At 33.2% G+C, this 57,671-nt stretch carries 54 protein-coding genes (2 of these 54 running past the window's edge); 25 read left to right on the top strand and 29 right to left on the bottom strand.

Annotated elements, in window-relative coordinates; translation table 11 throughout:
* Both FC091_RS11915 and FC091_RS11910 read left to right on the top strand, forming a co-directional pair.
* On the top strand, positions 1–75 hold the 3' end of the coding sequence (locus FC091_RS11915) for a TonB-dependent receptor (RefSeq protein ID WP_394344069.1). It extends 2,391 nt beyond the left edge of the window; 75 of the gene's 2,466 nt are visible here — the last part of the coding sequence; its start codon lies off the left edge, out of view; the stop codon is at positions 73–75.
* Positions 76–212: 137 nt separating this feature from the next.
* Positions 213–2,057: a T9SS type A sorting domain-containing protein gene (locus FC091_RS11910; protein ID WP_138434494.1), complete on the top strand. Its 1,845-nt coding sequence runs from the start codon at positions 213–215 to the stop codon at positions 2,055–2,057.
* Here the strand turns inward: FC091_RS11910 and FC091_RS11905 are convergent.
* Positions 2,047–3,192 (bottom strand): cysteine desulfurase family protein, encoded by a 1,146-nt coding sequence (locus FC091_RS11905; protein ID WP_138434493.1) that lies wholly within the window; start codon positions 3,190–3,192, stop codon positions 2,047–2,049. The two genes, FC091_RS11910 and FC091_RS11905, sit on opposite strands and share 11 nt — an antisense overlap.
* Positions 3,193–3,279: 87 nt before the next feature.
* On the opposite strand from FC091_RS11905, the gene FC091_RS11900 reads away from it, so the two are divergent.
* Positions 3,280–4,197, top strand: a complete 918-nt coding sequence (locus tag FC091_RS11900) for a hypothetical protein (RefSeq protein WP_138434492.1) — start codon at positions 3,280–3,282, stop codon at positions 4,195–4,197.
* Positions 4,198–4,206: 9 nt separating this feature from the next.
* On the opposite strand, the gene FC091_RS11895 is transcribed toward FC091_RS11900, so the two are convergent.
* Both FC091_RS11895 and FC091_RS11890 read right to left on the bottom strand, forming a co-directional pair.
* Positions 4,207–4,761: a Smr/MutS family protein gene (locus tag FC091_RS11895; RefSeq protein ID WP_138434491.1), complete on the bottom strand. Its 555-nt coding sequence runs from the start codon at positions 4,759–4,761 to the stop codon at positions 4,207–4,209.
* Positions 4,745–4,972, bottom strand: coding sequence for a hypothetical protein (locus FC091_RS11890; RefSeq protein WP_138434490.1), 228 nt, complete (start codon positions 4,970–4,972; stop codon positions 4,745–4,747). Before FC091_RS11890 ends, FC091_RS11895 begins: the two co-directional genes overlap by 17 nt.
* Before the next feature lie 89 nt (positions 4,973–5,061).
* Between FC091_RS11890 and FC091_RS11885 the strand changes: the two genes are divergently transcribed.
* Entirely contained in the window at positions 5,062–5,361 is a 300-nt protein-coding gene (locus FC091_RS11885) for a DUF2752 domain-containing protein (RefSeq protein ID WP_138434489.1), read from the top strand.
* A 12-nt stretch (positions 5,362–5,373) separates the two neighbouring features.
* Complete coding sequence (locus FC091_RS11880) at positions 5,374–5,736, top strand: CCC motif membrane protein (RefSeq protein WP_138434488.1); 363 nt, start codon at positions 5,374–5,376, stop codon at positions 5,734–5,736.
* A 65-nt stretch (positions 5,737–5,801) separates the two neighbouring features.
* Here FC091_RS11880 and rocD read toward each other — a convergent pair whose 3' ends face one another.
* A complete protein-coding gene (gene rocD / locus FC091_RS11875; protein WP_138434487.1) occupies positions 5,802–7,079 on the bottom strand; it encodes an ornithine--oxo-acid transaminase in 1,278 nt (425 codons plus the stop codon).
* A gap of 278 nt (positions 7,080–7,357) precedes the next feature.
* On the opposite strand from rocD, the gene rlmD reads away from it, so the two are divergent.
* Genes rlmD through FC091_RS11850 form a run of 5 tightly spaced genes read left to right on the top strand, consistent with a single transcriptional unit; the run spans position 7,358 to position 11,104 of the window.
* Positions 7,358–8,812 carry a 23S rRNA (uracil(1939)-C(5))-methyltransferase RlmD gene (gene rlmD / locus FC091_RS11870; RefSeq protein ID WP_138434544.1) on the top strand — a complete coding sequence of 485 codons (1,455 nt, stop codon included), beginning with the start codon at positions 7,358–7,360 and terminating at the stop codon, positions 8,810–8,812.
* Positions 8,813–8,844: 32 nt separating this feature from the next.
* Positions 8,845–9,207 carry a four helix bundle protein gene (locus FC091_RS11865; protein ID WP_138434486.1) on the top strand — a complete coding sequence of 121 codons (363 nt, stop codon included), beginning with the start codon at positions 8,845–8,847 and terminating at the stop codon, positions 9,205–9,207.
* Positions 9,208–9,224: 17 nt separating this feature from the next.
* On the top strand, positions 9,225–9,800 hold the full coding sequence (locus tag FC091_RS11860) for a DUF6452 family protein (protein WP_138434485.1): 576 nt from the start codon (positions 9,225–9,227) through the stop codon (positions 9,798–9,800).
* Positions 9,766–10,521 (top strand): DUF6048 family protein, encoded by a 756-nt coding sequence (locus FC091_RS11855; protein WP_246035901.1) that lies wholly within the window; start codon positions 9,766–9,768, stop codon positions 10,519–10,521. The genes FC091_RS11860 and FC091_RS11855 overlap by 35 nt, the downstream gene beginning before the upstream one ends.
* Before the next feature lie 58 nt (positions 10,522–10,579).
* On the top strand, positions 10,580–11,104 hold the full coding sequence (locus tag FC091_RS11850) for a DinB family protein (protein ID WP_138434484.1): 525 nt from the start codon (positions 10,580–10,582) through the stop codon (positions 11,102–11,104).
* A gap of 88 nt (positions 11,105–11,192) precedes the next feature.
* On the opposite strand, the gene FC091_RS11845 is transcribed toward FC091_RS11850, so the two are convergent.
* Together FC091_RS11845 and FC091_RS11840 are read right to left on the bottom strand one after the other, a co-directional pair.
* Positions 11,193–12,146 (bottom strand): phosphoribosylaminoimidazolesuccinocarboxamide synthase, encoded by a 954-nt coding sequence (locus FC091_RS11845; protein ID WP_138434483.1) that lies wholly within the window; start codon positions 12,144–12,146, stop codon positions 11,193–11,195.
* A 172-nt stretch (positions 12,147–12,318) separates the two neighbouring features.
* Positions 12,319–13,272 carry a PhoH family protein gene (locus tag FC091_RS11840; RefSeq protein WP_138434482.1) on the bottom strand — a complete coding sequence of 318 codons (954 nt, stop codon included), beginning with the start codon at positions 13,270–13,272 and terminating at the stop codon, positions 12,319–12,321.
* 254 nt (positions 13,273–13,526) lie between these two features.
* Between FC091_RS11840 and FC091_RS11835 the strand changes: the two genes are divergently transcribed.
* The 6 genes from FC091_RS11835 (at position 13,527) to dnaN (ending at position 18,916) form a co-directional block, all read left to right on the top strand.
* Positions 13,527–14,384, top strand: a complete 858-nt coding sequence (locus FC091_RS11835; RefSeq protein WP_138434481.1) for an SAM hydrolase/SAM-dependent halogenase family protein — start codon at positions 13,527–13,529, stop codon at positions 14,382–14,384.
* Between the two features lie 92 nt (positions 14,385–14,476).
* Positions 14,477–14,773: a putative quinol monooxygenase gene (locus tag FC091_RS11830; protein WP_138434480.1), complete on the top strand. Its 297-nt coding sequence runs from the start codon at positions 14,477–14,479 to the stop codon at positions 14,771–14,773.
* 64 nt (positions 14,774–14,837) lie between these two features.
* Positions 14,838–15,560 carry a gliding motility-associated ABC transporter permease subunit GldF gene (gene gldF / locus FC091_RS11825; RefSeq protein ID WP_138434479.1) on the top strand — a complete coding sequence of 241 codons (723 nt, stop codon included), beginning with the start codon at positions 14,838–14,840 and terminating at the stop codon, positions 15,558–15,560.
* Entirely contained in the window at positions 15,557–16,057 is a 501-nt protein-coding gene (locus tag FC091_RS11820) for a hypothetical protein (protein ID WP_138434478.1), read from the top strand. Before gldF ends, FC091_RS11820 begins: the two co-directional genes overlap by 4 nt.
* Positions 16,044–17,708, top strand: a complete 1,665-nt coding sequence (gldG, locus tag FC091_RS11815; RefSeq protein ID WP_138434477.1) for a gliding motility-associated ABC transporter substrate-binding protein GldG — start codon at positions 16,044–16,046, stop codon at positions 17,706–17,708. The genes FC091_RS11820 and gldG overlap by 14 nt, the downstream gene beginning before the upstream one ends.
* Positions 17,709–17,797: 89 nt before the next feature.
* Positions 17,798–18,916 carry a DNA polymerase III subunit beta gene (gene dnaN / locus FC091_RS11810; RefSeq protein WP_138434476.1) on the top strand — a complete coding sequence of 373 codons (1,119 nt, stop codon included), beginning with the start codon at positions 17,798–17,800 and terminating at the stop codon, positions 18,914–18,916.
* Between the two features lie 403 nt (positions 18,917–19,319).
* On the opposite strand, the gene FC091_RS11805 is transcribed toward dnaN, so the two are convergent.
* From FC091_RS11805 to FC091_RS11740, 15 genes are all read right to left on the bottom strand, one after another.
* On the bottom strand, positions 19,320–21,857 hold the full coding sequence (locus tag FC091_RS11805) for a T9SS type A sorting domain-containing protein (protein WP_138434475.1): 2,538 nt from the start codon (positions 21,855–21,857) through the stop codon (positions 19,320–19,322).
* A 186-nt stretch (positions 21,858–22,043) separates the two neighbouring features.
* Positions 22,044–23,261, bottom strand: coding sequence for a hypothetical protein (locus FC091_RS11800; protein ID WP_138434474.1), 1,218 nt, complete (start codon positions 23,259–23,261; stop codon positions 22,044–22,046).
* A 113-nt stretch (positions 23,262–23,374) separates the two neighbouring features.
* On the bottom strand, positions 23,375–24,127 hold the full coding sequence (locus tag FC091_RS11795; RefSeq protein ID WP_138434473.1) for a LytR/AlgR family response regulator transcription factor: 753 nt from the start codon (positions 24,125–24,127) through the stop codon (positions 23,375–23,377).
* Positions 24,128–24,130: 3 nt separating this feature from the next.
* Positions 24,131–27,034, bottom strand: coding sequence for a sensor histidine kinase (locus FC091_RS11790; protein ID WP_138434472.1), 2,904 nt, complete (start codon positions 27,032–27,034; stop codon positions 24,131–24,133).
* A 154-nt stretch (positions 27,035–27,188) separates the two neighbouring features.
* Entirely contained in the window at positions 27,189–27,551 is a 363-nt protein-coding gene (locus tag FC091_RS11785) for a DUF4870 domain-containing protein (protein WP_138434471.1), read from the bottom strand.
* Positions 27,552–27,609: 58 nt separating this feature from the next.
* Positions 27,610–27,795: a YgaP family membrane protein gene (locus FC091_RS11780; protein ID WP_076615027.1), complete on the bottom strand. Its 186-nt coding sequence runs from the start codon at positions 27,793–27,795 to the stop codon at positions 27,610–27,612.
* 1 nt (position 27,796) lies between these two features.
* Positions 27,797–30,997: an efflux RND transporter permease subunit gene (locus FC091_RS11775; RefSeq protein WP_138434470.1), complete on the bottom strand. Its 3,201-nt coding sequence runs from the start codon at positions 30,995–30,997 to the stop codon at positions 27,797–27,799.
* A gap of 187 nt (positions 30,998–31,184) precedes the next feature.
* Positions 31,185–32,276, bottom strand: a complete 1,092-nt coding sequence (locus tag FC091_RS11770; RefSeq protein ID WP_138434469.1) for an efflux RND transporter periplasmic adaptor subunit — start codon at positions 32,274–32,276, stop codon at positions 31,185–31,187.
* Between the two features lies 1 nt (position 32,277).
* Positions 32,278–33,591 carry a TolC family protein gene (locus tag FC091_RS11765; RefSeq protein WP_138434468.1) on the bottom strand — a complete coding sequence of 438 codons (1,314 nt, stop codon included), beginning with the start codon at positions 33,589–33,591 and terminating at the stop codon, positions 32,278–32,280.
* Between the two features lie 130 nt (positions 33,592–33,721).
* Positions 33,722–33,859: a hypothetical protein gene (locus FC091_RS15235; RefSeq protein WP_171032517.1), complete on the bottom strand. Its 138-nt coding sequence runs from the start codon at positions 33,857–33,859 to the stop codon at positions 33,722–33,724.
* 12 nt (positions 33,860–33,871) lie between these two features.
* Positions 33,872–35,329 carry an NAD(P)/FAD-dependent oxidoreductase gene (locus FC091_RS11760; protein WP_138434467.1) on the bottom strand — a complete coding sequence of 486 codons (1,458 nt, stop codon included), beginning with the start codon at positions 35,327–35,329 and terminating at the stop codon, positions 33,872–33,874.
* A gap of 119 nt (positions 35,330–35,448) precedes the next feature.
* Complete coding sequence (cydB, locus tag FC091_RS11755) at positions 35,449–36,486, bottom strand: cytochrome d ubiquinol oxidase subunit II (protein WP_138434466.1); 1,038 nt, start codon at positions 36,484–36,486, stop codon at positions 35,449–35,451.
* A 10-nt stretch (positions 36,487–36,496) separates the two neighbouring features.
* The gene (locus tag FC091_RS11750) at positions 36,497–37,852 is read right to left on the bottom strand and encodes a cytochrome ubiquinol oxidase subunit I (RefSeq protein WP_138434465.1); all 1,356 of its coding nucleotides are present in this window, start codon (positions 37,850–37,852) and stop codon (positions 36,497–36,499) included.
* Between the two features lie 95 nt (positions 37,853–37,947).
* Positions 37,948–39,285, bottom strand: a complete 1,338-nt coding sequence (locus tag FC091_RS11745) for an MBL fold metallo-hydrolase (protein WP_138434464.1) — start codon at positions 39,283–39,285, stop codon at positions 37,948–37,950.
* Positions 39,286–39,366: 81 nt separating this feature from the next.
* Entirely contained in the window at positions 39,367–40,026 is a 660-nt protein-coding gene (locus FC091_RS11740) for a peroxiredoxin (RefSeq protein ID WP_138434463.1), read from the bottom strand.
* Positions 40,027–40,198: 172 nt separating this feature from the next.
* On the opposite strand from FC091_RS11740, the gene FC091_RS11735 reads away from it, so the two are divergent.
* On the top strand, positions 40,199–40,576 hold the full coding sequence (locus FC091_RS11735) for a hypothetical protein (protein ID WP_138434462.1): 378 nt from the start codon (positions 40,199–40,201) through the stop codon (positions 40,574–40,576).
* Positions 40,577–40,641: 65 nt separating this feature from the next.
* Positions 40,642–42,738, top strand: coding sequence for a TonB-dependent receptor (locus FC091_RS11730; protein ID WP_138434461.1), 2,097 nt, complete (start codon positions 40,642–40,644; stop codon positions 42,736–42,738).
* Between the two features lie 133 nt (positions 42,739–42,871).
* Here the strand turns inward: FC091_RS11730 and FC091_RS15230 are convergent, their stop codons facing one another.
* The 7 genes from FC091_RS15230 to FC091_RS11700 all read right to left on the bottom strand — a co-directional run bounded on the left by FC091_RS15230 (position 42,872) and on the right by FC091_RS11700 (position 48,771).
* Positions 42,872–43,018, bottom strand: coding sequence for a hypothetical protein (locus tag FC091_RS15230; protein WP_171032516.1), 147 nt, complete (start codon positions 43,016–43,018; stop codon positions 42,872–42,874).
* A 140-nt stretch (positions 43,019–43,158) separates the two neighbouring features.
* Complete coding sequence (locus FC091_RS11725; RefSeq protein ID WP_138434460.1) at positions 43,159–44,421, bottom strand: NAD(P)/FAD-dependent oxidoreductase; 1,263 nt, start codon at positions 44,419–44,421, stop codon at positions 43,159–43,161.
* Between the two features lie 259 nt (positions 44,422–44,680).
* The gene (gene trxA, locus FC091_RS11720; RefSeq protein ID WP_138434459.1) at positions 44,681–44,977 is read right to left on the bottom strand and encodes a thioredoxin; all 297 of its coding nucleotides are present in this window, start codon (positions 44,975–44,977) and stop codon (positions 44,681–44,683) included.
* 7 nt (positions 44,978–44,984) lie between these two features.
* Positions 44,985–46,001: a c-type heme family protein gene (locus FC091_RS11715; protein WP_138434458.1), complete on the bottom strand. Its 1,017-nt coding sequence runs from the start codon at positions 45,999–46,001 to the stop codon at positions 44,985–44,987.
* 10 nt (positions 46,002–46,011) lie between these two features.
* The gene (locus FC091_RS11710; protein WP_138434457.1) at positions 46,012–46,350 is read right to left on the bottom strand and encodes a rhodanese-like domain-containing protein; all 339 of its coding nucleotides are present in this window, start codon (positions 46,348–46,350) and stop codon (positions 46,012–46,014) included.
* A gap of 133 nt (positions 46,351–46,483) precedes the next feature.
* Positions 46,484–47,899, bottom strand: coding sequence for an MBL fold metallo-hydrolase (locus FC091_RS11705; protein ID WP_138434456.1), 1,416 nt, complete (start codon positions 47,897–47,899; stop codon positions 46,484–46,486).
* 71 nt (positions 47,900–47,970) lie between these two features.
* On the bottom strand, positions 47,971–48,771 hold the full coding sequence (locus FC091_RS11700; RefSeq protein WP_138434455.1) for a sulfite exporter TauE/SafE family protein: 801 nt from the start codon (positions 48,769–48,771) through the stop codon (positions 47,971–47,973).
* Positions 48,772–49,367: 596 nt separating this feature from the next.
* On the opposite strand from FC091_RS11700, the gene FC091_RS11695 reads away from it, so the two are divergent.
* The 7 genes from FC091_RS11695 (at position 49,368) to FC091_RS11665 (ending at position 57,069) form a co-directional block, all read left to right on the top strand.
* Positions 49,368–51,512 (top strand): S46 family peptidase, encoded by a 2,145-nt coding sequence (locus tag FC091_RS11695; protein WP_138434454.1) that lies wholly within the window; start codon positions 49,368–49,370, stop codon positions 51,510–51,512.
* A 149-nt stretch (positions 51,513–51,661) separates the two neighbouring features.
* Positions 51,662–52,051 (top strand): MerC domain-containing protein, encoded by a 390-nt coding sequence (locus FC091_RS11690; protein ID WP_138434453.1) that lies wholly within the window; start codon positions 51,662–51,664, stop codon positions 52,049–52,051.
* 21 nt (positions 52,052–52,072) lie between these two features.
* Positions 52,073–53,272 (top strand): GTP-binding protein, encoded by a 1,200-nt coding sequence (locus tag FC091_RS11685; protein WP_138434452.1) that lies wholly within the window; start codon positions 52,073–52,075, stop codon positions 53,270–53,272.
* Positions 53,273–53,334: 62 nt separating this feature from the next.
* Positions 53,335–53,964 (top strand): ATP-binding cassette domain-containing protein, encoded by a 630-nt coding sequence (locus FC091_RS11680; protein ID WP_138434451.1) that lies wholly within the window; start codon positions 53,335–53,337, stop codon positions 53,962–53,964.
* Positions 53,961–55,217: an ABC transporter permease gene (locus FC091_RS11675; protein WP_138434450.1), complete on the top strand. Its 1,257-nt coding sequence runs from the start codon at positions 53,961–53,963 to the stop codon at positions 55,215–55,217. Before FC091_RS11680 ends, FC091_RS11675 begins: the two co-directional genes overlap by 4 nt.
* The gene (locus FC091_RS11670) at positions 55,207–55,644 is read left to right on the top strand and encodes a hypothetical protein (protein WP_138434449.1); all 438 of its coding nucleotides are present in this window, start codon (positions 55,207–55,209) and stop codon (positions 55,642–55,644) included. The genes FC091_RS11675 and FC091_RS11670 overlap by 11 nt, the downstream gene beginning before the upstream one ends.
* 12 nt (positions 55,645–55,656) lie before the next feature.
* A complete protein-coding gene (locus tag FC091_RS11665) occupies positions 55,657–57,069 on the top strand; it encodes an alkaline phosphatase (protein ID WP_138434448.1) in 1,413 nt (470 codons plus the stop codon).
* Positions 57,070–57,272: 203 nt separating this feature from the next.
* On the opposite strand, the gene FC091_RS11660 is transcribed toward FC091_RS11665, so the two are convergent.
* A protein-coding gene (locus FC091_RS11660) for a DUF6266 family protein (protein WP_013622785.1) crosses the window boundary here: on the bottom strand, positions 57,273–57,671 show its 3' portion. It continues 243 nt past the right edge of the window; the window shows 399 of its 642 coding nt (coding positions 244–642); its start codon lies beyond the right edge, outside the window; it ends in the stop codon at positions 57,273–57,275.

Genomic DNA, 57,671 nt, shown 5'->3' with positions numbered 1-57,671 from the left:
ACCAAACGACAGTTTGCTATTCCTAATTTCTTGACACCAAGAGTATTTAACTTGAGATTATCGGCAAGATTTTAAAATATTCTAAATTATTAGCGAAACTGCTCAAATCCTCGTTGTATTGCTCCCTTAGATCCCTTAAAATTTTTAAATTTGTAATAGTCTAATTCACTTTAGGTTACCCTACTAAGCTATAGTTGTAAATTTTATTAAGCATGAAAAATACCCTCATCGCATGCCTATTGCTATGTTTTAGTGTGGCCTCAGCACAATCAGATTTATTTGTAAGCAACGGAAGCTACATCTATGTAGATGGAAACGGATTTACACCAGCACCTGATGTTGCGCCGTTATTTGTAACAGATCATGTTAATCTAGATGCCAACAGCCACATTTATCTTCGTAACGAAGCCCAATTACTGCAAGGAAATAATGTAGGTAACTCTGGTACAGGTGAGTTAAGTGTATACCAAAATGGTACAGTAAACCAATGGGCTTATAACTATTGGTGTTCTCCCGTAGGTGGAATTTTATCCAATACCTCAGTAAACAATGATTTTAGAGTGAATCAATTAGACGACCCTCTCCTTGGGACTCCAAATTTAATTGATAGTAATGACAGTGCATTTTCCACAGCATATAATGGGGCAGCAAATCCATTATTGATTTCGACACGTTGGTTATGGATGTTTGTGAGTTCTGATGAATATAGTGAATGGATCCCAGCAGCTACTCCAGGTAATGCCAACATAGATATCGCTCCAGGATTAGGATTTACAATGAAAGGTTCCGGAACAGGAGTTATAGGTAATACTGATTATGATTTTAGAGGTAAACCGAATAATGGTACCATAGGAAGTCCAGTTGCGGCAGGTCAATTTACTTTAGTGGGAAATCCTTATCCTAGCGCTATTGATTCAGCCGCTTTTATTCATGATGCTGATAATTTAAATGCTATTGAAGGGACACTTTTTTATTGGGAACAAGATGCTAGTTTACCGGCTACACAATCGCATGTTTTACAAGATTATGTAGGTGGTTATTCTGAATTTTCTATAGATGCTTCAGGTGTTATTATATCCAATACACCTGCTGTATTTTTTAAATATGATGAACAGGATAATGTGTTGCCTTTACCACCTGGACCGCCAGCAAATGGAACTAAAATGGCTCAACGATACATACCTATAGGACAAGGGTTTATGGTTGAAGGTAGTGCAACTACAACAGGTACTGTAAGAGCTAAAAACGCTCATCGTGTTTACGAAAAAGAGGGTGCCCAGAGCTACTTCTTTAGAGGTGTAACTAATGATGATTCTGATTCGGAAGAGATTCAATTTCAAGATAATGGACTACCCATTATTCCACCAGACTATAAACGATTTAGGGTTAATGTTGAATTCACGGTAAATGAGTCTAAGTATGTTAGACAGATGCTTTTAAATTTTCATGATACGGCAACCTTTGGACATGATAGAGGTTTAGAACTACATAGATCAGATAATTATGCTTCTGACGCTTATTTTACACAAAATGACAGAGCATTTTCTGGCCTGGCTTACCCTTTTGATGAAACGCTTACTATCCCATTAGTAGTAGATATTGAAGCACAACAACCACTACGTTTTAGAATTTTTGATATTCAGAATTTTGATGACAGTCAAGGGATTTATATTCATGACATTGAAGAAAACTTATATGTGGATTTGAGAATCCAGCACTATGACTTAAACATAGAGCCAGGTAACTATACAGACCGTTTTGAAATTGTATTTATACCAGGACAAGCATTAAGTATTGATGACCTTGAGTTTAGTGATTTAACAATTCGTCAGGATAATAATATTCAACAATTATCTGTAATTAACCCAAATGGTTTAGATGTAAAAACTATTGAAGTTTTTGATGTAGCTGGAAAACGAATGTTGAATCAAATCTACGACTCTGTATCTAACCGTTACCAATTGTCAACCGAAGGTTTGAGTGAAGGTGTGTATATTGTTAATGTAACTTCAAAAGCTAACACAGTAAAATCTGATAAGATTATCATTAAGCACTGATGATTTCTTTAAGAACATTAACGGTATAATCAATGTCTTTTTTAGTCGTGAAAGCACTAAAGGAAAATCGCACAGAAGGGTACTTTAATTTTTCTTCATCAAGAATTTCTGAAAGCACATGAGATTGTTGACTGCTACCACTTTGGCATGCACTTCCTTTTGAGCAAGCAATACCTTTAAGGTCTAATTGAAATTGAAGCATCGGTGCCTTTGATGGCTCCAAAGGTAAGCAGACATTAACTAAAGTATATGTACTTTTTACATTATCCTCACAACCTCCATTAAAACTTACTGACGGAATTACTTTTTTTAGCTGATTAATGAAGTAGCTCTTAATTGAAGTAATTTTTTCTCTTTCAATTTCAATATTGTTATATGCTATTCTAAGAGCTTCGTCCATACCTACGATATTATGAATAGACTCTGTACCTGCTCTATGACCTCTCTCTTGCTCACCACCAAAAATCAGAGGTTTTAATCCAGACTCTTTTCTAACAAAACAGAATCCTACACCTTTAGGTCCATGAAATTTATGAGCACTAGCTGCAAAAAAATCGATTGGTATGTCTTGTAAATCTAATTTAAAATGCCCTACAGACTGCACACAATCAGAATGAAACAAAGCATCGTTATCCTTACATAACTTAGCTACACGCTCTATATCTAGGATATTCCCTATTTCATTATTTACATGCATTAAGCTCACAATAGCTTTATTAGAAGATTTTAACAAGTTTTCAAGATGCATGTAATCTACCATTCCGCAGGCATCAAGATTAACAAAATTGAGCTTAACATTATATTCCTTTTGCAGTTGTTCCGCTGTATGTAATACAGCATGATGCTCTATTTTTGAAGTAATAATTTCTGTGACACCTAAATCTCTAACAGCACTACGCAAAGCTAAATTATCTGCTTCTGTACCACCTGAGGTAAAAACAATCTCAGAAGCAGATACATTAAAATAGCCAGCAATATTCTTGCGACATTGCTCTAATAAAGCTTTAGACGAGCGTCCAAAACTATGTGTAGAAGAGGCATTACCGTAAGTATTGGCAAGGACTTCTGCCATACGTTTTATAACTTCTGGTCGCAAAGCTGTAGTAGCCGCATTATCTAAATATACTTGCTTCATAGTGCAAAAATATCGCAAATAAAATTATTTAGATAATGCAACGTTATAATTTTACAAATCCATTATTTTTGTTCAAAATGTAAGCTTATGATGCGCCACTTTTTTATAATTTTTGTCCTTCTACTTTTAACTGCCTGTGATGATGGTGATATTATTACGGTAGATTTGGAATTTGATAAAGAATTAGATTTATGTACCAACAACACTAATTCTTTTCTTATTTACGATACAAGAGAGGATCCTAATGAGTCCTTATCATTAATTATACCAAGAGGTGCTAATGAAGAATTTCCATTTACGGAAGCTACACCTGTTGATGATCCTACTGAATTTAACATCAATGAGTCATCCGTTAGATTTTTATATAGGACTTACAACAGAAGTTTGGGCAATAACGAACTCTGTGAATTAGTACCTTCTGGAGACTTGACCATTATTGAAGACTACGAAGCTGAAAATGGAGGTACAGTATTAGCTACTGTGACTGTTATGGATGATGATAACGACGGTATACCTAACATTTTCGAAGATAGAAATGGCAACGGAGATTTAACGGATGATGATTTTGATTTAGACGGTATACCAGATTACCAAGACCAAGATGATGATAATGACAATGTTTTGACTGTAGATGAATTAAACGATAATGACGATGACGATGACCCGACAACAAACCCTCTTGACACTGATAATGATGGTACACCTGATTATTTAGATACTGATGACGATGGTGATGGAGTGCCAACGATAGATGAAGATAGTACGGATACCCAAAGCCCTAGAAATTTGTCAAACCGTAACAATGACGAAAACGGTGAATTAGAGTATCATTATCTTAATCCTTTAGAAAACACCAATTATGGTCCAATAGAACATATTGGAGGTAACACATATACTAGAACCGTGACGGTTAATTTTTTAGTTACTGGTGCTAATCTAGAAATATTATCTGGTACAGATATAGATTTTGGAACATTAACTTACGATATTGTTATAGAAGAATAACAACACAATTTATGGCTCTAAATTCTGAAAAATCCTAACTTCAGTAGCACCTATACCATAAGTTTTATAGTCAGCATCGTAAAACTGAACATTGTTGTAACGTCCTAAAAGGGTTTCGAGCTCCTGTCGTAGAACGCCTTCTCCTACGCCATGGATAAATACCATTTTTGGAATACGCTTTCGGATGGCAAACTCTAATTGTCTTCTTGCAGTATCCAACTGTAGATTCATCATATCAAAATTAGTCATGCCTTTTGTGGAGTCGGTAAGTTGGTGTATGTGTAAATCGACTTCAAATTTTGGAGCATGACGCTCTTTTGGCTTAAACGTTGGTACAGTTTTTCGTTTTGAAGTCTCTTTTTCTTTTTTCACAGACTCAAAATCAGTATCGTAAATAGCATTATCTAATGATCTGTTGGTGTGCACAAGCATCAGTTCGTTTTCGTCAAACTGAAACTCAAAACCATCAACGTCTTCAATAATAACGACTGTGCCTGAAACTCGTTTAACAGTTCCTTTTATAGCATCATCTATTGTTTCAACTACATCACCTCTCTTTATCATCTTCTATAGGTTCAGATTTCACAAAAGATTCTTCTTCCTGCTTTTCGTATTTACTTGGAATATTTCGCGATGTTCTGTAAATACCAAACATTAAGAGAATAATACCGCCCATTAAAAGGTAAGTGTTCTGTTTTTCTCCAGCTTGAGCGTATATAGCAACTATACCACCAACAACTACACAAATAAGATTAATAACTCTAGAAATATTCATATGTATTATAATAATTCTAAGCAAAAATAAGGTATAAGACAATTATTCTAATACTATTTAAAGTAAATGTAAATTATTAAATTAGCTTTATGTTTATACTTTTGAAAGGCTTAGACGACTACATGCTATCATGTGCGAGTAAAAAACACTTTGGTTTTGAGTGCATAGGCTGTGGTTTTCAGCGCTCAGTAGCACTTTTGCTTAAGGGTGATTTGGTAGCGTCATTTACAATGTATCCTGCTCTTTATCCTATGATACTATTTTTTGTATTTCTTATTTTCGATATGGTTATAAAAATAAGACATAGTGAAAAAATTAAATTGGGACTGGCAAGCTTAACACTTTTAGCAGCTGTTATTAATTATACTTTAAAACTATTTATTAACTAATTAACTTTATTTATGCAAAAACTCAACACTACACTAGTTTACATCTTATCTGTAATTGGAATAATATGCTGTTGTGCCTATGGACTTGGTACAGTTACAGCTATAATAGCAATTGTGATTGCTAATCAAGAGCTTAAAAAATTTAACGCTACACCAGAAGCCTATAGCAATGGACCAGCAATGAAAAGCGCAAGAACATTTGCCATTGTATCATTGTTCATATCTTTCATTGGCCTCGCTTTTATTATCTGGGTAATGGTTAGCCCTTGTGCATTCTTTGATTGGTATATAGGTATGTTTGAAAACAACCCTAATGTACCTGCAGAATCCATGCAACAAATCTACGAAGCCGCTGAGAATGCTGGATGTAGATAATACGTAATTATGAATAAAAAAATACCACGATAATATTATCGTGGTATTTTTTTTGACTTTATTGATTATTCAAATTCTTTTAGTGTCTTAATAATTATAGACACACAGTCTAACAGTTCTTCTTCAGTCATTACCAAAGGTGGTGCAAATCTTATAATATTACCATGAGTTGGTTTTGCCAATAGCCCATTGTCCCTGAGCTTAAGACAAATATTCCATGCTGTATCACTATCTTCATCATCATTTATAACGATAGCATTTAGTAACCCTTTCCCTCTTACGGAACTTACTATAGTGCTTTCTTGAATATACTTATTCATTTCTGCTCTAAAAATCTTTCCAAGGTAATCTGCATTTTCAGCTAAATTTTCTTCTTTCACTACCTCTAAAGCAGCAATTGCTACTGCAGCAGCAATTGGGTTACCACCAAAAGTACTTCCATGGTTTCCTGGCTGAATAACATTCATAATCTCATTACTAGCCATAACAGCAGAAACAGGGTACAATCCACCACTTAATGCCTTACCCAAAACTAAAATATCTGGTTTTACATCTGGTGTACCAGAACAATCTTTGTTTGGACATGTGCAATTCCCACACGTCGCTAATAATCTACCTGTACGTGCGATTCCTGTTTGTACTTCATCTGCAATAAAAAGAACATTATACTTTTCGCAAAGTGCTTTAGCCTCTTTTAAGTAGTTTTCACTTGGTACATATACACCAGCTTCACCCTGAATTGGCTCGACCATAAAACCTGCTACATTAGGATTAGTGCTGAGTACCTCTTCTAATTCTTTCAAATTATCATATTCAACTTTTATAAATCCGCCTGTATATGGTCCAAAGTTTTTACGGGCTACAGGATCGTTAGAAAATGATATAATGGTTGTTGTTCTTCCATGAAAATTGTTCTTACAGACTACGATTTCTGCTTTATTTAAATCAATGCCTTTTACCTCATAAGCCCATTTTCTGCAAAGCTTTAAAGCTGTTTCTACAGCCTCTGCACCAGAGTTCATAGGCAACATTTTGTCAAACTTAAAATACTCAGTTGCGTACTTTTCATAGCGTCCGAGCATATCATTATAAAATGCTCTAGAAGTTAATGTAAGCCGTTGTGCTTGCTCTGTCATGGCATTCACAATTTTTGGGTGACAATGCCCTTGATTTAATGAGGAATACGCAGATAAAAAGTCATAATACTTTTTACCCTCTACATCCCAAACATAAACACCCTCACCTTTGCTAAGTACTACGGGTAAGGGATGATAATTCTGTGCACCATATTTATTCTCTAGTGCCATCGCTTCTTGCGACGAAATGTGGTCTAAAACAGCCATCTTCAAAATATTTAAAAAAATTAAACAAAACCAAACGAGTATTATGAATTGTCAAACCTCGTTTAGCGATTTCCTACTCTACCTTTATTCTTTCAAAGACTTTGCGTACCATGTTTAGAAGTAATGGTGAAGTCTCGAAAAAGCAGCGTGGGAGAGAAATCATCCCTAGAGGTGTGCAAATTAATAAATATTTACGAATTATTTGGACTAAAGTTGACTCCAAATTCTTTGAGGCAATTACTAAAATGCGACTATATTTGCAGACTAATTTACGATTAATGCCAAGACGAGAACGAAACAAGTTTGTAAAACGCGGAGAAACTTTAAATATCTTAATAGAAGACTATGCTTTTGGAGGTAAAGGTATTGGCCGAATTAGAAATGAACATGGTGAATTTGTAGTCTTTGTACCCAACACTTTACCAGGACAGTTAGTCAAGGCTCAGGTAAAAAAGTCGAGTAAAAAATATGCAGAGTGCAAGCTTTTAGAGATTTTAAAACCTTCGGAAGATGAAGTAGAAATGCCTTACCAAGATATTCCTGGCGCACCTTACATTAATTTACCCATAGAAAAACAACATAGGTATAAGAAGCAAAGTACTTTAGAACTTTTTAAACGTATTGGTAAAGTAAAAGATATTGACTCTAAGTTTGATGAATTTGTGAGTTCACCAAATACCTTTCACTATCGTAATAAAATGGAATATGGGTTTTCTGCTATTGGTTTTGATCGTGAAGCAAATACAGATGTGGATGAGTTTACGCTAGGTTTTAAACGCAGAGGACTTTGGTGGTGTGGAGATAATCTAAATAGTGATTCTGGCCTTTTTGATGCTGAAGTTGAAAACCACCTGAAAGATATTAGAGCATACTGTAAGCACACGGGCTTAGCACCATGGCATGGCCCAAAAAAGGAAGGGTTCTTTAGATATTTTGTGGTTAGAAAATCTTACAAGACAAATAAATTACTTTTTAATCTTGTAACAACTTCTTACGACTTAGACCAATTTGATTTAGATGCCTTTGCAAACTATTTAGCACAACTATTTGGTGATAGAATTGCTGGTTTACTTCACACAATTAATGATGAGGTTGGAGACAGAACTATAGCTACTACAGGAAGTATTCAATTAGTTTATGGAGAAGATAAAATAGTTGAAGAATTATTAGGCCTCAATTTTGAAATTAGCATGAAAAGCTTTTTTCAAACCAATCCTAAATGTGCCGAAAAACTATATTCTAAAGTAGTTGACTATGCTTTAGAAAATAAAGAAGCTATAGACAATACGGTAGTTTTAGATCTTTTCTGTGGAACAGGAACTATCGGACAAATTGTAGCAAGTGAAGCAAATAACACTAAAATTGTTGGTGTAGATATTGTAGCTTCGGCTATAGAAGATGCAATTGAAAATGCTAAGCGAAACAATATAAAAGGCTTAGAATTCTATGCTGCTGATGTTGGTAAATTTTTATCGGAGCATCCAGAATATCAAAATAAGATACGTACTATAATTTTAGATCCTGCAAGAGCTGGTATTGCGCCAAAAACCCTAAAAAAAATAATAAACCTTAATGCAGACCGTTTGGTTTATGTATCTTGTAATCCTGCTACACAAGCTAGAGATACAGAGCAATTATTACATGCAGGATATCAAATAAAAAAGTTAAGTTTGGTTGATCAATTTCCGCATACTGCTCATATTGAAACTGTAGTATTGTTTGAAAAAGGTTAAACTGTTTATTCGTTGATTAGTTTATTTGAGGGATGAAAATATATTCATTTGAAAAGTTAGAAGTTTGGCAAGAATCCGTTTCTCTAGTTAAATTAATGTATTCAATTACTGAATCCTTTCCTACTGAAGAAAAATTTGGCTTAATAAGTCAACTTAGAAGAGCTTCAATATCAATTTCATCAAATTTAGCTGAAGGTACCTCAAGGAAAACTCAAAAAGATAAAGCTCATTTCACTACTATATCGTTTAGTTCTGCAATGGAAGTTCTTAATCAATTAATAATTGGGAAAGATTTAGGCTTTATATCTGAGAATGATTATATCTTAGCAAGGACTAAAATCGAAAAAATAACTAACATGCTAAATGCGTTACGTAATTATCAAATAAACAAATAAACGCATCAACATAATTTATGAATAAATCTAAAAGAATAAAATCTATAATTTTTCTGACGTTCATTCTTATTTCTACTCTAATATCATACAACTGCGAACGCGACGATATTTGTGCAGAGAGTACCCCAACTACACCTAGACTTTTAGTAGAATTTTATGACGCTACTGAACAAGATGAATTAAAATCTGTAACACGCTTAACGGCATATGGTGAAGATCTTGCCGATAATCCTACAGATGAGAACACTGAGGGCACATTAATTTTTAACACCAATGCCAGAGCAATAGAATTACCTCTTTTTATTGGTGTTGAAGGAGAAACAACAATATCGCGTTTTATATTAGAAAAGGATACAAATCTGAGGTTGAACGATAATCCCAATAATAATTCAAACATTGACATTATTGAAATTGAGTATACAACAGAATTTAAGTACGTCTCTAGAGCATGTGGCTATAAAAGTGTATTTAATTTAATTGATGTAGAAATAAATCCGGATGGTGATGATGATGATTTATGGATAGAAAGTGAAGAAATTATTGAAATTTTAGTAGAAAATGAAAACACAGTACATGTACACATCTTTCATTAAAAGTAGTATTCTGTTGCTATTATTTTCTACAATGGTAATGGCACAAGAAGAAAAGAAAACGGTTAAGGACACTTTAATATACAAACAAAAATACGGACTACGTTTAGGTGCAGATATTAGTAAATTAGCACGCACATTTTTTGATGATAACTATACTGGTTTTGAGGTTATGGGTGACTATCGCCTTACAAAACGCATCTACTTAGCTGGAGAAATAGGAAATGAAGAATATACTTTAGAAAATGAGGTTCTAAGTAACACCACTAAAGGTAGTTACTTTAGAGGAGGTATAGACCTTAACTTTTATAAAAACTGGCTAGATATGGAAAATATGATCTATGTTGGTTTTAGAGGTGCTGCCAGTACATTCAGCCAAACATTAAATAGTTACGAAATTTATAATGTTTATAATCAATATTGGGATCAGCAATTCACTGTAGAAGAAGGTACTGAATACTCTGGTCTTACTGCAATTTGGGCAGAAATAATTATTGGTATAAAGGCAGAATTATTTAATAATTTCTATGCTGGTATTAATGCACAACTCAAAGGTTTGATCACTGAAACTGCACCGAATGATTATGAAAACCTTTACATACCTGGTTTTAATCGTACTTACGATAGTGGTCGTTTTGGAGTTGGCTTTGGTTTTAACCTATCTTACTTGGTTCCAATATTCAAAAAAGATAAAGTAGTTGTTCAAGAAAAGGAAAAAGAATAGTAATAGTTAATTGCTAAACTTTTTTTTCTATCTTTTCTTTATCTAAGAAACAGTTCTCATGGATAAAGAAGAAATCGCTAATCTCATCGATGCAAAGCACTCTGAGTTAATCAATTGGTTAGAGCAACAACCTAATGAAACCTGGTTACAAGGTCCTACAGGAAAGTGGACGCAAGGGCAACAAGCACTGCATCTATTACAGAGTATCATTCCACTCAATAATGCCTTAAGCCTTCCTAAATTTCTAATCCGCTATAAATTTGGAAAATCCAACAGACCAGTTAGAGATTACAACACTATTGTTAAACGATATCATGAGCGTTTAAAAGATGCAAAAGGAAAAACGTTCAAAGGCTCTCAAAACATGAAGATTCCTGAGATTGATGAAAAACAATATATCCTAAACCGATTACAAACCGAAAGTAAAAAACTCCAATACAAGACAAAAAGAATCAGTGATAAAAACTTAGATAAACTAGTTTTACCACATCCACTAATGGGCAAAATGCCAATACGCGAGATTATAATGTGGACGGCCTACCATGTAGAGCATCATACTGCGACTTTGAAAGAAAAATATTAAGTTTTGTTATGCTGAATTTATTTCAGCATCTCTAATCTGAAGTCATACTAGATTCTGAAACAAGTTCAGAATGACAACAATTAAACAACTAAGCCCTTTCCAAATAACCCAAAACATTAGCCTCTATCCTACTTTGAATATCAGATACATCAGCTTTTACAAAAGTTTCACCTGTAATATTTTCGTATAACTCAATATAACGCTCACTTACGGATTCTATATATGTATCACTCATAAATGGGACTTCCTGACCTCCCTTACCTTGAAAACCGTTAGAAATTAACCACTGACGTACAAACTCTTTAGATAGCTGCTTTTGAGCTTCACCTCTATCTTGACGTTCTTGGTAACCATCAGCATAAAAATAACGTGAAGAATCTGGTGTATGGATTTCATCAATCAATACAATTTTTCCATCCTTGGTTTTTCCAAATTCGTATTTTGTATCCACAAGAATTAAGCCTCGCTTCTCAGCAATTTCAGTGCCTCGTTGAAATAATTTTCTAGTGTAATCTTCTAACACTATATAATCTTCATCAGACACTATACCACGTTTTAAAATATCTTCTCGAGAGATATCTTCATCATGGTTGCCCATTTCTGCTTTTGTAGCTGGAGTTATAATCGGCTCTGGAAATTTATCATTCTCTTTCATACCTTCTGGCATTGGCACGCCACAAAGTAAACGTTTACCTGCTTTATATTCTCTAGCTGCATGACCTGACATATAGCCACGAATTACCATCTCTACCTTAAAAGGTTCACACAAATGACCAACAGCCACATTTGGGTCTGGTGTAGCCACCAACCAGTTTGGTACCAAATCTTCGGTAGCTGCCATCATTTTGGTTGCAATCTGATTAAGAATTTGCCCTTTATAAGGAATTCCTTTTGGCATTACCACATCAAAAGCGCTTAATCTATCGGTGGCAATCATTACTAATTGCTCATCACTTATATTATAAACCTCTCTTACTTTTCCTTTATAAACACTTTTTTGATTCGGAAAATTAAAGTTTGTGTCTGTTATTGTGTTACTCATTTTATTTAGCTTTTAGCTTTTGGGTATTAGCTATTAGTTTGTTGTGCTTATTACTTTTAGTTTGAGCCCTAGCCCAGATTGAAGCGGCATCCTTTTTATTTGGTGGCTGAGCGTAGACGAAGTCAGCAAATAAAAAGATATAGCGGAAAGCTGGAAATAGCTCCTAAAAAAATTAATCTCTGTTTTCTATACTTTTATAGGCTGCGATGACTTTCTTAACTAATTTATGACGAATGACGTCTTTGTCATCCAAATAAACCATGCCAATCCCTTCAACATTTTTAAGAACAAGTAAAGCTTCCTTTAAACCAGAAATAGTACGACGTGGTAAATCTACCTGACCAGGATCTCCTGTTAATAAAAACTTGGCATTTTTACCCATACGTGTTAAGAACATTTTCATTTGTGCATGTGTCGTATTTTGGCCTTCGTCTAGGATTACAAATGCATTATCTAATGTACGACCACGCATAAAAGCCAATGGTGCTATTTGTATTACGCCTTTTTCTATGTAGCTTTCTAACTTTTCATGCGGAATCATATCGCGCAACGCGTCGTATAACGGTTGCATGTACGGATCTAATTTTTCTTTTAGATCACCTGGTAAAAACCCAAGATTTTCACCTGCCTCAACAGCTGGTCTGGTTAGTATAATGCGTTTTACTTCCTTACTTTTTAAAGCTTGTACGGCCAATGCTACACCTGTGTAAGTTTTACCTGTACCTGCCGGACCAATGGCAAAAACCATATCATTTTTACGTATGCTCTCTACCAGTTTTCGCTGATTAACCGTTTGTGCCTTTATTAATTTGCCTCCTACTCCATGCACTATAACTTCGCCACTTGTTGCAGAGGTTGAATAATCTTCGCTACTGTTGCTTGTCAAGATTCGCTCAATGACATTTTCGTCTAGCTTGTTGTACTTACCAAAATGCTTCATAAGCATCATCATTCGCATATCAAATTCCTCAAGTAAATCTTCATCACCATAGGCTTTGATTTTATTACCTCGAGCAACAATTTTTAGTTTAGGAAAGTATTTTTTTAATAGTTCAATGTTGGCATTTTGGGCACCGAAGAATTCTTTTGGAGTAATTTCTTCTAATTCTAGAATGAGTTCGTTCAAAAGGCTAATTAATTTAGTGTGTTAATCTGTTTTCTTTTCTTAGTTTTCTTCTTTAAGAACAAAATTTTTTATCAAAAAAAGAACAAAATTTTGTTCTAATTCAGGAACCACTTCGTTAGTCCAAAAATTTATTTCATTTGGTTTTTAAGAATTTTCAAATGAAAAAATTCATGTACTTTTGTGTAACGATTGTGTACAAACAAATCTAACAATTTTACAACCTCAATTCTAAAAAAAATATCAACAATTAATCCATGGCAATAATCACTTTAACCACTGATTTTGGAGAAAAAGATCACTTTGCTGGTGCGATTAAAGGAGCTATTTATAGCGAATTACCTGAAGTTAGAATTGTTGATGTTTCACATTCTGTGTCTCCTTTCAACATTTCTGAAGCAGCATATATTATACTTAACGCCTATAGCAGTTTTCCAAAAGGAACAATTCATATCATAGGAATTGATTCTGAGTTAAGCCCTGAAAATAAGCACATTGCAGTTAAGTTAGATGACCATTACTTTATATGCGCCAACAATGGTATAATGAGTATGATTTGCTCTGAGATTGCGCCAGAGAAAATTGTTGAAATTAATATACATGATAAAATTGAAACCAATTTTCCTGTTCTTGATGTTTTTGTAAAAGTAGCTTGCCATATTGCAAGAGGAGGCACGCTTGAGGTTATAGGAAAAGTTATTAACACTATTAAGCCTATAAAAAATTTAAATCCTTTTGTTAATGATGACAAAAATCAAATAATAGGAAGTGTTATATACATAGATAATTATGGTAATGTTGTTACTAACATTAAAAGGAAGTTTTTTGAGGACCTGCAAAAAACACGGCAATACGAAATCTCAGCTCGTAATCACAAGTTTAGAAAAATTTACAACAGATACAGCGACATTGTAAATTTTGAAATTGAAGAAGCTAAACGTAATGACGAAGGAAAGGGTTTAGTTGTCTTTAATTCATCTGGTTATCTGGAAATCGCAGTCTATAAAAGTAATTGCAGTACTGTTGGTAGTGCCTCTACCCTTATGGGTTTAAAAACAATGGACACAGTGACGGTAAACTTCCTGCCCATCCTAAGTCCTTCCCAGTGGGAATGAAGCCCAAGATGACGCAAAAACCAAAAAAATAGTTTCACAACAGTAAGAAAGTCCTTTCCTTTGGAAAGGATTTAGGAAAGGCTTTTAAAGTTATGTTAGTAAGAATTGTAAAAATGAGTTTTGAACCGTCTAAGATTAAAGAATTCTTGGCTAATTTTGAAGCGAATAAATCTAAAATTAGAGGGTTTGAAGGTTGTAATTTTTTAGAATTATATCGCGATCAGAACAATACCAATATCTTTTTTACGTATAGTTATTGGAACTCTGAAGATGATTTAAATAATTACAGACATTCTGATTTATTTAAAAGTGTTTGGGCTAAAACCAAACCTTTATTTAATGCTAAACCTGAAGCTTGGAGTGTGAGTAAAGTCGCTTCGCTCAAGTAAACAGTTGGCAGTAACAGTAAACAGATTTACTGAGACTGAAAACTGAAACTGAAAACTAGAAAATATGCTAGCAATACTAAAAAAAGAAATAAATACCTTCTTTGCCTCACCAATTGGGTATTTGGTTATTGGTGTGTTTTTATTATTAAACGGTTTGTTTTTATGGTTGTTTAAAGGCGATTTCAACATTTTTAATAATGGTATCGCAAGCCTATCATCTTTCTTTTTATTAGCACCTTGGATCCTTATCTTTTTAGTTCCTGCTGTAACAATGCGTAGTTTTAGTGATGAAAAAAAACAAGGTACTTTAGAGTTATTGGTTACCAAGCCTATTTCACTTTTTCAGATTGTACTAGGTAAATATTTTGGTGCTCTTATCCTTATCATCTTAGCCTTAATACCAACACTGCTTTATGTTTATTCTGTTTATCAATTAGGTAGTCCAGAAGGTAATTTAGATATGGGTAGCACCATTGGGTCTTATTTTGGCCTACTCTTCCTAGTTGCTGCTTACACTGCAATAGGAGTGTTTGCTTCTACGCTTTCAGACAACCAGATTGTTGCATTTATTATTGCAGTATTTATCTGCTTCTTTATGTACTTTGGGTTTGAAGGGCTTTCAAACTATAATGTATTTGGTGATTTAGTGTATATGGAAAATCTTGGGATGTCTGCGCATTATAACAGTATGAGTCGTGGAGTTATAGACACCAGAGATTTGGTATATTTTATAAGTATAGCTTTAGCGTTTTTAATATTCACAAAACTTAGAATTCAGAAACAATGATTATAACACCCTTTTTAGTCATATCCATGATAGTAGTCTTTACACTACTCTTTTTGTTTTTGAATACAGTAGATAAACGTAAATGGTTAACAGGATTAATCAGCTTGGTTTTAACACCTTTTGTGTATTTCTATATGTTTTATCCTTTTGTAAATATTATTAGCAATTACCATCATCAAAAGTATTTTGATAGTGAAGCATGGATTGAAAAACCAGCCTTACGTTACGAAATGATCGATAATACTATAGAATCGGATACACTGATTGGTGCTTCTAAAACCAAAATTACTTCCCTTTTAGGAAAATACGAATGGTTAACATGGAATGACAGTATAAAAGATCATGATAACAATAAATGGAATTACGGCTTAGGCATAGAACCAGGAGCCTTTAACGCCGAAAAAGAATGTGTAGAAATCATTTTTAAGAATGATAAAGTCTCAGAATTAAGGCATTATCAAGAAGAAATTACATATGAGAGTAATGAAGAAGAATAAAAATCTAATATACATACTCATTGTATTGGCTGCACTCGTAATAGTAAACGCTATATCGAGTTCGGTTTATGGTCGTTTTGATTTAACCAAGGACAAACGCTATACATTATCTGATGCCACAAATACTATTATAGATCATATAGATTCTCCGTTAATAATTGATGTCTTTTTAGAAGGTGAATTTCCTTCAGAATTTAGATTACTTCAAACCGAGACAAAACAAATCATTGAAGAATTTCATCTTAAAACCAGTAATATTAGGGTTAATTACATCGACCCTATTGAAGATGAATCTACAAGAGAACAAATTATTGATGAACTTACGCGCTCTGGATTAGAGCCATATATCAATACAGATAACAGCACAGGGAAAGTTACTCAAGAAATAATTTTTCCGTGGGCATTTGCTAGCTATAGGGATCAAACAGTCAAAATTCCACTATTGAAGCGAAGCATTACTCAAAATTTATCAGATCAAATCAATAACTCTGTACAAGGGCTTGAGTATGTGTTTGCTGACGCTTTTAATAAGCTGGTAAATTCAAAATCTAAAACTATAGCGGTTTTAAAAGGTAATGGTGAACTCGCTGATTTAAATATTGCAGATTTTCTACAAACAGCACAGTCTTACTATAAAATTGCACCGTTTACTTTAGATAGTGTTGCTACAAACCCACAAGGTACTTTAGATAAGCTTAAGCAATACGATTTAGTAGTTGTTGCTAAGCCAACCCAAGCGTTTTCAGAAGAAGAGAAACTGGTACTCGATCAGTATACCATGAGAGGAGGAAAAAGTCTTTGGCTTACTGAGTCCGTTATTATGGACGAGGATAGCTTACGAAATGCCACAAACTCTAGTGTTTCCATTATGAGAGACCTTAACCTCAATGATTTCTTTTTCAAATACGGAGTTAGAGTAAATCCTAGTTTGGTAAAAGACCTCTACTCTGCACCAATTATGCTGGCAATTGGTGAAGGAAGCCAAGCACAATTACAACCTATTCAATGGCAATATGCACCTTTAGCTTCGTCTAACCAAAAGCATCCTATTACCAAAAATTTAGAGCTTGTTAGATTTGATTTTGCAAGTCCTATAGACACATTAAAAAATAGTATAGACAAAACAATATTGCTTCAAAGTTCCCCTAAATCTAGATTAGAAGGAGTACCAACTAGCATATCTCTAAATGATGTTACAAAATCTCCTGATGAGAGTTTATATAATTCTGGCCCACAAAACTTAGCTGTTTTATTAGAGGGTGAATTTACCTCGGTTTATGACCAGCGTGTTCTTCCTTTTAAGGTGAAAAATTTTCAATCTAAAAGTGCACCAACCAAAATGGTGGTTATTTCTGATGGTGATGTTATAAAAAATGATGTTAGACAAAGAAGACCTTTAGAACTAGGTGTAGATTACAGAGGTTTTCTATATGGTAATAAAGAATTCTTACTTAATACCGTCAATTACCTTTTAGACGATACCGGACTTATAAACATTAGAGCCAAAGAAATTAGCGTTGCTTACCTTGATGAAGATAAAATAAAGGAAGAAAGCAGTACTTGGCAACTCCTAAACATTGCATTACCATTGGCACTACTTGCTGTTTTTGGTTTGGCTTTTAACTTCTTTAGAAAGAAGAAATACACCTAGAATTTGTTAATAAGTTTGTTTTACAAATCTATACGATTAAGATATATTTGTAGGATACGTTATAATTGATAAAATTTTAAATTATTAGCATGAAATTTATAGTTTCAAGTACATATTTACTCAAACAACTTCAGGTATTAGGAGGTGTTATAAATAACAGTAACACTCTTCCTATTTTAGATAATTTCTTATTTGAATTAAGCCAATCGAAACTTACGATTTCGGCTAGTGATTTAGAAACAACAATGTCTTCTACAATTGATGTAGAGAGTGATTCTGAAGGCAGTATTGCTTTACCTGCTCGTTTATTATTAGATACGTTAAAAACGTTTCCTGAGCAACCATTAACGTTTGTTGTAGAAGAAAACAACACTGTAGAAATCAGTTCTAATCATGGTAAATATGCTTTAGCTTATGCTGATGGTGCTGAGTTCCCAAATGCTGTTTCTGTTGAAGATGCCAGCAAAACAACCATAATGGGTGATATTTTAGCTACCGCAATTAGCAAAACTATTTTTGCTGCAGGTAACGACGATTTAAGACCTGTAATGAGTGGTGTGTTTTTTCAGTTCTCTCAAGACAATCTAACTTTTGTAGCTACAGATGCTCATAAATTGGTAAAATATACTAGAGATGACGTCAGCGCAACAGAATCTGCTGAATTTATTATGCCTAAAAAACCTTTAAATCTTTTAAAGGGAATTTTAGCAGGAAATGAAGAAGACGTTTTAGTAGAGTATAACGAATCTAACGCTAAGTTCACTTTTGACAACTCAGTATTAATTTGCCGATTAATTGATGGTAAATATCCTAATTATGAAGCGGTAATTCCTAAAGAGAATCCTAATAAACTAGTAATTGCTAGAACACAGTTTTTGAACTCTGTTCGTCGTGTTAGTATTTTCTCTAACAAAACAACACATCAAATCCGTTTAAAAATTGCTGGTGCAGAACTTAATATTTCTGCTGAAGATGTAGATTACAGTAACAAAGCAGAAGAGCGTTTAACTTGTGACTACCAAGGTGACGATATGCAAATTGGTTTTAACTCTCGCTTCTTAACAGAAATGATTAATAACTTAAGCTCTGATGATGTTCAGTTAGAAATGAGCTTACCAAACAGGGCTGGTATTTTAACTCCAGTTGACGGATTAGATGAAGGTGAGCACATTACAATGCTTGTTATGCCTGTAATGTTGAACAACTGACAAAATTCCTGAGAAAGCAGGAATCTCTTATTAGATAATTAAAATACAACACTAAACCGTAGCCCAAAAACTACGGTTTTTATCTTTGATGTTTTTCTGATTTTTCTAAACGAATAACTTTATGATTTAACAAGAATTAGATTCCTGCTTTCGCAGGAATTGAGTTTATGAAACGGAGCTGGTATTTAACTCCAGTTGATGGATTAAACGACGGTGAGCTATTACAATGCTTGTTATGCTTGTTATGCCTGTAATGCCTGTAATACTAAATAACTAAGCTTATAATAATATTGCTATTTCAGCATTTACTTATGAAAAGGCTTACCGTAATGGTAAGCTTTTTTTAGTCATAAAAAAAGCGCTCACAAGAGTGAGCGCTAAATCAAGTTGATATCGCATCAACTTAGCCCTTAAGGAACTTCTGATTAATAGAATTGTTAGAGGTGTTGATTTGAATCATGTATAATCCTGAAGGTAATACAGATACATCAATACCGTTTGAAGTCTCAATAGCTTGCTTTACAAGCTGACCATTAATGTTATAAATAGATATGTTTTTAACTTGCTCTGTAGATTTAATAAATAACCTGTCACTTACAGGATTTGGATATAATTTTACTGAATTTGCATTTAACGACACAGCATCAATTCCTAATGTAGAATTGTACTCGTAAGCTCCTAAATCTATAGTGGTGTTAAAAAATCTTGTATTACCTGATAAATCTAAATCACCAAATAAAGCTTCATCGTAGTAAGCGTTATCTCCTTGATCAACAATATAATTTGAAGCTGATGTTGGCTTATATTCAGTATCTAAATTTAAATTATCTGTTGCTGGATCTAAAGTTGTTACGTTTGTTGCACTAAATGTCCCGTAAGTTCCGGCGTTTGATGATACATTTGCAATAGAATTTCTAATAAACACATCGTAATGCTCGTCTAATCCATTAGAAATATCTCTAGTTGCTGATGTACCATTAACAGTATTCTGCCAAAAGATAGAATTATTAACATTTAGGTTTACACTACCATTACCTGATGCCGTAATAGAATTACCATAAGTACCGTTATAATCATTATTAACAAACGTACTATTATTAATTACAACATCTAAAGTGCTTCCGTTATTCCAATCTGATCTGAAAATATGTAATGCTGAAAGATTAATATCGTTATCTGCTACCAAAACGTTTGCCCAACGTGTAAAAATATAGCCGTTTGTACTATCAGATTGCACATAAACCAATCCCATATTAACAATGGTGTTATTTATAAACTTGGTGTTTTCAATAAGTAATCCTTGATTAAACTTTCTCATTTTTAGTAAATACCCATTAGAATAATTACTTCTGAATACCGAATTTTTAATTTTTAAATTATTAGCATTCAAACTATTTGGTATAAAAATCACACCGTTTTCTTCTACGCCACCAGATTGTGAAGTATCGTAAATGTTTTCAAAAATAATACCATCAAAAGTGGCGTTGCTTGTTCTTAATTCAAATAATCGTTCTGCATTATCTGTTTTGTTCAATGAGAAATCTCCATCAATATCATCACCATTTATATCGCCCGTAAAAATGGTAGCATTTGTAGTATGAATAGCTGTTAAATCTCTTTCGGCTAGAGTCGTTTCGGTTCCTGCAAAACCTCCAATAATATCCACTTCATCTGTATTAACAGCTATTGGTGTGTTTTTATCTGCTAATGTATAGGTTCCTTTTGCTACCCAAACAGCATCATTTAAATTGGTAAGTGCTAAAGCGTCTGTTACGTTTGTAAAAGCATCTGTCCATGAGCTTCCATCGTTGGCTCCTGTTGCATTTGCATCTACATAATACACTGAAGGAATACAATTTTCACTATAACTTGTTTGATTATCTTTAGTCCAACCTACAACATACTGACCACTATTTGCTGGTGGCGAAAAGCCTGCATCAACTTGAATACAAGTTAAACTTGGATTACCATAAGCTTTCATCCAGTTTATATTGCTGTTATTACCATTAGCTATATTTAATTGGTATAAAACACCATTATTATGACATTGTATGTCTGTAATTAGCGTATTGGCACTAATATCTAAAGTTTCAATTTGATTATCTGCACAATGTAAACGTGTTAATGATAAGTTATTACTAACATCTATAGTCGTTAAATTATTTGTGTAACAATCTAAACGTGTTAGATTGGTAAAGGCTTCAATACCGGTTAAATCTGAAATTGACAAACCATTAATAAATAGCTCTGTTGTAGCTTGTGCTTCAGCCACTGTAATTTCAGTATCACCATTTAAATTGATACTATTATTGTTTACTAAATAACTTTTGAAATTAGCATCTGGAATGTTTACTATTTGATTTAATCCTGCACAGTCTTCACTATAAAATGCTGAGTTACCTTTAGTCCAACCTTGGCTATATATTCCGGCATCTGCTGGTGGTGTAAAACCAGCATCTATTTGAATGCATGATAAACTATTTCCATAAGCTTTCATATAGCTAAAGTTACTGTTATTACCATTAGCAATGTTTAATTCATATAAAACACCATTGTTATGACATTGTATATCTGTAATTGATGTGTTTGCACTAATATCCAACGTTTCAATTTGATTATCAGCACAGTGCAAACGTGTTAATGCTAGATTATTGCTTACATCGATAGACGTTAGATTATTACTGTAACAATCTAGACGCGTAATATTTATGAAAGCTTCAATTCCTGTTAAGTCTGAAATTGACAAACCATTAATTAATAATTCTCCTGTAAAATCTTGTGCTTCTGCAACCGAAATTTCGCTATCACTATTAGTATTAATAGCTGGATCTCCAACAAGATAAGCTTTAAAATTAGCATCGGGAATGTTAACATTTTGCGCATGTATACTATACGATACAGTCGCTATTAAAAAGGTTAATAAGAGTAATGTTTTTTTCATTGTAGTTGAGATTAATATTCAACAACAAAATAACTTCACTTTTAAAGGTTTTCAATGTGCTTTTTTCTGAATAGGTCTAATTTCTTTCTGAATAAATAATAAAGATTATTCTTACATTTTAAATCAAATAAAAAAGCCTGCTTAAATAAGCAGACTTTAAAAATTATGATTAATAGCGTATATTAATTATTCGCAATTCATTTTTTGTCCGTAAGGCATTTGTCCGTGGATAACACCTCCAAATTGTGAGCTACCATAACCACTTCCATTGTACTGTTGCTTGATTAAAAAACCTTGTAAATAGCAGTCGTTATTTTTATTTTTTTCTGTGAATGCGCCTTTAATCCAACGGTATAAAATACGACCTGTATATTTGTTTTTTACAATACTCCAGTCGTTAGATTCTATGTTTAACTTTAGAAGTTTTGCACCATCTTTTGCAATGGTTTTAGATACATTTTCTTTAGCAAAACTCACTAATGAAGCATCACTATTCATGCTACCTGCTTTTGGCATTTTTATAGCATCCATAGTCGATTTTGCAGCAGCATCGTAATTGGCTTTTAACGTGGCTTCAAACGCTTTTACAATTGGTTTCGCTTTTTCTAACCACTCTACATGAAATTGTTGTTCACCCTTTCCTATAATATTTAAAATTGTAATATCATTTTGGTGCATATAAGACGGCACATTAAATGCGTGACCTCCTTGATGAGAGCCTGCATAAATTACAAATACATCTTCTGAGATTAACATTCCTCTCACTAAAATTGGCATACCTGTTCCAAGCTCTAAAGTTTGTGATCTGTCTGCTCCTACTTTTGTTGTAAACATGCCAGAAACTAACTCATAACCAATGTACCCTTCTGGTGACATCATTTCTAGTTCTGGTGTTGTTAAAAATCTCAACCAAGCATAATCTGGATCTTGTGCAGGCAATAAATCTACATTATCACCCATGTCTGTCATTTGGCGTCTTATTTTTACACGATCAACACCAACTACGCTCATACCTTTTGTCATTGCAAATGGATACGACATGTATAAAAACTCATCACTAACTGAATTTGCAGATTTAGGCTTATTAGCGTCTGCTTCTTGTTGCTTTTTTTCAAGATATTTTTGATAGTATAAGTCTTGCTTTGCCTGGTCGTTTGGGTATTTTTTGGCTAATTCCGCTTTAAATTCTTCATCGGTATATTCTGTTTTTGATGAATTTTCAGTTGAAGAACTGCCAACCATTCCTGAAGCGTTTTCAGATTTTGAAGATGAATTGCTAGTTTCTTTTTTATCTAACTTCTTCTCTACTGCTTCTTTGGCTTTCTTTTTAAGCATTTTACCAAATTGAGCATGAGAGACGTTATAGCATAATGCCAAAACGAATAATAGAACTATTTTTTTCATAAGAATTGTGTTTAATAGACTTCAAAATAAAGCACTTAAGCACTATTCTTAATTTGGTTTTTTCTGAAAATGATGATTTTTTTTCTGAAGGAATTTCAGAAATTTCACATAAATCACATAAACGTTTCCTTGATTACTTCTAGAAACTGATCGCGTTTAGATTTTGAAATTGGGATGCGTTTTTGATTGTTCATTAGCAAATAATCGCCATCATCTTTAACCAGTTCGTCTACATATTTTAAGTTGATTAAATACGAACGATGACATTTAAAAAACATCGCATTACGTTCTAATTGCTCAACAAAATGCTTTAATGGTTTACAAATGGTTTTTTGTTTACCATCCATAAGTTGCACGTTAGTGTACATACCATCGGCTTCAAAATAGACGATATCATTATGTGAGGCGAACATAATTCCTTTTGGTATTTCTAAAGCAATTTTATCCATTGAAAGTTGCTTTAACGAGTCGCGTAACTTGTTTAATTGGTCGTTTAAATTGTTGGCTTTTATCGCTTCTTCAGCTTTTGCTACAGCTTCTTTTAACTCGGTTGTGTCCACTGGTTTTAATAGATAATCTACAGCCGATAATTTGAAAGCTTCAATTGCATATTGGTTGTATGCCGTTACGAAAATGATTTTAAAATCTATGTGATTTGGGAAGTATTCTAAAATGTCTAATCCAGACTGATTTGGCATTTCAATATCTAAAAAGACAACATCTGGTTTACTGGTTTTAATCAAATCGACACCAGATGCTAAATCTTGCGCTTCTTCAATGCTAGTAATACTTGCGCAATGTTCGGTTAGCAAGTTGGATAGTAAATGTCTGGCGCGTTTTTCGTCGTCTATAATTATCGCTTTCATATCTTAATGTATTGGCATGGTGATTACCACTTTTGTACCTGCAGCAACGTCATTTTCGTCATACAAATCGTTGGTAGTTATGGCTATATCACGTTTTAATTTGTTTTTATAAAGATGCACACGTTCCTCATTAGCTTTAGTAGCAAAGGGTTTGTGCTGTTGGTTTGGTCGTTTTAATTTTTCCGATTGTGCGCGACCAATTCCGTTATCTTCAACCGTAATTTTTAATTTGTTTTGCTGAATAATTTTCGCTTCAATATGTAATTTTCGGTCGTTTAATTTGTGTAGTAATCCGTGTTTTAAAGCATTTTCAACGTACGGTTGAATGAATAATGACGGTACTTTTATTTGTTTTGTCTTCAATTGATTATCAACCGAAATAGTATATTCCAATTCATCTTCAAAACGCACTTTTTCTAATTCTAAATACAGTTTTAAGGCGTTTAATTCTTCTTCTAAAGTAATTTCGTTTTGCTGACTGTAATCTAAATACATGCGGATTAACCGGCTAAACTTCACTAAATACGAGCTTGCCAATTCCTTTTCGTTTGAAATAATATAATCTTGAATAGAATTTAAGGCATTGAAAATGAAATGCGGATTCATTTGCGAACGCAGATTTTCCAACCTTAAATTCGTGATTTTTTTATCTATTAAAATTTTATCAACTTCATCAATACGTTGTGCTTCTTTTTGTTGTAATCGCCATCTAAAATACAACCAAACTAAACAAATAATTGTTGCTACAACCAAACCATAAAACCAATAGGTTTCCCAAAAGGGTTTAGCAATTATAAAGGTAATTGGTGCTGCAAAAACAGCTTGTTTTGCACTTAAATTTTGGGCTTTTAATTCAAAAGTATACTTGCCGCTAGACAAACTATTAAAAGTAACAAAATGTGTGTTTAGCGGTATGTTTTGCCAACTTGTATCAATTTGTTTAACGCGGTATTGGTAGCTTACATGTTGGTTAGATTGAAATCCGTTTGAGTTAAACGAAATATCAATTTTATTTAAATTATATGGTAGTTTGTAGTTAGTTGCAACTAACGTGTCGCGGTCGTTAATTTTTACAGCTTCTACCCTAACCTTGGCAGTTTTAAAATCTTTGAACAATGTTTCAGACTTCGGTAGCCCATAAAAAGCTTTAGGCAAGCTTACAATAATTTGATTTTCAAGAATTAAAAAATCATTAACCGCTGTATTTAAACCATCTTGCGCACTTAACGATTTAAGCTGATGTGTTTTTGTATGATATTGAAATAATCCAGCATCGGTTGAAATCCAAAGCACTAAACCATCAGCATGAATAGCGTTAATTTGAAGATTTTCAGGAAGTTTTATTCCCGAAGGTTTTAGAATATTATTCTCGTACTTTAATAACCCGTTGTGTTGGGTTGCAATCCAAACCGTCCCGTTGGTTTTTGTTAAGGCATTAACTAGCAAACTATTAGCGTTGAACGTGATTTCTTCTGCATTAAATGTTTGGGAATTGTATTTATAAAGTCCGTCGATGTACGATACAAATAAATGATTATTAGAAACCACCGAAGCTTTTACACGACTTTCTTTTAAAATTTGTTGTTCAGGATGATTAAACGGGTTTTTATATACAATACCCTGACGATAATTACCATAAAACAAGGTGTTATCATCAACTTTTGAAAAGGTTTTGGCAACTGAAAATCGGTTATTTACATCTAAAATTTTGTCATTTTTAAGATTAACTACAAACGATTCTGATGCATTAATACTAACTATTAGTTTATCGCTTTGCGCATCAAAAAAAAGTTTCCCGATAATCTTTTTCCCTGGTAATTGCAGTGTTTTTGTGAGCTGATTGTGATTGTAAAACAGTAATTTACCGTCATTGGTTCCTAAAACAAATTGATTGTTTTGTAAGGCAACAGACGCTGTGATTTTAGAGTCTATATTTGATAATTCAACACGACGAATATTTAAATTTGGTGATACAAACACACCATTATCTAAAGTTGTAAACCAGTAGTTTTTATTAAAATCTACTTGAACATCGGTAATTGATTCTGTTTTAAAAAGTTGTTCTTTAAACGTGAAAATTTCATTTTCAAAACCATAAATAAACACGCCAGAACTAGTTAAAAACCAATAGTTGTTTTCAATATTTAAAACATTATAAAAAGTTTCGTTTTTTAAATTAACAGGCGTTATTACTTTTTTTGATGTGTTTTTTGTTTTATCTATTCTATAAATGACATTTTCATTAGCACTTTTGTGCATAAAAAAAACAGTGTTTTTAAAGGCAAAAATTTTTGGTGATTGTATACGGTTACTACTTGTAATTTCAAGTATTTTTCTATTTGCATTGCCATCAAATTTATATAATCGATGACGCTCTAAATCGCCTTCAAGATTAATTATAAATGTGTAGTTATTGTTACCATCCTTAGCATTTGTAATACACATGCCTTTAAACACTTCGGTTACTTGTTTTGTTTTTTTATCAATATCAAAAATGCCAATAACAGTGAATAAACGTATGCTATTTTCTAATATTTCAAAATTTGCTAATTGTCCATTTACTAATTTACTAGCGTCATAAAATAGCTTTAAGCTATCGTTTTCAACATAAAATAATTGCCCGTAAATATTGTTGCACCAAAGTTGATTTTTAGCATCAAGTTTTAATTGAAAAAGAGAATTTCCTCTTTGTTGAGGATGACTAAAGTGTTTGTAGTTTTTTCCGTTGTAACGGTATAAACCTTTGTTTGCAGCAAGCCAAATGTAGTTTTGATTGTCTTCGGCAATATCATAAAACTCAACATCTGGAAGATTTGAAACTTCAGACATAGCTACAGTAACTGGATTTTGTGCTTTCAACAAAAATCCAAAACAGAAAAAGATTAAATATTTAAAATATGAATACATATCTATCAATTGACAAACTTAAAATTAAAGCACATAATCTCTAATGTATTTTTCTGTAAGTGTTACTTTTTTTTCTAAACAAACAAAAACGCCCACATTTCTGTGAGCGTTTTTCTACCATCTCTTTGTCTCTGAATTATTTCAGAAATGCTAACTAACTAATAAAACTAAGAGATAATGGATAGCTAGGTAATTCGCCATTACTAGCTTTTATTGCGTTTATTATTGGCATTACAAATGCTAAAATTCCTATTAATATCAAAAGTAATATTCCTAAACCAAACAGGAAGATTAAAGGTATACTGAGTAAACAGTATATTATAATACTCAATTGAAAATTAACTATAGCCTTGCCATGATCATCCATACCCTCTACTTTATCTTTTTGAGTTGCCCAGAGGATTAATGGTACTATTAAACCACCAAAACCTGTAATATAAGTTAACATCTGTGTAAGGTGGGTGATAACCAACAACTGATTGTCTGTACGTTTCAATGTGTGATAATTAGATTCCATGATTTTATTTGTTTACCACTATATGACGCAAACAATACTCATATGTTACAAATTTTAACTAACTTTTCACACCTAACTTCTCTAATATAGTGTCCATTAAACACCATTTGGTTAAAGACGACTGTAATAAATTAGCACCTACAAAAGCAGTAAACCATAACCAGTTTTGATGGACGTATATAGCCAACAACAAACTGATTAAAATAAATGTTCCTGCGATACCTCTAACTATTCTGTTTTTCATATTATTTATATTTTTTACGTTCTATCATATAGTATACTAATGGCACTACCAATAATGTTAAGAACGTTGACACAATAGTTCCTCCCATTAATGAAATAGCCAAACCTTGGAAAATTGGATCGAAAAGAATAACAAATGCACCAATAACAACAGTACCTGCTGTTAGCAAAATCGGTGTTGTTCGTACTGCTCCCGCTTCAATTACAGCTTGCTTTAATGGAATGCCTTCTGCTAATCTTAAATTCACAAAGTCAATGAGCAATACCGAATTACGTACCATAATTCCAGCTAAGGCAATCATACCAATAAAAGACGTTGCGGTAAAGAATGCTCCAAGCAGCCAATGCCCTAAAACAATACCTATCAGTGATAATGGAATAGCGACCATCATTACTACTGGTGCTTTAAAATTTTGGAACCATCCTACAATTAGTATGTAAATGATAATAATGACACCCAAAAAGGCAATTCCTAAATCCCTAAATACTTCTAGAGTAATTTGCCATTCTCCATCCCATTTTACAGTATAATCATCCTCATATTCTGGTTGATTTATGTACAATTCATCCATACTGTAACCTTTTGGTAGGTTAATCTCTTGTAACTTATCTGACATGCCTAAAATAGCATAAACCGGACTTTCTAATTCGCCTGCCATATCTGCCATAACATAGACCACTCTCTTTTGGTTTTTACGGTAAATACTCTTTGGTTTTGTTCCTTCTTCTATAGTTACCAAATCTATTATTGGCACCAAATTACCATGTTGAGATTTTACTTTTAAATTGGCAATATCCTGTAGTGTTGATTTTTCATTTTCATCTAAAGCCAAAATCAATCCTACCTGATTTGAAGCATCTTCATCATATAAAGTCGTTACAGGTCTGTTAGACAAAGCCATATTCATGGTGTAAGCAATTTGCTGTGGTGCTACACCATTTAGCATCGCTTTTTCTTTGTTTATAATAAAACTGAATTCTTTCTGATCAGCTTCAACCATCCAATCGATATCTACAACATCGGTTGTACGTTTTAAAATAGATTGCACTGAATCTGCTACACGGATTTGTTCCTCATAATCTGGTCCATAAACTTCTGCCACGATGGTAGATAATACTGGTGGTCCTGGTGGGACTTCAACAAGCTTTACGTTTGCGTTATACTTCGATGCTATATTCTGAATATCTGGTCGTAATAGTTTGGCAATATCATGGCTCTGTGCAGATCTATCGTCCTTATCGGTTAGATTTACCTGAATATCTGCCATATTACTACCACCACGTAAATCGTAATGACGTACTAATCCGTTAAATGTAATTGGTGCAGAAGTACCAACATAACTTTGGTAGTTTACCACTTCTGGTCTAGTAGCAAGGTACTGCCCTATTTCTTTAGCCACTAAAGCTGTACGCTCTAAGGTTGTACCTTCAGGCATATCGATAACTACTTGAAATTCATTCTTATTATCAAATGGTAACATTTTTACAGCAACTGTTTTGGTAAAAAATAATCCAACAGACCCAATCAATAAGAAAAATGTTATACCTAAAAATGCCCAACGTTTGGTTTTATTTTCAATAAGTGGTGTTTCAAATTTTGAATAAATCTTAAATATTTTTGAATCCGAAATTCCTGAAGTTTCATCTTCAACCGAAGCATCTGCTTTCTTGTCTTTTTCTCTAAGGAAAATATATCCCAAATAAGGTGTAATCGTTAACGCCACAAATAAAGACAACAACATAGCAATTGATGCACCAATAGGCATCGGACTCATATAAGGTCCCATTAAGCCAGATACAAATGCCATAGGTAAAACTGATGCTATTACCGTAAATGTCGCTAAAATAGTTGGGTTACCCACTTCGTTAATAGCATATAAAGCGGCTTGTTTAAATGGTAGATGTTTCATTTTGAAATGCCTATGCATATTTTCTGCAATAATGATCGAGTCATCTACCACAATACCTGTAACAAATACTAAAGCGAAAAGCGTAATACGGTTTAACGTGTAATCGAGTAAGTAATAACTTAATAAGGTTAAAGCGAATGTAATAGGTACAGACAAAAACACCACCAATCCACCTCTCCAGCCCATAGCTAGCATTACCACAATCGTTACAGCTATAATAGCTCCGATAAGGTGCATTAATAATTCAGATACCTTTTGTGAAGCTGTTTCACCATAATTACGTGTTATTTCTACATGAACATCATCTGGAATTAAAGTCGCTCTCAGGTGCTCTACCTTGTCTATAATAACATCGGAAATTTTCATAGCATCTGCACCTTTTCGCTTTGCGACAGAAATGGTAACTGCAGGATATTCCGACTTGTAATCTTTAATCTTTTCACTGGCAGAACCAAATCCAAGACTTACATAATTAACTGGCACTTGTGGTCCATCTAGCACAGTTGCAACCTGACTTAAATAAATAGGCTGATTTTTAAAAACACCAACAACCAAATTTTCTACATCTTCTTTGGTTTGTATAAATTCTCCAGTTTTTACAAGGAATTCGGTATCATTTTTATCAAAACTACCAGCACTTAATTGTTGATTGTTAGCTTTAATCATTTCGGCAACAGATAAAAAATCTAAGCCACTAGACGCTAGTTTATTCTTATCTAAAACTACGCGTAGTTCTCTGTTTCTTCCACCAATTTTATGCGTTGCCGACACATCGTTAACCTTTTCAATTTCGTCTGTTAACTCTTGTGCAATTTGCTTTAATTGGTAGTCGTCATAATTTTCACTCCACAATGTAAGACCAAGCATTGGTACATCATCAATAGCACGTGTTTTTACCAAAGGAAACGTTATACCTTGTGGCATTTGGTCCATGTGTTTATTGATTTCGTTGTATAATTTTACAAACGAGCGCTCAATATCTTCTCCCACATAAAACTGAACAATGACCATACCTTGCTCTTGCATAGATGTAGAATACACATACTCTACTCCTTTAATGTTAGAAATAAGCTTTTCTAAGGGTTTTATAACTCTAGATTCTACTTCTGTAGGACTTGCTCCTGGATAACCCACAAAAATGTCTGCCATTGGCACATCTATCTGTGGCTCTTCTTCACGAGGAATTAAAAACGAACTGTACACTCCAATGACCATAAAAACAATCATTAAAAGCACTGTAAGTTTAGAACTTATAAAGCCTTTGGCAATCTTTCCTGCTAAACCTTCTTTCATGTTTTATATTTTTTGGCGTTTTAACGGGCTATGCGCTGTATCTTTTTACTAGTTCTCGATACAAATTTGTTTCATTTTCCACTGCGCTCAATGTTCACAAATTCACTCGAACTGACATAAAAAGGATGTCGCTTCTATCCCTAACGCACATTCTTTAAATTATTAAATACTGTTTACCATCAACTGACTACTGAATACTTAAAGGTGCTCCATTATAAAGTTTCTCTTCTGAAGACAATATGTACGATTCATCTGCCGACAGACCAGATAATACTTCTACTTTATCTCCAAAAGTTTTCCCTAATCGTAACCAACGTAAAACCGCTGTGTTTTGCTGACTTACGGTATAAATTCCAGATAGTTGACCATTAATAATTATAGCGTCCTTTGGAATCATGATTGTTGTAGTAGAATTTGATGTTTGATGTTTTAAATTCGGAAATTGTACCGAAGCAAACATGCCAGAACGTACTTTATCATTTTTTGAATCTAAACTTACCTTTACCAAATACTGTCCTCCAGAATTTGCCGAAGACGTACTCACTTCTGAAACTTTTCCTTTTAGTTCAGCATCAATGGAAGACACTACAACATTAACAGCTTCACCTTCTTTAATGTTTGATATGATAGCTTCTGGAACTCTGGCAATCACTTCAAAATTTTGTGGTGATTCTACAGCCAATAACGGGATCCCTGGGTTTGCCAAAGCGCCTTCATCTATAAATTTTCCTGTAACAACACCACTAAAAGGTGCTTTTACATTGGTATAAGCAAATTGCGCATTGATTTCATTCTTCATCTGTTGCGCAGCTTCTAGTCTTGCTTTTGCCATATTATAATGCGCTGTCATATCATCTAATTCCTTTTGTGAAGCAGAATTTTGATCAAAAAGGTTTTTGTAACGGTTGTAATCCTTTTCAGCGATGGTGAAAGCTGCTTTGGCTTCAGCAATACCTGCATTTACTTGAGCTCTTTTAGCCTGTAAATCGGTATTGTTTATAACAATTAAAGTCTGACCTTTAGATACTTTATCACCTACTTTTACATTAATTCGTTCTACATAACCCATTAGACGCGTACTCAGGTTTGCGCTATTTATAGCTTCAATGGTACCACTAACTACCAATGGTGAATTGTCATCATTGGCAGTTACTTTTGCCACAACAACCGAAACAGGATTTGACGTGTTTTTTACACCTTTTTTTTCGTCTTGTCCGCAACTTAGTAATGCGAATAAAGTAACTATGGTAAATAATTTATGTATAGATAATGTCTTCATTTTAGTTTACGGTTAAAAATTTTAAATATGCTTTAGTACTATTATATTCAAAAATGGTTTGATAATATTCGAGTTCTTTTTGTGCAAATTGTGTTTCTGCCATAAGCAAATCTGTTGTTTTTTCTAAGCCTTCTTTAAATCGATTTGTTCTAATTCTTAAAGCCTCTTTAGATTGTTCCATTGCTAATCTTGACAATTGCAATTTGCTTTCCATATCTTGAATAAGGCGTTTGGTTTTATTGAGTTCTAATTGACTTTTAGAAACATATTGCTCATACTCTAATTTTGACTTTTCTAGAGTTGCCTTAGATTTTTTTGCTTTACCAAATCGCTTGGTACCTTGAAGAATGTTCCATTTTAATTCGGCACCAATCAAATAACCATCAGCACCAAACTGAAATAAACTATCGTCGTACAATTGGTAGCTACCAAATGCATTTAAAGTTGGTAGAAATGTCATTTTATCTAACTTGTACATGGTCTCTCTGGCATTGGCAGCTAATTGCATTGCTTTTATATCTGCACGTTCTTCACTAAGCTTTTCATCAGTTTTTAAAACTGTAGTTTCCAGCTGAAGAGAATCCTGTGGTTTTAAAACAACATCTGAAACATCGTTCATTAAAAATGATAAATAGTTTGAAGCATTTTTCACATTACTCCTTGCCGTTTGCAATTGGTTTTTTACCTCTGTAACTCTTACTTTAACCAAGAGCACATCAGATTGTTGTAAATAGCCTTGATCGTAACTATTTTGTGCCAGTTGTAAATTTGCCTCAGTTGCCTCCAACGCTTTTTCTAAAACAGTAACCGCCTTATATGCTAATTGCAATTGCATATAAGCGTTTTCGACTTCAAAATTCACATAATCCTTAACTCTGTCTGTTTGCAAAGCCATAGCTTCCATTTTATACTTTGCAGCTTTACGTTGGTAAAACCCATCCATATTGATTAATGGTTGCTGAAACTCAAAAACCGTAGCATAGTTTTCAATCTGACTTGGATCATTTAATGCATCTGGATTAAAATCTGCTTGAGTTACAATCTCTTGATTTAGCTTAGACCCAAAAGCCATTAATGGATTTGTTGTGGCTATTGCAGTGTGAGACACACTAATATTTGGGAAAAACACAGCATTGGTTTGTCTGTAATCTGCTTTGGCTTCATTTAATGCTTCAACCGAAATCTTTATTTGCTGATTCGATTCAGAAACCTTACTTAATACTTCATCTTTAGAAATAGGTTTTATGCCTTGAGCATAACTGATAGATATGAAACCTATTAAAGTGAATGTGATAAGATATTTTAGTTTATACATGTCGCATTTAATTTGATTCAAAATTAAGTTGCGTTCAACTTTTACTTAGTAACAAAGGTTACTAAAGCAAGAAGCACCTTTAGATAAAGATGCTTCTTGACACTAACCAAAAAAAAACTAGTTAACTACACTAGTCAACCTTTCGAGTGCCTCCATGGCCTCCCGCAACAACAATCATTATTTTAATGCTTAAATAGATGAACTTAAAAAACTGTAGAATTGGATTCATCATTTTAAAACGCTGATATTTTGAAATTCTTTGTGTCATATTTTTAATTTTTTATTCTGGAATTAACCACCAAAATGGACGCATTTTTGCTTTGTATATAAAGGCATAATGCAATGCTAATTTTAGCCAATGACCTGCTAAGCCAATCTCGCCAAAAGTTTTACCTAATTGTCGCCCTTGTGTTTTTGGATATTTCTTATAATCTGGTACAATCGGATAGGTTGTAATACTTACTCCGCTACCTTGTGTCATTCCATAACCTGCAGAAGCGATACAAGCTGCTCCCATATTTCCTAAACTGCCTTTGTGATGTAGTGACTCTTTACCAGATTTTATACTGTCAATAATGTTATCTGCCACTAATTTTGCAGTAATACCAGATGGCATTCCTGTTCTTGGTGGTGCAGGCGAAATTACTGTTCCATTTTTACTCTGTCTTGGTTTAGAAATGGCATGTGGAGGTGCAAATGCTATACCAGGCGCAAAGATGTTTTTATAACTTGGATTTTGATACGTTTCTGGCCAATCTTGTACAGTCCATTCTTCATATGGTTTTGACGAATAATCAGCATCCACAATCATAAAGCCTTTGAACAACTTATCTGTGATGTCATTATCATTTTTATCATAAGCTTTAAAACCATGACCGGAAAATGCTGGAATTAACATTGCAAAATCATAGGTTTCGGTCTTAAACTCACCATCAAGATTTTCGTAATGTGCAATTCCATCTTCAATTTTATTAACGCCTGCACCTAAAATCCATTTTATGTCTCTATCCTCAAAAATCATTTCTATCATTTCACTAGACTTCATGGTCATGCCGTTGTAACTCATTAGCATACCATCCATACCAAAATCGCCTAAATGATATTCATTAGATATCCATGTAATTTCAGCATTATCTCGTACACCATGGCGTCTTAGTTCTTGCTCTACATTAAGAATATATTCAAAAGCAGCTCCTTGGCATGTTGCTTTTCCATGACCAGTACCAATAAGAATTTTAGCTTTTTCTCCTGATTTTAGTTTTTGAATTACTGCGTTTAAACCTTCCCATGCATGCTCTGCATGACCATAAGTACAAACAGAATACACTTTATTTTCTCCTGGAATTAATCCTTCGGTCGCTTCAAAAGCGAGTTTAGGACCGGTAGCATTTATTAAATAATCATAAGTTATTTTCTCTGTTGTTCCTTTTTTATCACCAAATACGTACTCTGAAAGCACATAGGGTTTTGATTCTATGGCATCACCTTCCGGATGAAATGTTACCGCTTTAGCTTGTTTGTAGGTAATTCCTTTTTTCTTGTATAAAGGTGCTAAAGGAAAAAGTACTTGTTTAGATTTCATTCTACCTATACCAACCCAAATGTTAGAGGGTATCCATTGGTAATTACTGTTAGGAGACACTACAACAACTTCGTGCTCTTTTGATAGCTTTCGTCTTAAGTGAGACGCTGCTACATGCCCTGAAATTCCGGCTCCTAAAACAACTATTTTTGACATGATATTTCTCTATATAAATCAAAGTTAAAGCCAATTCAACTTTTAAATGGTTACAATTGTTACATAAAAAAAGCACCTTAATAGGTGCTCTTTTCATACAAACAGTTATTGCTCACACCTTAATAACTGGTATCGTCTAGCTTCACTTTACCGTGAAATGTTTTATATAAAAATAAAAAGTACCCTGCCAAAAGTGGTGCTCCAATGAGTACAATGGTTAGCATAATTCCCAAAGATTTCTGTGAAGACGCAGCATTGTAAATAGTAACACTATACTCAGAACTGATTGTAGAAGGTAACAATACTGGATATAATTGAAATGCTACCAGCATTAATAAAAAAGCCATAATCAATGAAGAAAAAATTAACGCGTGTGAATACTTCTTCTTAGAGACTAAGCGTGGCACATTTGCTACTGCTAAAAACGCTAAAACAGGTAATACAAAAAAAACAGGTTGTTCTTTAAATTTATCGGTTACTCCTGGTAAGAAAGTTAAAGTATATAAAGTTGTAATGGCAAAACTTATGATGAAGAATATCATCCCCTTTTTTAGTAAAAAAGATAACCTGTCGTGCAGTCTACCTTCAGTTTTAAGCATTAAGAAAATAGCACCTTGGGTCATAAAAATAGATAATGTTGTAAACCCTGTCATTAAGGCGTAAGGATTTAAGAATGTTAAGAATATACCACCTTTATATTGAAAATTTTCATGAAGTTCAAAACCTTGTAACACATTACCTAAAACAACACCTAACAAGAATCCTATTAAAGTATTAGATACAAAATAGGTAATATCCCAAGTTTTTCTCCACCATTTCATTTCTTCCGCACTTCTAAATTTTATGGCAGCAGAACGTAACACCAGTAACATTAAAAACAGCATGAATGGAATATACATAGCTGATAACATTGTTGCATACATTACTGGAAACCCTGCAAATAATGCACCTCCACCAATAATTAACCACACTTGGTTGGCGTCCCAAAGCGGACCAATGGCATTAATGGCAATACGTCTGCTTAAGTCTTTTCTTAAAAACAGATGCCATGCACCAGCACCATAATCAAAACCTTCTAAAATAGCGTAACCCGAAAACAAAAGTCCTACAACCAAATACCATAATGTTGGATAATCTATACCTAAAAATGTTTCCATAGTACTGCTTTTAAGTGTATTTTAAAAATTCGTCTGGGTTTTCGGCTTCATTATACGGTCCATGTTTTATTTTTTTATTTAGTGAATACATAAAAAGCAAAAACAATATTGTATAAACCACGAAAAATAAGATTAAGGAAAATAAAATTTGATTAGCAGAAACTTCTTGCGAAAAGGCCTCACTTGTTTTTAAGTGACCATAAACCACCCAAGGTTGTCTACCCATTTCGGCAGCAAACCAACCAACTTGATTTGCTATTTGAGGTAATAACACCGAAAATGCAAATATTTTAAGTAACCATTTTTTATCAAATAACTTTCCACGCCACCATAAATAAGAAGCATAAAGCGTTAATCCAATTAAAAACATACCAATAGAAATCATGATATGATAAAACTGAAATACAGCATTTACTTGTGTTGGGATTTCATCTTTTGGAAATGCATTTAAACCTTGAATTGGTTCTTCAAAATCTTGATGAACCAAAAATGATAAACCACCAGGAATACCTAATCCGGTAACTTTTTGCGATTCGTCATCTACCCAACCAAATAAATACAAATCAGCTGCTGAAGATTCATCATAATGGCCTTCCATAGCCGCTAATTTTGCAGGTTGGTTAACAGCTACACCATCAGCAGAACTATGTCCTGAAACTAATTGTGTTAGTGAAATAATTGTTGCTACCAACAATGAGATTTTAAAGGCTTTTTTAGAGATTTCTACATATCGTCCTTTCAATAAATAATACGCATGCACACTCAATACCATAAATGCACCAGCTAAAAATGCTCCTTGCCATACATGAATGATTCGATCTACACTCGAAGGATTAAAGACCATTTCCCAAAAATCAGTGACTTCTGCCCTAGCAGTTAATCCTTCACCAACAATATGGTATCCAGCTGGTGTTTGTTGCCAGCTGTTAGCTAGCACAATCCAAACTGCAGAGAACATAGATCCCAGAAATACACCTATAGTTGAAATGAAATGTACTTTTGGAGAAACGCGATTCCAACCGAAAATTAAAATCCCTAAAAAGGTACTTTCGAGGCCAAAAGCAAATAAACCTTCAGCGGCTAAAGCACTACCAAAAATATCTCCGACATATTTGGAATATACAGACCAATTGGTACCAAATTCAAACTCCATTATGATTCCAGTTGCAACACCAATACCAAAAGTTATGGCGAATATTTTCAACCAAAAACGCGTTAAAATTTCATACTGCTTTTGACCTGTTTTTAGATATAAACCTTCAAAAATCACCATAATTAAACCTATACCAATGCTTAAAGGAGGGTAGATATAATGGAACGCGACTGTGAAGGCAAATTGAATTCTGGCTAAGATTTCGGTATCCATGATTATGAATTTGTAGCAAAAATACGATTCAGTTTAGTCCTTATTTGTAATAAATATTACACAACTAAAACTTTAACATTATTTGGTTAATTATACTATTTAAAATTAGAAACTGCTTCACTTAAATCGTAAACCTTAATATCTTTTTTTAATTTAGAAATAATGCTACTTCCGGCAGCACTTCGATATCCTCCTGCACAATGCACTACTATTGGCTTATCTGTCGGAATATCCTTCTCCGAATCTCTTAATTCATTTAATGGGATAGAAATGGCACTATCAAAGATTTTACCCTCTTCTACTTCACTTTTATTTCTAATGTCTATTATGCTGTAATGGCCTGGATGACTTTTAAAATCATCTAAATCAATTTCATATGTAGATTCAAAAGTTGAATTACCCAAAGTTATTAAACCTAGAAGTTGTTTTTCATAACCAATTTTTGCTATTCTGTGGAGAATTTCGTCTTTATCTTCTACTGAATTTAAAACTACGTAGAATTGTTCTTCGGGTTGTACTATAGAACCTAACCAAGTTTCTAGTTTATCATTTTCGGTTTGAGCTATAATATTTATACTTCCAGCAATGTGATTCTTTTTAAAATCGTCTTGATTTCTAACATCAATAATTAAAGTATCGCTATCAAAATCTTCTACTCTAAAATGGAAATCTGGTTGTGCGATATTAGCTTCATAGTTATCTGCTCCAGTTTTATTAATATCTACATTAAAACCAAAGTACGAAGGAATAAATGGTTGATCTTTTAAAATATGTTCTACGAATTCATCCTCAGATAAATTTTTGAATGCCCAATTTTCTTGTCGTTCTCTACCTAAGGTACTTGAAGCATCAGTACTCATATTCTTTCCACATAATGAACCTGCACCATGAGCAGGATAGACTATGGTACTATCTGGCAAATGGCTGAATTTTGTTTGCATGGTCTGATACATGCTTTTGGCCAACTCTTCTCGTTTAGCTCTCATATTACCAGCTTTTTCGCGCAGATCTGGTCTACCTACATCACCAATAAATAAGGTATCGCCAGAAAACATTACATAATCATCATTCTTCTGAGCGATAATTGTAATACTATCTGGTGAATGTCCTGGTGTATTAATGGCGGAAAACACAGTTGTTCCTAAATGATATGTATCGCCATCATCAAAAGTTATGTGAGGATAATTAGCACCAACCAATTTACTAACAAAAATATCTGCTCCTGTTTCCTTATGAATTTGCAAATGGCTACTTACAAAGTCTGCGTGTGGATGCGTTTCGAAAACCGCTACGATTTTAGCATTATGCTGTTCGGCTAATTTATAATATGGTTTTGGATCGCGAGATGGATCTACTAAAGCCATCATATTATCACTAATTATAGCGTAAGAATAATGTGCTAAGGGTTTATCGTTGTATTGAATTATTGTCATTTTATTTTCTTTTTATAGTTACTTTTTAAAATAAAAAAAACGGTCTTAACTGCTAGAAAAGACCGATTTTTTAAGAGTATTTTATAAGTTTTTCTTAGCCAAATACCAATCTACTTTTTCTAGAGTATCATCATTAATTCTTTCATTTAACTCATCTAAAGTTTTTGGTGGTCCAACGATAACTTTATCACCTCTTTTCCAATCTAAAGGCATTGCAACTTTGTATTTATCTGAAGTTTGAAGTGCTTCTAAAGCTCTTAAAATTTCATCCATGTTACGACCTACATTTAATGGATAGTACATTATAAGACGTATTTTTTTACTTGGATCTATAAAGAACACAGCACGTACAGCAGCCGTTTCACTTTCGTTAGGTTGAAGCATTCCGTATAACTTAGATACTTTCATGTCTAAATCGGCAATAATTGGAAAATCAAAGTAAACACCTGTATTTTCTCTTACGTTTTGCACCCAACCTAAATGTGCATGTATACTATCTATACTTAGACCCATAAGTTCAGTATTAAGCGCATCAAACTCTGCTTTTCGCGTTGCAAAACCACTCATTTCTGTTGTGCAAACTGGTGTAAAATCTGCTGGGTGCGAGAACATTACTACCCATTTGTCTTTTGCAAAATCTGAAAACTTAATTTTTCCTTTTGTTGTTACTGCTTCAAAATCTGGTGCTTGATCGCCAATTCTTGGCATTGCATAAACTTTTTCTATTGTTTCTTCACTCATGATAAATTGTTATTTAGATAATTTATTCAAAAATAAAAAACAATAGCCTAAAGCTATGTAACGAATGTTACTTTAAGAGTAAAATGTAATAAAGAACTTTATCATGATATTTTGTAAAATTTATGACTAAAGTCAGTATGATAATTTTACAATAAGCATACTTTTGCAGCGCATGAAAATAGGTACGTACTTTCTTTCTATACTACTTGCTACTCTTATACTATCAAATAGTTTAAGAGTGTCTATTACCTATGCTTACTATAAACTTGATCCTATTGGGTTTATAGAAGCGCTTTGTGAAAATAAGAACAAACCAGAGTTACAATGTAATGGTAAATGTCACCTTAAAAAAGTAGCTGAATCGCAAGATAGCAATGAAAAAACACCAGAAAGTATTGTAGATTTTAAAGAGCTTATGTTAGTTTCTTATCCTAAAGAAGATATTAAGCAGCTTAATGAGTTTGTTCTTAAAAAACACGCACCAAATTGTTATAACAATCTATATTCTTATTTAGATACTGAAGATTGGTTTCATCCACCACGAGTATAATTTCCTTTTTTAAACGTAGATGATATCTACCCTTATTTTTTTTAAAAATTATAATTATACCATAAATGAAAACATTGTATAGTACACTGTTATGTGTACTACTCACTGCTGTGTCTTATGCTCAAAAAGAAACAGAGAAAGACACCTTAAATAAAAAAACAACAAAGCTAAATGAGGTTATAGTTACAGGAAATAAAAATACAGATCCTGTGCTAACAATAGTGTCCAACAAATATGTAGAGAATATTGTACAGCCCAAAAATGTAGCAGATTTATTCAATAATATTATTGGATTTTCTTCTATAAAACGAGGTAATTATGCCATTGACCCATCGTTTAGAGCGTCTCAATACGAACAGCTTAATATTCAATATGATGGTGGAACTAAAGCGATGCATGCTTGTCCAAACCGAATGGATCCTATTACAACACATATTATTCCTGAAGAAATTTCAAAAATTGAAATCATAAAAGGACCTTACACTGTTAGATACGGTGCTACGTTTGGCGGAGTCATTAACATGGTGACCGAAAAACCAAATTATTTAGATTATGGCTTACATGGCAAAATTTCTGGAGGCTACGAAAGCAACGGTAATTCTTTAGTGAATATGGCTCAATTTCAATACATACAAGAAAAATATGATATTGTCGCTAATGCTGGATACAGAGATTTTGGTAATTATGAAGATGGTGATGGTACAGAAATTCCATCGTCTTTTAGAAGTACCGATTATGGTGTAAAAGTTGGTTATAACTTTTCTGATAACCAACGTTTGCAGGCTCACTGGAGACAGTCTTTTGGTAGAGATGTTTTGCATGCTGCCTTACCTATGGATACAGACTATGACAACAGTAGTATTATCTCGCTAGACTATAAACTAGATAATATTGGTAAAATCATTAAATCTGTAAATGCAAAGGCCTACTACAGCTATGTAGATCATTTAATGACAAATACAAACAGGCCATCTTTTAATATGATGGAAGCAGCGTCTAATGTTGATGCTGTTACGACTGGTGGTAAAGTAGAATTACATTGGCAACCTGTAGAGAGTTTAAACATTTTTTCTGGTATCGATGTGCTTAATGTTGCCAGAGATGGTAATAGAGAACGTTTAGTAAAAATGATGAATGGAAATATGCTACCAGAACCAATGCTATTTACAGACAAGGTATGGCAAGATTCATACATCAATGATTTAGGTGTTTTTACTGAAGCTAAATACAGTGTTAGTCCAAGTACAATTCTAACAGCTGGTATTAGATATGACAACGTTGTTTCAGACATTAAAGATCCTGAAGCCGATTTTGAAGCCATGTATGATTTAGAGAAACGGACAGAGCATAACATAAGTGCTACCGTTTCTGTTAAGAAAATCGTTTCGGATAACTTTACACTAGAAGCAGCTTATGGTCGTGGTGTACGGTCTGCAAATATGATAGAGCGTTTTATTAATCATTTCAATGTTGGTCAAGATCCTTTTGAGTATGTTGGAAACCCTAACTTGAACGCTGAAGTTAATAACCAATTTGAAATCGGTTTTAAAGGCTATGAACCTCTAAAAAATGGCTTTGATGGTTTTAAGTATGAAGCATCATTTTACTATTCATTTTTTGAAAACTATATTGCTGCTGTTGTAGATGAAACTTTAGATCGTAAGTTTATGCCAATGGCACTACCTCAAAATGCTAAAGTGTTTAGAAATCTCGATGAGGCATATAAAACAGGTTTTGAAGCTAAAGCCGAATTAGATTTTCTTAATGACTATTTTGTAAAAGGTGAATTTGCGTATGTGTATGCAAAAAACAAAGATTTAAATGAGTCTTTACCTCTTACACCTCCTTTTACAACGCGTTTTTCAGCTGGTGTTAAAAAAGAAAAGTATTGGGCAAACCTACAATACAACTTAGTATCTCAGCAAAATAATATTTCAGAAAGTTTTGGTGAAACTACTACTAATGGCTATCAAACTTTAGATGCACGTATTGGTATTAATGCTTTTAAGAATTTTACTTTAGGAGTTGCAGTATTGAATGTTTTTGATGAAGCTTATAATAATCATCTCAATTTCTCATTTACCAATCAGGCTGATTTTGGTCGAGTACCAATTACTGAACCTGGTCGTAATTTTTCAGCATTTCTACAATATAGATTCTAAACTTAACCTAGTTATAACAATAAAAAGAGGCTCGATTTTTATAATCAAGCCTCTTTTTTTAGCCCAAAATTCAAGAAGAATTTCAAAATATTACACAGCTTAAAAACCATGCAATACATAAAGTTAAATTAGTTTAGTTAGTTTCGTTGCTGTCGCTTTTCTTTTTTCCGCTTGTCATAAAATTAATAAGTACGCCTACTAAAATTACGCAGACTAAAGCAAACACTGCAATCATTATTACTCCGTTGCTGTGATCGTATATTAGTAAAGAGTTGTTCATTGGTTATACTATTTATCATTTACAAAAGCTAAAGTAGCTTCAAAATTTTAAACTAAAGATGACTTTTGTCAGTAAATAAAAAAAGCATCTCAAAAAAAAAGATGCTATCAGTGGCTATTCATCAAACTTAAAGAGGATGGCTACACCTCTTTTCCCTTCATCATTTTATTCCAGTATAAATAAGGTAATCCATATTTTTTTAGCATCCATAATCTCCAGTGCTCTTTCTCACTGTTAAAGACTAACATTTGTTTTAATTTAGGATCTGGAATAAAATTATTGTCATAATCAAATTCGGCTAAGATCATTTTACCATAACCTGTCACTAACGGACAAGAAGAATAGCCATTATAAGATTTGTTTCCTTTTTTATCGTAAGCAATTAACTGACGAATATTATCAGAAACTACAGGCACTTGTTTGCGTATGGCTGCACCTGTTTTTGCAGTTGGTAATGCTGCCACATCACCTAAACCAAATATGTTTGGATATTTGTTATGCTGTAATGTATGTATATCTACATCTAACCAATCTGCATCATTAACTAACGATGATTCTTTTACAAATTTTGGTGAAGTTTGAGGTGGCGCTAAGTGAAGCATATCGAATGGCATTTCAATAATTTGCTCACCAGACATCACTTCTCTTAGTTCATTATCTTCATTAATTACGCATTTATTTTCACCAGTACCAACACCTTTAAAAGTTACCATTTGGTTTTCGCCATCAATTTTTACTGGTGTGTAAAATGGTTTAAAATGAATGCCATATTTACTAATAACCTGCATTAAACTCTCTCTAATTTCCTTAACTCCAAAAATTACAGAACCAGGTGTTGCAAAAACCACATTACTCTTATTTTTAAGACCATTCTTTTTAAAATAGTCAGCTGCTAAATATGCTATTTTTTGTGGTGCTCCACCACATTTAATTGGTGTTGTAGGTTGTGTAAAAACTGCATTACCGCCTTTAAAATTTCTTAAAACTTCCCATGTATGTTTTGGGTTCGTATAATTACTACACACTACACCTTTTCCTAAAGATTCTGTTAAACCTTCTATGAGTGATGTATCCATTACCAATCCAGGAGATACAATTAAATAATCGTAAGTAATATCACCACTTTCTTTTGTCGATACCGAATTTTGTTCAGGATTAAAACCTGTTGCATAATCTTTAATCCAATCCACACCTTTTGGCATAACAGTAGACATTGGTCGTTTTGTGTTTTCAAAATCGTAGGCTCCACCACCTACAAGCGTCCATGCTGGTTGGTAATAATGCCACTCAGCTGGCTCTATTAAACCGATGTCTAATGATTTATCTTTGGCTAATAAGTTGGCAGAAGTCATAATGCCTCCTGTACCTCCACCAATTACTAATATTTGATAATGAGATTTCATGAAATGTACTAGATTTAGTTAGTGTTAGTTAAATATCAATCCGTTTAAAATTAAAGGGTTTTAACTTAAAAAATGTAACTATTGTTACACAAACACTCTCTTAATCGATTAATGATTAAAAATTTAATTAGTTTTTTACGTTAAACGCAAAATATTACCTCTTTGATTAATGATTAGAAAAAAATATTATCTATTGTAATGTTTAGCCTATTAAATCGAAAAAAGAAGTAGGCTTTTTTTTAGGCGACTTAGTTGAATTTTAGTCGTTACCGGTAATAATATTTATAAGGTCGTCTTTTTGAAGCAGACCAGATTGTCGCCATACTTGCTCACCATTTTTGAACAACATTAGGGTTGGCACTCCTCTAACCTGATACTTAGCAGCTAAAGATTGATTTTTATCAACATCAATTTTTATAATAGAGACTCTGTTACCAAGATTATCTTTTACTTGCTTTAAGATAGGTGTCATCATTTTACATGGTCCGCACCACTCTGCAAAAAAATCTACAAGGACCAATTTGTCTTTATTGATTAATTCTGAAAACTTGCTCATTACTATTTTAATTCTTTTTGAAAGATACATTCCAGATACCTCTTACCTGATTTTCGGAATACCCTTTGGCTTTATCTTCGGGATATAGTAAAGATAATGATTTTAAAACATCTGGTTTAATATTAGTTTCTGGCTTGCCATGACATTGAAGACACATTGTATTTGTTACAATTGGGTAATATACACGAACATCGTCCTCTGTTTCTTTTACTATTGGACTAATTTCTTTTTTATCTTCAACCAATGTTTTAAATGTTTTGATGTATTCTAACTCTTCTGAATTGGCTTTGTTTTTTGGGTTTCGAGGTTTGTCGCTTACACGTTTTATGCTTGCATTATGAACCACTGCCATGCTATCGGTTAATGGATATGCTCTAACATTACAAAACTCTAAGGCTTCTAATGTTCCTTTTTTTTGAATTGTACCCATAAGGTTTTTACCCAACACAGCTTTTGTGGTTAAAGCATACTTTAGACCTCTTTCACCATAAGGTAAATCTTGGTAGTTGGTTTGTGCTTGTTGCTTATGTTTTCTTTTACCATGTCCCATGCCTTTACCTTTACCTTGACCATTTCCGTTGTGTTTCCCTTTTTCTTCATTAAAATGCTCTTCAAACCATTCTGGTTGATCGATCTCAAAATCATACATATAATCTGCAATTTTCTCAATGGTTTCTTCTGGAAAAGCTTGTTTTGGCATAACTCCAAAGCGTCTTACAGCGCCACGCATCTTAGCATCGGTTTCGTTTGGATTCTTTATCCAAGCTTGCATGTCTGCAATAAATTGCTCTTTTGTAGTTGAATCATCAATATAATGTCTTTTTATGGCTACCATTGGCGGCCCAATTCTATCGTCGTGGCTAGCTGTTGGACTATGGCAAACGTAACAATTGGTTTCCATCAATTTTTTGCCTGGATGACTATTAGCCAACTTAGATTTTTCAAATGCCGATAATTCTTTTTTATCAGAGTTATTACAACTCAAAATAAAAATAGATGCCAAAAGTACTACAGTATATTTCATAAGTGACTCATTAATAATTAATTATTCCGCCTTTTAAATCATAAATTTCAGTAAACCCCATAGCTTCTAACTTTTTAGACGTTTGTCTACTTCTACTTCCACTTCGGCAGTATACATAGACTGCTTTATCCTTATTCAATTTATTAAACTCAACGTTGAACTTTCCAGAGAAAAAATCTATGTTTTTTGCACCCTTTATATGACCACCTTTAAACTCAGCTGGTGTTCTGACATCTATCAATTGCACATTTTTGTTTTCAACCTGCGCTTTAAATTCTTCTGGTAATAATAACTTTATAACATCGCTTTGTGATGTTTTAGAACCAAATAATGAAGCGAAAAATGACATAAGAATAGTTTTAAGAATTAATTTAATAAACATTATAAAATTAGTAGTTAAATTTTTGGCAAAGGGTAACCTATGTTACACAAAAAAAGCATGTGCTATATATAGCACATGCTTAACTAATTAAACTATGGATTTATTTTAAAGTTGAAGGGCAAACATAATCCGTTCTTGGGATGTCTGTTTTTTTAATGGCGCCATAACCGCCTGCTATATCCACCAAATTATGAATTCCTCTACTTTTTAATATTGAAGCGGCAATTACTGAGCGATATCCGCCAGCACAATGCACATAGAAGGTTTTATCTTCTGGGAATTCGCTTAGGTAATTATTTAAATAATCTAGTTGAGTGTTTTTAGCTCCATCTACATGTTCGGCAATATACTCACCTTCCCTTCTAACGTCAAAAACAACATCTTTTTTATCCTCAAAATCTTTTGCAAATTCTTCAGCAGGAATTGAAGTTATGGTGTCGATTTCCATATTAGCATTTTTCCAAGCTTCGAAACCTCCATCCAAGTAGCCTACAACATTATCAAATCCAACTCTAGATAATCTGGTAATCACCTCTTCTTCTCTGCCCTTTGGTGCAACTAATAATATGGGCTGGGTAACATCTACGATCAATGCTCCTACCCATGGTGCAAAATTACCATCGATACCAATGAAAACAGAACGTGGAATGTGTCCTATAACAAACTCTGATTGATGTCGAACATCCAATACAATAGCTTCGGTTTCGTTTGCAGCAGCTTCAAAAGCTTTTGGTGATAACGGATTTTGAGCCTTATCCATAACCTTATCAAAGCTCTCGTAACCCTTAATATTCATTAGTACATTCTGAGGAAAGTATCCTGGCGGTTCTGTTAAACCGTCTAAAAGTTCTTCTATGAACTCTTCTCTGGTCATGTCTGCTCTAAGTGCGTAATTAGTTTTCTTCTGGTTACCAAGTGTGTCAGTAGTTTCTTTACTCATGTTTTTACCACAAGCAGAACCTGCACCGTGATTAGGATACACTATTAAATCGTCACTCAACGGCATTATTTTATTGCGCAAGGAATCGTATAGCAAAGATGCTAACTTATCCTGAGTAAGTTCAGCAATGACCTTTTGTGCTAAGTCTGGCCTACCTACATCACCAATAAATAAGGTATCTCCTGTAACAATACCATGCTCTTTACCGTTTTCATCTATGAGTAAGTAAGTCGTACTTTCCATTGTGTGACCTGGCGTGTGAATAACCTTTACCTTGTAATCTCCTACTTCAAAAATCTGATTGTCTTCTGCAACTATAGCTTCATAATTAGGCTTTGCAGTTGGACCAAATACAATTTTAGCACCTGTTTTTTCTTTTAGATCTAAGTGACCAGAAACAAAATCCGCATGGAAATGCGTCTCAAAAATGTATTTGATTTTTGCATCATCCATTTTGGCTCTATTAATGTAAGGTTGAACCTCACGTAATGGATCAAAAATTGCAGCTTCACCATTGCTTTCAATGTAATATGCTGCGTGAGCTAAGCATCCTGTATAAATCTGTTCTATTTTCATAATTATTTTGGTTAATGTGAATAAATTTCACTTAAATTACTAATATTTAAAAAATTGAGTTGTAACAAAAGTTACATTGTTAATTCCTTATAAATAATGTAAATACCCATTACCAACACAAACCATCCGAAGCCCTTTTTTAGCTTTTTACCTTCAATAAAATTAGAAAGGTAAATCCCTAAAAATATACCGACTACAGATATTGATGTAAAAATTAAAAGGAATATCCAGTCAATGTCTAAATTTTCAACATCACCAATAAAACCAATCAATGATTTAATGGCAATAATAAGTAACGATGTGGCTACAGCTTTTTTCATTGGTAGTTTGGCCAATAACACCAAAGCTGGAATAATTAAAAATCCACCTCCAGCACCTACGATTCCTGTTATAACACCAACGATTACACCTTCAGTAACAATTAAAGGATAGTTAAAAACTATTACGGAATCAGAAACTGCTTTAGCCTTTTTGTTCTTAATCATGGATACAGATGCAACAAGCATAACGATAGCAAAAAATATCATTATACCTATATTCTTTGTTACTAAAAAGTCTCCAACACTAAACAGTTCATCAGGGATTGCAGGCATCAAATATTTTCTGGTAATGTATACTGCAATAAAGGCTGGAATAGCAAAAACAATGGCTGTTCTAAAATCCACTAAGCCTTTTTGTATATTTCTAATGGCACCAACCAAAGAAGAAACACCAACTACAAAAAGGGAGTAGGCTGTTGCAGTAACAGGATTTACAAATAGTAAATAGACCAAGATAGGAACGGTTAAAATAGAGCCTCCACCACCTATAAGCCCAAGAACAACTCCAATAAATAAAGCTCCGATATAGCCTAAAATTTGATTTAAATCCATAAATAATTTAGTTAGTGAGATCTCAAAACTAATAGAGAACTCCCCTTATATGCGTAACAATTGTTACAATGTAGTAATTGCATTACAAACAAACAGATGATGCCCATCTATTTTTATTTATTTTTTCTGTACTACAGAATATTCATAATTTATCCCATAGATTTTTAATTCAACTTTTTACCTTTTAATAAATGTTTTTGTTGATGAAAATAGATGGCTTGGGAAAAATGAAATATGCTAAATCTACTAATATTAGCAGTGGTGTGTTTAATAATAAAAAGTACCTAATTTGGAGAATATTAAAAGAATTTAAGTAATGTTAAGTCTTGATATATTACTCTGATTCATAAATGGTAATGGTATGTAGTAATCAAAAATGAACTTGTGAAGTAGAACTGGTTAAAGATTTTTAACCGCAACTATGTTGCAATAATTAATATTTAATTATTTTTACAAACAAATTTGATTTTTTAATTCGATAATCACATAGAGATAAAAGCTAACCTAATTTAAAAATTAGTCTTCTCAGCAGCTATCCAAAATAGAATTTTGAATTTAAATCTAACAAAACTTATTATCATTAATCTAACTATTTTATGAAAAAAACAAGCTTACTACTATTTGCTTTTTTAATGACACTTCCAGCAACATTATTTGCTAACGAAGGCATGTGGTTTTTAATGCATATTAAACGCTTAAATGAGCGCGATATGCAAAAAATGGGACTTCAATTAACTGCTGAAGAAATATACAGCATTAATAATCAAAGTCTTAAAGATGCCATTGTACAATTCAATGGAGGTTGTACAGCAAGTATTATTTCAGAAAACGGACTTGTATTAACTAATCACCACTGTGGTTACGATGCAATCGCAGAACTTTCTACAGAAGAAAAAAACCATCTGAAAAACGGTTATTGGGCTAAAACTTTACAAGACGAACTTAAACCAGAAAGTTTATACGTAAGATTCTTTGTAAGAATGGATGATGTATCTGAGCGTATTTTATCTCAAGTTAATGATACAATGACAGAAAAAGAAAGAGAAGCTGCCATTAACAAAGAAATAGCTAAAATAGAACAAGAAAATAACGAAGGTGGTAAATATACGGTTTCTGTACGCTCGTTTTATCAAGGGAATGAGTTTTACTACTTTGTTTACGAAGATTACAAAGATGTAAGATTAGTCGGAACACCATCAGATAAGGTTGGAAAATATGGAGGAGACACAGATAACTGGGAATGGCCAAGACATACAGGTGATTTCTCTTTATTTAGAGTTTATGCAGATGCTGATGGCAATCCTGCAGAATACTCAGAAAACAATGTACCGCTAAAAGCTAAGTATCACTTACCTGTAAATATTGGCGGTGTTGAGGAAAATGATTTTGCTATGATTTTAGGTTATCCTGGTAGAACAAACCGTTGGATGCCTGCTGAAGGTATAGAGCAAAATGTCAATTATGCTTATCCTGCTTGGGTAGAAGCCTCTAAATTGAGTATGGATGTAATGAAAAAGTACATGGATGAAGATGCTTCAATCAACCTAATGTATGCTTCAAAATATGCTGGAATTGCCAATTATTGGAAAAATAGACAAGGCATGATAGATGCACTAACAGCTCATAAAACTGCTGAAACCAAACGTAAGGTAGAAAATAAATTTAACAAATGGGCCAATAAAAAAGCTAATAAAGCAACTTATGGCAACGTTATTTCTAACATCAATAACTATTATAGCCTTACAAATAATAAAGCACAGCACGATAATTACTTAATGACATTGTTACGCTCTAGTAAATTTACTATTTTACCTTATAGAATTGGTAAAGGATTAGAATCTTACGTCGATGCTAACGAGGCTGCTCGTAAAAATTTAATGCCAAGATTAAACGCGTTTATCGAAAGCAGTTACACCAATTACCACTTGCCTTTAGAAAAAGAAGTTTTAGCAGAACAACTAAAACTGTATGCTTCAAAATCTAATTATCAATTACCAGAAATAGTTGCTAATATTGCCAAAGACGGTGATTTTACAGATTATGTAAATTCAATTTTCGAATTAAGCATTTTCACTTCAAAAGAACGTGCCGAAGCCTTCTTAAAATATCCTAACAAAGAGCTCTTAGTTAATGATCCTTTGTTTTTATTATCATCACAACTTTTAGACAAATACAGAGAACAACCAGAAGATTTAGTTCAACCAGAAAATGATTTTCAGAAATCATTTAGATTATTAGTAGATGGGTTACGCAAATCTGGATTAAGTGATATCAGATATCCAGATGCAAACTCAACATTACGTTTAACATATGGTAAAGTAAGAGCTCTACCTAAAGATCCTACAAATGATGCAAGTATTAATAACTACACAACCTTAAAAGGTATGGTTAAAAAGTACAAACCAAATGATAGTGAGTTTGATTTATCTCAAGATATGTTAGACATATACAAAAAGAAAGATTATGGTAGATATGCCAATAGCAAGGGAGAATTACCTGTAAACTTTTTATCAGATAATGATATTACAGGCGGAAATTCTGGTTCACCTGTTTTAAATGGTAAAGGAGAATTAATTGGTTTAGCTTTTGATGGTAACATAGAAGCTATGGCTGGTGACGTAATCTTCGATTCTAATTTACAGCGAACTATTAATGTAGATATCAGATATGTACTATGGCTTATAGATAAATATGCTGGCGCAACTCATATTGTTGATGAACTAAGCATCGTAGAAAACTAATAATTAATTATTATAAAATTTGAAAAGCAGCTATTTAAGGCTGCTTTTTTTATTTTTTAATCTTACAAATAAAATATAAATGCTATGAAACTATTTTTAATTAAATTTTCTAATGCAACATTTTTGCATTAATATTAATAATTCTTAGTATGAATATTAAGTCCAAAACTTTAGATATTGTAGCAATCACAAGCTCCATAATTTGTGCAATTCATTGCGCAGCTATACCAATAGTAATATCATTTTCATCACTAAGTAGTTTGCATTTTTTAACTAATCCATATGTAGAAAGGTCATTTATTAGTCTAGCCATTATCTTTGTATTGGTATCACTATGGCCTAGCTACAAAAATAGTCATGGTAAAACTAAACCTCTCTTTTTAGCGCTCATCGGTTTTATTTTTATAGCTCTTGGTAGAATTGAAATTACAGAGCTTTGGGAAGTAATTACTACTGTAGTTGGAGCATTATTAGTATCTGCTGCACATTTTTTTAATTGGAGACTTTTAAAGACCAAAGACACAACGCATCAACATTAATTTAATAAAATAAAAACTCACATGAAAAAACTACCTGTAAATGTACTCAGCGGCTTTTTAGGGGCTGGTAAAACAACGTTACTTAATCATATCCTTCATAATAAAGAAGGATTAAAGGTTGCAGTTATCGTTAATGATATGAGTGAAGTTAATATCGATGCCCAACTTGTTGAAAACGAAAATACACTTTCTCGTACAGAGGAAAAATTAGTAGAAATGTCTAACGGATGTATCTGTTGTACGCTTCGTGAAGATCTTATGGTAGAAGTTGAAAAACTGGCCAAAGAACAAAAATTTGATTATTTAATAATTGAAAGCACAGGTATATCAGAACCTATTCCAGTAGCACAAACCTTTAGTTTTGAAAGTGAAGACGGACAAATAGATTTAAGTGGCTTTAGCTATGTAGATACTATGGTTACTGTAGTAGATGCCTTTAATTTTTTGAAAGATTTTTCTAGTCCACAATATTTAACAGATAGAAACCTAACTGATATTGAAGGAGACGATCGCACCATAGTTAATTTGCTTACAGACCAAATAGAGTTTGCCAATGTCATCTTATTGAATAAGACCGATTTGGTCAAAGAATCTGATTTAAGAAATCTTTACGACATTATACACAAGCTAAATCCAGAAGCCAAAATAATACCAACCAATCATTCAAAAGTAAACTTAAATGAAGTCATCGACACAGGTTTATTTGATTTTGAAAAAGCTGAAGCTTCAGCCGGTTGGATTAAAGAATTAGAAAACGAGCACATACCAGAAACTGAAGAATATGGTATTGGATCGTTTGTGTTTAGAACAAAACTACCATTTCATCCAGATCGCTTTTTAGATTTTGTTCAAAACAAATTTCCTAGCAATATTATAAGAAGTAAAGGGTTATTCTGGTTAGCATCACGACCTGACCAAGCATTAATTTGGAGCACAGCAGGTGGATCTATTAAAGCAGATCCTGCTGGTGTATGGTGGGCATCAATGCCATTTTCTGAGCGTATTAATTATGCGTCTTTTGTAAACAACCAACAGCACATAGAGTCTGACTGGGTAACACCTTTTGGAGATAGAAAGATTGAACTGGTTTTTATAGGTCAATACTTAGATGTTGAGAACATCACAAAACAACTAGAACAATGTCTTTTAAATGATAAAGAATTAATCGATTGGGAAAGTGGAAATTTTCAAATCTCTGATGCTTGGCCAATAGCTAATTAATATATTTAAGCTCAAAACACTTATGAAGTCAAGTCATTTAATAAAATAGAAAGTAATAATTAATGATCAAAACCAAAAATCTAACATTTCAATATAATAGTAATGGTGAACTATTTCATTTTCCAGATATAGATTTACCAGATGAAGAATCTCTTTTAATTTTGGGTAAATCTGGCATTGGAAAAACCACATTACTGCATTTAATTGCAGGTTTGTTGCAACCCAAATCAGGTTCAGTAACTATTGATAATGTTAGTCTTCAAACCTTAAAAAATAAAAAATTAGATCAATTTATTGGTAAGCATATTGGTTTGGTTTTTCAGAAAAATTATGCAAATCGTTCATTGAATGTTATAGAAAACCTGCAAGCAAGATTGTATTTCAGTAAGCAAAAACAAAACAAATCTCATATAGAAAATCTTTTAAAAACGTTAAATATAATAGAGTGTAAAACCAAAAAAATTAATGAATTAAGTGAAGGTCAATTACAGCGGTTAGGCATTGCTTTATCTGTTGTGCATCAACCAAAAGTTATTTTGGCAGATGAACCAACAGCAAGTTTAGATGATGATAACTGCAAAATTGTTTTGCAATTATTATTACAACAATCAAAGTTAAATAATGCCAACCTTATTGTTATTACGCACGACCAAAGAGTAAAACCAATGTTTAAGAATATACTTGAGCTATGAACATTTGGAAAATTTCCATAAAAAATCTGTTTCACAAACCTTTATACACGGTTTTAAGTATACTCTCGCTCACTATAAGTATTGCGTTGCTTATTAGCATTAAGCAACTAGATACGTCTGTTAAGCAACAGTTTGAAAATAATTTAGGAAATATTGATATGGTTGTTGGTGCAAAAGGTAGTCCGTTGCAGTTGGTACTGGCTTCTGTACTTCATATTGATAATCCAACAGGAAACATTGTATACAAAGACGCAAAGAAATTAGCCAGAAATCCACTTATAAAAACAGCAGTCCCAATTTCGTATGGAGATAATTATAAGGGTTATAGAATTGTAGGAACAACTGATGCTTTTGTAAAACTTTATGATGTTAAAATCACTAAAGGAAAAGATTTTAACAAACCTATGGAAGCTGTTTTAGGTTATGATGTTGCCCAAAAGACAAGATTAAAGTTAGGTGATACATTTTTAAGTTCTCATGGATTTAATGATGATATGGGGCACGAACATCCTGAAACTTTTATTGTTGTTGGCATATTCGAACAAACTCATAAAGTCATAGATAGACTAATTACAACACCATTAGAAAGTATTTGGGATGTACACAATCATCACTCTGAGGAAGATGGTCATGCTGAAGAAGGACATCATCACGATGATGAAGAGCACCATCATGATGAAGAGCATCACCACGAAGAAGAGGATAACAAACAAATAACCTCAATGTTGGTTAAGTTTAGAAATCCGATAGGATTAATAACTATTCCCAGACAGGTCAATGAAAAAACAGCAATGCAAGCCGCAATTCCTAAATATGAAATGGAACGTCTTTTCAATTTTACAGGTATTGGTGTAAAAGCCATTTCGTGGATTGCTTATATCATATTGTTTATTTCTAGCATTATCATTTTTATCAATTTGTATAAAATGGTAAAAGAACGTGCTTTTGATTTGGCACTTTTAAGAACTTATGGAGCAAGTAATTTTCAGCTTATAAAAATTGTGGCAATAGAAGGTTTTATTACAAGCATTATAGCTATTGTGTTTGGGGTATCGCTATCACAATTAGGCTTGCTCTATATATTCAATGTATTAGGCAAGCAATATCAACAAAGCATTCCATCGACTCTAGAATTTTATAATGTATTTCAAATCATTTTGTGGGTATTGCTAGTTGTGGTTGTGGCTATTTTATTTGCTGTAATTCCAATTTTAAAAATGAATGTTTCAAAAATATTAACTGATGAAAAATAAATTCATATTAGTGCTATTGGTATTAAGTTCTAGCTTTTGTATAGCACAAGAGAAAATTACTTGGCAAGATTTAGCAGATGTAAAGTTTACTGATAAATACTTTCCTGAATTTGAAGAATATTTTATGTATCCAAACTTTGGAGATGAAATAAAAACTTTTGATGGTAAAAAAGTTCAATTGAAAGGTTATTTTCTAAACATTTCGCCAGAAGATGGTCTTTACATTTTATCTAAGGCACCAATGGCAATGTGTTTTTTCTGCGGAATGGGAGGACCAGAAACAGTGGTTGAACTACAGTTAAAAAATAATCCAAAATTAAAAACTGATGATATTGTCTCTGTAACCGGTACTCTAAAATTAAATAGCGAAGATGTTAACCACCTTATCTACATTCTGTCGGACTGTACGATTGAAAAAGTAAAATAAAAATCAATCAAAATGAAAAGAAGAGATTTTTTCAAAAACGGTACTTTAACAGCTTTAGGTATTTCGTTCCTCAGTCCTTTAGCATCTTATAGTACACCTAGTTTAGATACTAATTTTAAGAATAAAAAGGCGAAAAATATCATACTGTTGGTAAGTGATGGTATGAGTATTGGCACGCTAAACATGGCAGATTTAATGCTTCGAAGAAAAATGGGTTTCTCTAGTAATTGGCTTAATTTATATAACGAAAATAAAGTCTCTCGTGCCTTAATGGATACAGCTTCTGCCAGTTCTATTGTTACAGATTCTGCAGCTGCTAGCTCGTCTTGGGGAGGAGGACATCGTGTTAATAATGGTTCTCTAAACGTTGGTGCTAATGGTGAACATTTTATGCCGTTGTGGCAAAAATTTAAAAAAGCTGGAAAAAAGGTAGGAATTGTTACTACTGTACCAGCTACACATGCAACATCAGCAGGTTTTTGCATTAATTCCAAATCAAGAAACGCTCAAGAAAAAATAGCAGAAATGTACTTAGAGCAAAAAATTGATGTCGTAATGGGATCTGGAAATAAATACTTCTCTTCTCAAAAGCGAAAGGACAATAAAGACATGTACACAGCTTATGAAAATACTGGTTACCAAATTTCTAAAAATAGAAATCAATTAAAAAATCTAAGTAATAATAAGCCCATTTTAGGTGTTTTTGGAGAAAATTCTTTGCCTTATAGTGTGGATAGAGATAATGATAGTGATTTAAGTACGGCCTACCCTACTTTAGCAGAAATGACCCAAAAAGCAATTGATAATTTAAAAAATCATTCTAATGGTTTTACACTTATGGTTGAAGCCGGCAAGGTAGATTGGGCAGCACACGGGAATGATATTTCAGCATTAATTTATGATCAAATAGCTTTTGATGACGCTGTAAAAACTGCAATAGATTTTGCCGAAAAAGATGAAAACACATTAGTTATTATTACTACAGATCACGGTAATGCCAATCCTGGTGTTATTTATGGAAAAGGTGCTAATGACAATTTTGATTCCATTCAAACGTACAAACATTCTAATGAGTGGATTTTAAATGGATTTACCCAAGATTCAACCGTTTCGCAAGTTAAAGAGCGAATTGCCTATGCCAACAACTTTGCAGTAACAGACGAAGAAGCTAAATCTATTGTAAGTTATTATGATGGTCTAAATAGTGAAAATGGTTTGTACAACCCAAGGCACTTACCTTTTGAAGTTTTGGGAAACGTACAGAAAAAACATAATTCCGTAGGCTGGATTAGTATGCATCATTCAGCAGATTATGTAGAGTTGGCTATGTACGGCCCTGGAAGTGAATCGTTAAAACCATTTATTAAAAATACAGATTTATATTATCTAATGCTACAAGCAGCAGAAGTTGAGAATAGCTTTTAATTGTAAATAAAAAGGTAATTACTTCCCAATACAATATTTAACTACCCTTGTATTCATTGGTGCTATTGTATTTGGGCAACAAATAGCATACAAAAAATGGATAATAAGAGAAGATTAGTAACAACTATTAATAAATAGAGCAACAAATATAGCATAAAAAAAACCGCTCGATTAGAGCGGTTTCCAAATAAAAACACCAAGCATTAATTAGCTGTACCAGAGCCTAAATAAATACTGTTTGATACTTGACTACCATCAGCAGAAATAAAAGCCATAAATAGCTCTACTGTATCTCCTGCATAAGTTGTTGGGATTGGAATAATTTGAGAACCTACTGTTCTGTCTGCTCCATCAAGTAAAGAAATGGATTCCTTTTTTGAAGGATTGTAAACCAATAACATCGCCTTGTCAGTAGCATTTGCGTTACCTTCAGCAGAGTTATCATCCCAACCAAACGTTACTTCTCCAGCAGTTGCTAAATCAGTCGTTGGGTTTAGCACACCAGATAAACCTCCTCGACTTACTAAAGCGTTCGGATAGTCAACAACAAAGTTAGGTTCAGTACCTGTAATAGCATTATTCAATACATACGACATTGCAGC

The sequence above is a fragment of the Winogradskyella algicola genome, assembly GCF_005869935.1.
GTDB classification, from domain to species: Bacteria; Bacteroidota; Bacteroidia; order Flavobacteriales; family Flavobacteriaceae; genus Winogradskyella; species Winogradskyella algicola.
The sequence above is the reverse complement of the archived record's forward strand: the minus strand, read 5'-3'. Positions and strand labels throughout refer to the sequence as shown.

What these genes read in the sequence shown, in the direction of transcription:
- trxA (WP_138434459.1), bottom strand. Translation starts at nt 44,977, where the DNA reads ATGAGCAAGTTTTCAGAATTAATCAATAAAGACAAATTGGTCCTTGTA.
- FC091_RS11680 (WP_138434451.1), top strand. Translation starts at nt 53,335, where the DNA reads ATGATCAAAACCAAAAATCTAACATTTCAATATAATAGTAATGGTGAA.
- FC091_RS11675 (WP_138434450.1), top strand. Translation starts at nt 53,961, where the DNA reads ATGAACATTTGGAAAATTTCCATAAAAAATCTGTTTCACAAACCTTTA.
- gldF (WP_138434479.1), top strand. Translation starts at nt 14,838, where the DNA reads ATGCTAGCAATACTAAAAAAAGAAATAAATACCTTCTTTGCCTCACCA.
- rocD (WP_138434487.1), bottom strand. Translation starts at nt 7,079, where the DNA reads ATGGCTGTTTTAGACCACATTTCGTCGCAAGAAGCGATGGCACTAGAG.
- FC091_RS11705 (WP_138434456.1), bottom strand. Translation starts at nt 47,899, where the DNA reads ATGAAAATAGAACAGATTTATACAGGATGCTTAGCTCACGCAGCATAT.
- FC091_RS11775 (WP_138434470.1), bottom strand. Translation starts at nt 30,997, where the DNA reads ATGAAAGAAGGTTTAGCAGGAAAGATTGCCAAAGGCTTTATAAGTTCT.
- FC091_RS11820 (WP_138434478.1), top strand. Translation starts at nt 15,557, where the DNA reads ATGATTATAACACCCTTTTTAGTCATATCCATGATAGTAGTCTTTACA.
- FC091_RS11910 (WP_138434494.1), top strand. Translation starts at nt 213, where the DNA reads ATGAAAAATACCCTCATCGCATGCCTATTGCTATGTTTTAGTGTGGCC.
- FC091_RS11735 (WP_138434462.1), top strand. Translation starts at nt 40,199, where the DNA reads ATGAAAATAGGTACGTACTTTCTTTCTATACTACTTGCTACTCTTATA.
- FC091_RS11860 (WP_138434485.1), top strand. Translation starts at nt 9,225, where the DNA reads ATGAATAAATCTAAAAGAATAAAATCTATAATTTTTCTGACGTTCATT.
- FC091_RS11740 (WP_138434463.1), bottom strand. Translation starts at nt 40,026, where the DNA reads ATGAGTGAAGAAACAATAGAAAAAGTTTATGCAATGCCAAGAATTGGC.
- FC091_RS11695 (WP_138434454.1), top strand. Translation starts at nt 49,368, where the DNA reads ATGAAAAAAACAAGCTTACTACTATTTGCTTTTTTAATGACACTTCCA.
- FC091_RS11855 (WP_246035901.1), top strand. Translation starts at nt 9,766, where the DNA reads ATGAAAACACAGTACATGTACACATCTTTCATTAAAAGTAGTATTCTG.
- FC091_RS11830 (WP_138434480.1), top strand. Translation starts at nt 14,477, where the DNA reads ATGTTAGTAAGAATTGTAAAAATGAGTTTTGAACCGTCTAAGATTAAA.
- FC091_RS11770 (WP_138434469.1), bottom strand. Translation starts at nt 32,276, where the DNA reads ATGAAGACATTATCTATACATAAATTATTTACCATAGTTACTTTATTC.
- FC091_RS11760 (WP_138434467.1), bottom strand. Translation starts at nt 35,329, where the DNA reads ATGTCAAAAATAGTTGTTTTAGGAGCCGGAATTTCAGGGCATGTAGCA.
- FC091_RS11780 (WP_076615027.1), bottom strand. Translation starts at nt 27,795, where the DNA reads ATGAAAAACAGAATAGTTAGAGGTATCGCAGGAACATTTATTTTAATC.
- FC091_RS11795 (WP_138434473.1), bottom strand. Translation starts at nt 24,127, where the DNA reads ATGAAAGCGATAATTATAGACGACGAAAAACGCGCCAGACATTTACTA.
- FC091_RS11865 (WP_138434486.1), top strand. Translation starts at nt 8,845, where the DNA reads ATGAAAATATATTCATTTGAAAAGTTAGAAGTTTGGCAAGAATCCGTT.
- rlmD (WP_138434544.1), top strand. Translation starts at nt 7,358, where the DNA reads ATGCCAAGACGAGAACGAAACAAGTTTGTAAAACGCGGAGAAACTTTA.
- FC091_RS11690 (WP_138434453.1), top strand. Translation starts at nt 51,662, where the DNA reads ATGAATATTAAGTCCAAAACTTTAGATATTGTAGCAATCACAAGCTCC.
- FC091_RS11895 (WP_138434491.1), bottom strand. Translation starts at nt 4,761, where the DNA reads ATGATAAAGAGAGGTGATGTAGTTGAAACAATAGATGATGCTATAAAA.
- FC091_RS15230 (WP_171032516.1), bottom strand. Translation starts at nt 43,018, where the DNA reads ATGAACAACTCTTTACTAATATACGATCACAGCAACGGAGTAATAATG.
- FC091_RS11745 (WP_138434464.1), bottom strand. Translation starts at nt 39,285, where the DNA reads ATGACAATAATTCAATACAACGATAAACCCTTAGCACATTATTCTTAC.
- gldG (WP_138434477.1), top strand. Translation starts at nt 16,044, where the DNA reads ATGAAGAAGAATAAAAATCTAATATACATACTCATTGTATTGGCTGCA.
- FC091_RS11905 (WP_138434493.1), bottom strand. Translation starts at nt 3,192, where the DNA reads ATGAAGCAAGTATATTTAGATAATGCGGCTACTACAGCTTTGCGACCA.
- FC091_RS11850 (WP_138434484.1), top strand. Translation starts at nt 10,580, where the DNA reads ATGGATAAAGAAGAAATCGCTAATCTCATCGATGCAAAGCACTCTGAG.
- FC091_RS11785 (WP_138434471.1), bottom strand. Translation starts at nt 27,551, where the DNA reads ATGGAATCTAATTATCACACATTGAAACGTACAGACAATCAGTTGTTG.
- FC091_RS11790 (WP_138434472.1), bottom strand. Translation starts at nt 27,034, where the DNA reads ATGTATTCATATTTTAAATATTTAATCTTTTTCTGTTTTGGATTTTTG.
- FC091_RS11750 (WP_138434465.1), bottom strand. Translation starts at nt 37,852, where the DNA reads ATGGATACCGAAATCTTAGCCAGAATTCAATTTGCCTTCACAGTCGCG.
- FC091_RS11805 (WP_138434475.1), bottom strand. Translation starts at nt 21,857, where the DNA reads ATGAAAAAAACATTACTCTTATTAACCTTTTTAATAGCGACTGTATCG.
- FC091_RS11885 (WP_138434489.1), top strand. Translation starts at nt 5,062, where the DNA reads ATGTTTATACTTTTGAAAGGCTTAGACGACTACATGCTATCATGTGCG.
- FC091_RS11845 (WP_138434483.1), bottom strand. Translation starts at nt 12,146, where the DNA reads ATGAGTAACACAATAACAGACACAAACTTTAATTTTCCGAATCAAAAA.
- FC091_RS11890 (WP_138434490.1), bottom strand. Translation starts at nt 4,972, where the DNA reads ATGAATATTTCTAGAGTTATTAATCTTATTTGTGTAGTTGTTGGTGGT.
- FC091_RS15235 (WP_171032517.1), bottom strand. Translation starts at nt 33,859, where the DNA reads ATGACACAAAGAATTTCAAAATATCAGCGTTTTAAAATGATGAATCCA.
- FC091_RS11710 (WP_138434457.1), bottom strand. Translation starts at nt 46,350, where the DNA reads ATGTCATTTTTCGCTTCATTATTTGGTTCTAAAACATCACAAAGCGAT.
- dnaN (WP_138434476.1), top strand. Translation starts at nt 17,798, where the DNA reads ATGAAATTTATAGTTTCAAGTACATATTTACTCAAACAACTTCAGGTA.
- FC091_RS11685 (WP_138434452.1), top strand. Translation starts at nt 52,073, where the DNA reads ATGAAAAAACTACCTGTAAATGTACTCAGCGGCTTTTTAGGGGCTGGT.
- FC091_RS11665 (WP_138434448.1), top strand. Translation starts at nt 55,657, where the DNA reads ATGAAAAGAAGAGATTTTTTCAAAAACGGTACTTTAACAGCTTTAGGT.
- FC091_RS11800 (WP_138434474.1), bottom strand. Translation starts at nt 23,261, where the DNA reads ATGAAAAAAATAGTTCTATTATTCGTTTTGGCATTATGCTATAACGTC.
- cydB (WP_138434466.1), bottom strand. Translation starts at nt 36,486, where the DNA reads ATGGAAACATTTTTAGGTATAGATTATCCAACATTATGGTATTTGGTT.
- FC091_RS11730 (WP_138434461.1), top strand. Translation starts at nt 40,642, where the DNA reads ATGAAAACATTGTATAGTACACTGTTATGTGTACTACTCACTGCTGTG.
- FC091_RS11835 (WP_138434481.1), top strand. Translation starts at nt 13,527, where the DNA reads ATGGCAATAATCACTTTAACCACTGATTTTGGAGAAAAAGATCACTTT.
- FC091_RS11670 (WP_138434449.1), top strand. Translation starts at nt 55,207, where the DNA reads ATGAAAAATAAATTCATATTAGTGCTATTGGTATTAAGTTCTAGCTTT.
- FC091_RS11900 (WP_138434492.1), top strand. Translation starts at nt 3,280, where the DNA reads ATGATGCGCCACTTTTTTATAATTTTTGTCCTTCTACTTTTAACTGCC.
- FC091_RS11880 (WP_138434488.1), top strand. Translation starts at nt 5,374, where the DNA reads ATGCAAAAACTCAACACTACACTAGTTTACATCTTATCTGTAATTGGA.
- FC091_RS11725 (WP_138434460.1), bottom strand. Translation starts at nt 44,421, where the DNA reads ATGAAATCTCATTATCAAATATTAGTAATTGGTGGAGGTACAGGAGGC.
- FC091_RS11765 (WP_138434468.1), bottom strand. Translation starts at nt 33,591, where the DNA reads ATGTATAAACTAAAATATCTTATCACATTCACTTTAATAGGTTTCATA.
- FC091_RS11715 (WP_138434458.1), bottom strand. Translation starts at nt 46,001, where the DNA reads ATGAAATATACTGTAGTACTTTTGGCATCTATTTTTATTTTGAGTTGT.
- FC091_RS11700 (WP_138434455.1), bottom strand. Translation starts at nt 48,771, where the DNA reads ATGGATTTAAATCAAATTTTAGGCTATATCGGAGCTTTATTTATTGGA.